The organism is Agrobacterium sp. ST15.16.024 (assembly GCF_027956545.1).
Lineage (GTDB): Bacteria > Pseudomonadota > Alphaproteobacteria > Rhizobiales > Rhizobiaceae > Agrobacterium > Agrobacterium cucumeris.
Genome location: NZ_JAQKGO010000005.1, coordinates 1 through 57671, shown reverse-complemented (window position 1 = coordinate 57671; position 57671 = coordinate 1). Strand labels below are relative to the sequence as shown.

The window sequence follows — 57671 nt, the reverse complement described above, 5'->3', positions numbered from 1 at the left end:
GATTTCCGCCGGCCGCAGATTCAGCGCCAATAATGGCGAGGTTCTGGCAGATTTGGCGGCGGATGGTGCCGGGGTGGCCATGTTGCCGGGGTTTCATATCGCCGAACATATCCGCAGCGGCCGGCTGACACATGTTCTGCGCGGCTGGTCGCCGCCGGAACTCTGGCTGACGCTCTACTATCCGCCCTACCAGAAGCTGCCGCCCCGCATCGCGACCTTCTCGAGGTTTTTCGAGGAGCAACTGCCCGCGCATATGGTGATGCTGGATTGAAGCCGACGCCGGTGGACAAATTCGTCACCGGCGGCGCATCACCGACGCTTATGACAGATGCTCAATCCCGGCACCCGTCGTACGCAGCAGCTTTTCCACCATGGCAAGCAGGGAATTTAGCGGCCGGTCATCGCGGTAAAAGGGAACGTCTGCGCGAACACGCCGGTAGAGGGCGTGGGTACCGGGCGCCATGCCGGCGTCTCCCGGCTGCATGTCATAAGCCTGCGCCACACACATGATCTCGATTGAAAGAATCGTTTCCAGATTGGCGATGATGGAAAGCGCCTTGTCGGCCGCCGGCGTGGCGTGAGTGAGAATATCCTCCTGCAAGGCAGAGGTAATGCCTCCATCCAGACTGGCGGGCGCAGCCAGCCGCCGGTTTTCCGCCACCAGCGCCGCTGCCGTATATTGAATGATCATGAAACCGGAGCAGACACCGCTGCCTTCCGCCAGAAAAGCCGGCAGGCCGCTGACCAGCGGATTGACGAGACGGTCGATCCGGCGCTCCGCAATGCTTGCCAGTTCTGCAGCGGCTACGGCCAGACCATCCATGGCAAGCCCCAATGCCGCGCCAACCGCATGGGCCTGCGAATGCACCTGCGGCATATCAGGCGAACCGGTAACGACGGGATTGTCCGTAACACTTGCCAGTTCGCGATTCACCACTTCGCCGATCTGAGCGACGCTGTCACGGATCGCACCATGGATTTGCGGCACGGCGCGAAGACTGAGCGGATCCTGCGTGCGCGATCCCGCCGAGCGCGCCAAGAGGGGACTATCCGCCAGCAGACGGCGGAGATTGTTCCCAACGGCCTGAAGCCCAGGAGATGTGCGCAGAGCAAGCGGCGCTGCCGAAAAAGGATCGGATTGCGCGCCCAGATTTTCATAGCTCATTGCCGCCGCCGCATCTGCCCAGTCCAGCAGATTTTCCATTTGCGACAGCGCCAGGCAGGCAAGTCCGGTGGCACAGGGCGTTCCGTTGACGAGGCTCAGCCCTTCCTTGGCCAGAGGCACAAGCGGAGAGAGACCGACAGCCCCCAGCGCCTGCCGGCCGGAAAGCCTTTCACTATCACGCACCGCTTCGCCTTCGCCGATCAATACCAGCCCGATTGCCGCAGCATGGGTGAGATATCCGACCGAACCGCGTGAGGGAATGACGGGCAAAACATCCGCATTCAAAAGGGCCAGCAGCGCCTCGACGGTTTCCACACGGATGCCGGAAAAACCATGGGCGAAATTGACGATCTGCGCGGCCATGATCGCACGTGTCTGCTCCCGCCCCAACGGTTCTCCGACCCCGCAGGAATGGCTGAGCAGGATGTTTCGCGACAGTGCCTGTTGCCGATCCCTGTCCACGATCACATCGCACAGGGCACCGACACCGGTATTGATGCCATAGCCGCGCACGCCTTTCGACACCAGCGCCTCGACAATGTCACGCGCGGCGGCGATACGCTTCCACGCGGCATCTGCAAGCTGCAGTCGTGCACCTTTTGACACCATGGCAACATCCCGCCACGAGATGCCCTGATCGATGATAACGCTCTCAATCATGATGGGCGACCGCCGCACCCGTGCGGCGCTGCACGAAGCGGGCGACATAATCATTGGCGGGGCGATTGAGAATATCGTCCGGCGTTCCGACCTGCACCAGTTTCCCGTCCTTCAGAATCGCGATCTGCGCACCGATACGCAGCGCCTCATCAAGATCATGCGTGATGAAGACGATGGTTTTCGAGAGGTTCTTCTCCAGCTGCAGAAGCTGATCCTGCATATCGGCGCGGATCAGCGGATCGAGAGCGGAAAATGCCTCATCCATCAAGATAACGTCGGTATCGGCCGCGAGAGCCCGCGCAAGGCCGACACGCTGCTTCATGCCGCCGGAAAGCTGATGGGGCATCTTGTTTTCATAACCGGCAAGCCCGACGGTCTCGATCCATTGCATGCCGATCGGGTTTGCTTCCGCCTTCGAAAGCCCGCGCACACGCTGGCCATAAACGACATTCTGCATAACCGTGCGGTGTGGCATGAGGCCGAAATTCTGGAACACCATGCTGACACGGCGATTACGGAAATCCCGCAGGTCCTTGGCGTTGAGATCAAGCACATTGCTGCCGCCAACCAGGATTTCACCGCTCGTCGGTTCGATCAGGCGGTTGATATGGCGCACAAGCGTCGATTTTCCGGAACCCGAGAGCCCCATGATAACGAAGATGCGGCTGCCGGCAATATCGAGGCTGACATCGTCGAGGCCGACGCTGCAACCGGTCTTGGCCAATATTTCAGCCTTGTCGGCACCGTCCTTCGTCATGGCGAGCGCGGCTTTCCAGTTGCCACCGAAAATCTTGGAAACGTTACGGATTGCGATATCAGTCATCGCCGCGCTCCTTCCGGCTGGATTGGCCGAAGCCCTGCGTAATACGGTCGAGGACGATGGCGAGAATGACGATGCCCAGACCTGCCTCGAGACCCTTTCCGACATCCAGTGTCTGAATCCCGTTCAGGACCTGTTCGCCCAGACCACGCGCGCCGATCATCGAAGCGACCACCACCATGGAAAGAGCCATCATGATCGTCTGGTTCAAGCCGGCCATGATCGTGGGTGTGGCCAGCGGCAGTTCGACGCCGAACAGGATCTGCGACGGGCTGCTGCCGAAAGCGGTTGCCGCCTCCACCACTTCGCGATCCACCTGGCGGATGCCGAGATCGGTCAGGCGGATCAGCGGTGGTACGGCGTAGATGATGGTCGCGAGCACCGCCGGCACCTTGCCGAGGCCGAAAAGCATGATTGCCGGGATCAGATAAACGAAACTCGGCATCGTCTGCATGACGTCGAGGACAGGCAGCGTGATACGCCGCATGATTTGGCTCTTGGCGAGCCAGATGCCGACCGGAACACCGATGATGATGGAAATCAGGCTGGCGATGAGCATCAGCGCCAGCGTCTGCATCGTCAGGTCCCAAAGCCCGAGGGCGCCGACGATGAGCAACATGACCCCGACCATGACGACAAGCGAGATCTTGCGCGCGGCAAACCATGCGAGCACCAGGAAGGCAAGCAGGACCAGCCACCATGGCAGGCCGCGCAATATCCATTCCATGAACAGGATAACCTGCAGAATGGTCTGCGAAATAGCCTTGAAGACGAAGCCGTAATTGACCACCAGCGACTGGACGAAGTCATTGATCGGGCCACGAATGGAAATATGAAGAGATTCAGGAAACATCGGGTGGCGTCCTCGCACTTTGCCGTCTTCCGTCCCCGACGGTCACGGCTCTGACGGGAAAAGAGAAAAGCCGCATGCCAATCCGGCATGCGGCCCCGTGATTGCTACTTGATCGCGGCTTCGATACGGGTCTTGGCCTCTGGCGACACCCATGCGCCCCAGATGTCGCCCTTGGTCTTCAGGAAGCGCGTCGCTGCGGCCACGGCATCGGCCTTTTCGTCAACCATATAAGCGAGGCTGGAATTGACCTCTTCGAGCGGGAAGGTCGCCTTGCCGAGAATTTCGATGATATCCGGCGCGGCCTTGGCGAAGTCGCTGTTGACGCCATAGGCGACCTCAACCGCCGGGAAAGCACATCCCGCCTCCCGCTTGCCATCGGCGCTTGTCAGGTCCTTCCAGCAGGCTTCGGTGTAGGCCGGCTCGGAAAGCTGCACGAGCTTGTATTTGCCCATGATTGCGGTCGGGCTCCAGTAATAGAACAGCAGCGGCTCACCCTGAAGATAGGCGGCGCTGATCCCCGCATCCAGCGCTGTACCAGTGCCCGGGCGGAAGTTCACGTAGGTCGTGTCGAGCTTGTAGGCCTGAAGCTTGGCGGTATTGACACCCTCACAGGTCCAGCCCGAAGGGCAATTGAGAAAACGTCCCTTGGACGGCTCTTCAGGATCCTGAAAAAGGGCGGCGATCTTCGGATCGGAAAGCTGCTCGACACTTTTCAGGTCGGGGGCCTTTGCCTCTATGCCCTTTGTCGCGTCACCCTTGATCAGATATTCAGGAACGAACCAGCCTTCGGAAGCGCCGACGAAGGTCTTGCCGACCGAGGTAACCTGTCCTGCGGCAGCGGCCTTGTTCCAGACGTCAGACCGGCCGATCCATTCCTCGGCAAAAATCTGGACGTCGTTATTGGCCGTGGCCTGTTCCAGGGTCACCGAATTGCCGGGAATGGAATCGACCTTGCAATCATATCCCTTCGACAGGATGGCCTTCATGACTTCGGTGATGAAGGCGCCGCTTTCCCAGTCGATGCCAGCGAAAGTGACAGTCTTTCCCTCGCCGCAATAGCTGGCTGCATGGGCCGAGCCCAAGGGCAGCGCCGCAAACAGGGCCGTGGCGGCGAGCGCGAATTTAAATTTTGTATTCAACATCTTATTCCCCTTTTTGATTGATGGTTGGCATGTTGTCGGCACAAATTCATGCGGTGCCGGCGCAGGATCTCCCTGAAAATATAATGAAGGAATGTCGACCTTTCGCCCCGGTCAGCGGGACTGTTTGGCGTAGGTCCGATCCAGACACCTACCCCTGCCGGCAACAAAAATAGCTCTCCTTAAGTTCACTATACAACTTTACGAAATCGGCGTTGGTGGCGGAGAATGGCGGCAAGCAGGAAGGGCGATGAAAGAGCGCCTGGAGAACCGGCACCGCTCCAACCCTGAACGCGGCCAATCCAGCTGTCTCGCGCCGAAACATATGCGGCCGCCTGCAAACCAATAAAGCCGTAAACGGTTCATAACCACGCATTTACAGCCCTTTCTCCCGATATCGGCGAGCCAGACTGCATTCCCCTTTCGGAGCGGGTCGGCACGCAAACATCCTCACTTCAGCCACTTACGAGAAAAATGCGCCTGCAAAAGATCGACTTTCCAACTCCCGTCGATGTTTCACAAGTTGTATATGTAACTTTGCATGGTTTTAGAAGACAAGCAAGCGCAAAGATGATATTTTGCATGCGTCCGAAATGCTGGTTATATTTTAGGCAGCATGCCGATTTTCAGGGAGTTTAAATGCCGTCCGTGATCGAAAGCGACCTCGCAACATCCAGCGAGTATCCTTCTCTGCCGCTCTATGAGCGTGTGAAAACGCAAATCAAGGCAAAGATCGCAAGCGGCGAATGGCCCCTTCACCACCGGGTTCCTTCCGAGAATGAGATGGTGGAGATGCTGGGCGTCAGCCGGATGACGGCAAACCGTGCCCTGCGGGAGCTTGCGACCGAAGGTGTCATCGTGCGTGTTCAGGGACGCGGCTCATTCGTCGCATCGAAAAAGAGAAGCGCCGCGATGATGGGTGTGCGCAACATCGCCGACGAGATCAAGGAACGGGGCTCCTCCCACCAGGCCAGCCTGATCCTGGCGCAGACCGAAGTATGCGGTCCCGATCTTGCTTCCGCGCTGGAGATCGACGTTGGCGCTACGATTTTCCATTCGATCATCGTTCATCACGAAGACGACGTGCCGATCCAGCTGGAAGATCGTTTCGTGAATGCCGCAGTCGCCCCGGACTATCTGCGACAGGATTTCAGCTTGACGACGCCAAATGCCTATCTGACGGCATTGGCGCCAATTTCCCGGACCGAACAGTTCATCGAGGCAGCAGCGCCCCAGCCATGGGAATGCAAGTTGCTGGCGATCGGCCGTCACGAACCCTGCCTGCAGGTTCGGCGACGGACATGGTCTTCAAGCCGTGCGGTAACATCGGTACGGTTATTGTATCCCGGAAGCCGCTATCGACTCGAAAGTCAGGAATAAGGGCTCCCTATATGGCCATCGGCCAAAGGTCACAATCTGGCGTCTTCATCCAGGTGTGCACCATCACATCCAACCTCGCTGCGAGGAAATGGACAAGCCACTGATTATCTGAATTTTTTCGAGGATTTATCTATTCTCTCATCCGCGAATACCACAGAATTTACGGTTGTACTTTATACTGTATTTCATCCTGTAGTTTTCTAGGCCCCGTCGTTAAGGATTTATTAACCAAATCGAAGCGAGTATTAGATTATTCTAATTACCCGCTATTGGGGTGATCCTGCGTTGTGACCGAGGAAATCTGCAGCGCAGCCGCTTGGGGAGAGAGCATGAAGTTCGCAACATCAGGCTACCTATTATCACTTGTGGCGTTCGCCCTTGCGCCGTCATCAGGCATTGCGCAGGTCGCCACTTCAAACTTCACGGTACAGATCACCATTCAGGCGGCATGCCAGATCAACTCGGCCGGCAATCTGAATTTCGGCACCAATGGTGTCATCAGCAACAATATCGATGCGACCAGTCAGGTCGTCGTTCAATGCACCTCCAGCACACCCTTCAGCCTTGGCCTGAGCGCCGGCGCCGGTTCGGGCGCCACTGTCGCCAGTCGCCTGATGACGTCCCCGGCGGGTGCCACCATTGCATATTCACTTTATACGACTGCGGCACATACCACTGTGTGGGGCAACACCGTGGGGACGGATCGCCAGACAGGAACGGGAACCGGAGCGCCGCAAACATTCACGGTCTATGGGCGCGTACCTGCCCAGACGACACCTGCGGTCGGCGTCTATACCGATACGGTGACGGCCACGCTCAATTACTGATCGCCATAGGGAGGATCGCGCATGCGTCTTTTTACCTTAGCGGCTGCGTTTATTGCCGGTTTGAGTGTCTCACCTTCCCACGCCGCATCTTTGCGGGTTTCACCAGTCATTCTGGATTTAAGGGCGCCGGCGGCGGCGTCCAGCCTGCGCATATGGAATGATGCGAAAACGCCGATCAACGTTCAGGTCAGGATATTCCGCTGGACCCAGCAGAACGGCTCGGACGTCTACACCGCGGCGGAGGACGTCGTCGCCAGCCCGCCAATGACGCAGCTGAAACCGGGCGCCGAGAACCTTATCCGGATCGTCCGGCTTTCCAAAACACCCATCAGGGCGGAAGAGAGCTATCGCGTCATCGTGGATGAATTGCCCGCTGCGGGAAGACCCCAGTCCGGCACGGTCAGTCTGGTCGTTCGCCACTCCATCCCGGTTTTCTTTTCGCCCGCTTCCACAGGCGATGCCGAGCCGGTCTGGTCGATAACGCCACAGGGCAAAGGTTACAGGGTATCCGTTTCCAACAATGGTCAGAAACGGATACGGATCGCCAACCTGAAAGTTCTGGGTGGCAACGGGCAAGCAATTGCCCAGCAGCAGGGCCTGGTGGGCTATGTGCTTGGCAAATCCGGTGCAAGCTTTCTTGTCCCGGCAACCGGCAGCAAAAAAGCTGGTGGCACACTGAAGATTTCGGCTGAGAGCGAAGGCGGCCCCGTCAATGCGACGGCGCGCGTCAACGGCGGCTGACCTTGCCGTTTTGACGATTGCAGGTTTGACGATCTTTTCATCGAGCAGTTTATCCGTGGCGCAGGATTTGCCCCCTGCGACGCCGCCCACTTCTTTTGCTGCAAAAGAAGCCGGGCAATTGCAGCTCGAAGTCTACATCAATGATGTTTCAACGGAACTGATCGCCACATTTCGTCAAAACGACGCCGGGTCGCTTCTTATCGAACCGGAACAGCTGAAAAACATCGGGATTTCTCCGGTTGAAAGCGCGGCAGGCGATGATGGCTGGATCGATGTCTCCAGGCTGCCGGATGTGGTGACCCGTTATGATGAAAGCACGCAGTCGGTCCATTTCACCCTGCCCACGGCGGCTCGGGCGAGCAAGGTCATCGACGCATCCGGCAGGAGCGCTGAAGAGGAAGACGAGGATGTGCAGGACAAGGCCACTGGCGATTTTGGAGGTCTGGTGAACTACACGATCTACGGCTCGTCCGGCGGCAACAAATGGTCGGATCTGACCGATTTCAACGGTGTCTCCGCTCTTTTGGAAAGCCGGGTGTTTGGCCCGCTGGGCGTGCTGTCTTCGTCTCAGGTCCTGAGCACATCACGCCTGTCGCAATTCGACACCCAGCGCCTCGACACCACCTGGAGCTACTCCGATGAGGACAGCCTGACGACATACCGGGCCGGAGACCTGATCACCGGGGGGCTGAGCTGGACACGTCCAACGCGGTTGGGCGGCGTGCAGATCCGCCGAAACTTCGATCTGCGGCCGGATATCGTCACCATGCCGATGCCGGAATTCGCAGGCTCCGCTGCGGTGCCCTCCACCGTCGATGTCTATGTCAACAATATCCGCCGCCTGTCGCAGGATGTTCCAGAGGGACCATTCTCCATCGCCAATCTTCCGGTCATCAGCGGCGCGGGCAATGCAAGACTGGTAGTGCGGGATGCGCTGGGGCGTGAAACCGTGTCCGAAACGCCTTTTTACACCTCGCCGGATCTGCTCGCGAAGGGTCTCATCGATTTTTCGGCTGAGCTTGGCTTTGCCCGGCGCAATTACGGCACCTCGTCTTTCGATTATGATGACAGGCCACTCGGCTCGGCGACGGTGCGTTATGGATTGTCGGACGGGTTGACGCTGGAGGGCCACGCCGAAGGCGGCGAGGATTTCTACAATATCGGCTTCGGCGGCGTCTTCACGCTTGGAGCCCATGGACTGGCGGCGATTTCGGGCGCATCGAGCCGATTTGGCGCGGAAAGCGGTTATCAGCTTTCCGCAAATGTCGAAGCCGAATTGCTTGGAGTACGGTTAAACGCCCGCTCGCAACGGACGTTCGGCGACTATAACGATATGGCATCCGTTTCCGCCGATACATCAAAAGTCCGCACGATAGCCGGCCTGCTCAGTGCGCGGCCACCGCGCGCGCTCGACCAGATTTCCGTGTCCACGCAACTCGGCTTCGATGAGACGAGCCTTAACTTCTCCTACACACAGCTGGAAACCTTCGATGAAAGAAAATCCCGGCTGCTTGGCCTTTCCGCCACGCGGCCCTTCGGCGAAAACGGCAATATCTTCATCACCGCTTATAAGGACCTCGAGGACAGCAATTCCTATGGCATCTATGCCGGCCTCTCCTGGTCGTTCGGCGGCGGCGTCTCCGGTTCGGCCGGCATGTCCTCCGATGCGGACGGATATTCCATGACGGCGGAAGTCGGGAAATCCGAGGAACAGGCGGAAGGAAGTTATGGCTGGCGCCTGCGCGGTTCGATGGGCGGCAACGATATCGCCTCCGCCTCCGGCAGTTATCGCGGCAGCGTCGCGCGCGTGTCGGCCGGCGTCGATCAATTCAACCGCACGACACAGGCCTATGCCCAGATCGACGGATCAATAGCGCTGGCGGGCGGCGATGTCTTTATTGGAAACCGGATCGATGACGCCTTCGCCGTCGTGGATGCGGGCGCACCCGGTGTCGATATTCTGCTGGAAAACCGACCCATCGGCCAGACGAACCGACGCGGAAAGATACTGCTTCCGAACCTGCGGTCCTATGACGTCAACAACATCACGCTGGACCCCAGCAATCTTCCCGTCGATGCCCGCATCGACACGACAAAACAAACCGTCAAACCGACAGAGCGCGCCGGAGCAATCGTCAACTTCAAAGTGGAAACCGAGGGGCAGGTGGCGCTGGTGACGCTGAAGGATGAAAGCGGCCAGTTTATCGAAACCGGATCGACCGGCAAGATCGACGGTGAGCGTGACTTCATCGTCGGTTATGACGGACAGGCCTATCTCGATAATATCGGCGAAACACATCGGCTTTCCATCACACAACCCACAAAGGGAGAGTGCGAAGCGCAGATTACCGTCTCCTCTGCCGCCAAGACACGCGCCACCCTTGAAGCCACATGCAGGAGCGTTCAATGAAGGTTCTGACCCGCGCTGCCCTTGCCATCGCCGCTTTCCTGTCCGGGACACCGGTTCTGGCGCAAAGCTGCAGCTTCAGCATGTCGGACATGAGTTTCGGCTTCGTCAACCTTACAAGCGGCAGCGCCGTGGATACCACCGCCACATTGTCGGTGACTTGCTCCAACCCTTTGTCGCTGGCGCTTTCAATCCGCATCTGCCCCAACATCAACGCCGGTAGCGGCGGGCAATCGGGCGGCATCCGACGGATGCTGCAAGGTAGCAACGTCCTCAATTATCAGCTGTACCAGAACTCCGGGCGCACAACGCCATGGGGATCGGTCACCCAGCCCGCGCTTGGATCACCTCCGCCCATCGATATGGCGCTGCCCCTCCTTCTCAACAGCACAACCCGTACCGTTTACGGCAGGATTACCGCCGGTCAGGCCGCTGCCGCCCGTGGCCCCTATCTCTCCAGCTTTGCCGGTGCCGAGACCAGCTTCACCTACACCTCGTTTCTTTTATTGGCACCAAACTGCTCCGACATAACCCAGAACCCGACACAGGTGCCCTTCAATGTTACAGCTGCGGTCTCGCCGACCTGCATTGTCTCGGCCCAGAACATCAATTTCGGTAGTCATGGCGTTCTCAACACCGCAGTCGACGCAACGGGGGCCATCGGGCTCACCTGCACCAGCAACCTGAATTACAGCGTCGCGCTCAACGGCGGCCTGAGCAACAGCCCGCCGGCGTCGCGCCGGATGGTACTGGCTGGCGGATCGATAACCTATGGGCTCTATCGCGATGTCAACCGCACGAATGTCTGGGGAAGTGCGGCCGGCCAAATCACCACCGGCACTGGAACCGGCAGCCTACAGACACTGACCGTCTATGGTCGCGTTCCGGCGCAGAATACACCGGCACCGGGAGTTTACAGCGATACTGTCGTTGTGACGGTCAGTTACTGAGCGATGTATCCCGCCGTTTACCCATGCAGCGCCGCAGTAAGCCAGGCCGCCGCGCGGTCGATCGCCATTGTCCTTCGCGATTTGATCGGCAGGACAATGTTGTAGCGGGCGCCGGAAGGCATGCGGGTGTCATCAAAGGGCACCAGCGTCCCGTCGTCCAGGAAGGTCTTGACCAGAAGCCCCCAGCCAAGCGCCAGCCCCTGCCCTTCGCGCGCAGCAAAGATGGTTTCGGTATAGTGATTGAAGCGCAGCGTCGGCTTTATTTCGAACCTGACATCGAGGTTGGAAAGCCAGTGGCTCCATGAAAGCCATGACCTGTCCTCGACATCCGTTTCTATCAGATCATCCGACACGACCAAGGGTCCCGTCCCGCGTTTTTCCAGATAGGCGGGTGAACATACGAGCATGAGCATGTCGTCACGCGATGCGATGACAGTGCCGTCGTTAAACGGAGGAACACCGTATCGGATGGCTATGTCGATATCGCCGTCATCAAGATTGATACGCGCATCCTGCGAGACGACCCGGATCTGAATTCCGGGATTCTGCGCGCGGAAATCGGCAAGGCGCGGAAGCAGCCAGAAAGACGAGAACGCAACCGTCGCGCCGATAGTGACGACGTCTTTCGCCGATCCCTTGATGGCATCTATCGTCTCTGCGATGTTGACGAAGCTTTGCGCCAATGACGCTCCGAGAGCCTCGCAGGCAGCCGTGGGCTCGATCGCCCGGTGCTTGCGGATAAACATCGGTACGCCCAGCTCATCCTCCAGCAGGGCGATCTGTCTGCTGACCGCCGCTTGGGTAACGCCAAGTTCCCCGGCAGCCGCAGTGAAGCTTCTCCGGCGCAAAACCGCCTCAAGCATGATCAGCGCCGTCAGCGACGGCAGGCGTCTGCGAAACTGCATCATAGCCTCTTTGCATTACATTTCATTATGCCAGCGTAAGAATTAATGCCGTTGAGAACCAAGGGATGCAAGCGCAATCTCCATGGAAATAAACATCAGGGGATATAATGCTAAACAAGCTCGCATCATCCATCTCGTCATTGCTCGATGCCCGTACTAACGGGCACTCCCTGCCCGCCGGTCTCTACACGCGTGACGACGTGTTCGACGCCGATATCGAGGTGTTCTTTCACAAGCACTGGATCTGTGTGGGTCTCGACTGCGACGTTCCGGAAGCCGGCGACGCCACGGTCGTCGACATCGGCAGGACGAGCCTCATCCTCCTGCGAGACGATGAAGGCGAAATCCGCGTACTGCACAATGTCTGTCGCCATCGCGGCGCGCGTCTGCTGGACGCCGGCAGCACGATTATCTCGAAGCTCGTCTGCCCCTACCACACCTGGACCTATGAACTGACCGGCGAGCTCAGCTATGCGCCGCATATGGGCAAGGACTTCGACAGGAATTGTCACAGCCTGCGGCAGGTGAATTTCAAATCGATCGGCGGCCTGATTTACGTCTGTCTTTCCGACAATCCGCCAGAAGATATCGACCTCCTCGAACGGACGATGGCAGAACGTCTCGCTCCCTATGACATCCGCAATGCGAAGATCGCACATCAGACCGACGTCATCGAAGATGGCAACTGGAAGCTGACGATGGAAAACAACCGCGAATGCTATCATTGCTCGGCAAACCATCCTGAACTCTGCGTTTCCTTCGTCGATCTCGACTTCGGTTTCGACCCGGAGACATTGAGCCCCGAAGACCGGGAGCAGGCCGAGGAACATTTCCGGCTTTATGAAGAGCGGACAAGGGCATGGGAAACGGATGGTTTTCCCTCCTCGGCCGTCGAACAACTTACCGATTGCGCAACCAACTTCAGAACGCAGCGTCTGATCATTTCCGGCGCAGGCGAATCCCAGACCCATGATGCGACGGCCGCTTCCGCCAGACTTCTGGGCCATATGACCCGAAAGGATCTGGGCGACACACATCTCTGGGGACACAATTCCTGGAACCACTTCATGGGAGACCATGCGGTTGTTGCAATCGTCATTCCGCTCTCGGCTGGAAAAACCCTCGTGCGAACGAAGTGGCTGGTTCACAAGGATGCCGTTGAAGGCGTCGACTATGATTTCGACAAGCTGACCGATGTGTGGATCGCGACCACCGATCAGGATGCGGATCTGGTCGCTCGCTCCCATGCTGGCGCCCTCGATCCCGCCTACCGGCCCGGCCCCTATTCCCGTTTTTCCGAAACCAATCTCGACAAGTTCGCGACGTGGTACATCGACCGGATGCGCGCCAATGGATATTGATCTCGCAACAAGGAAAAGCGGTGCGGTTGCAGATCGCGGCGTGTGGGATCCGGAGCATGACGACACGCTTGTCTGCATCGACGTTCATCAGGAAACCCATGATGTGAAGAGTTTCACCTTCGCATCCCCGCATGGAAAGCGTTTCGATTTCGAAGGCGGCCAGTATTTTCTCTTCGATTTTCCGATGGGGAGCGACGCCGAAGCGCGCTGCTACAGCATCTCGTCATCACCCCACCGGTCGAATGCTTTCAGCGTCACGGTCAAGCGCGTGGCGAACGGTCGGGTATCGAACTGGCTTCACGACAATATGGCGAGGGGCATGACGGTCAGCGCGCAAGGCCCGCTTGGGCACTTCATCCGCCCGCATGCCGTCTCTTCCAAACTGCTTCTTCTCTCCGGCGGTTCGGGAATAACTCCGGTGATGTCGATCCTTCGCGACCTCGCGGATCGCTGTGAACCCGCAGATGTCGTCTTCATGCACGCGGCGCGGACGCCGCTCGACGTGATATTCCGCGATGAACTGAATTGTCTTGCCGCTCGAATGAAGGGGCTGCGTCTGCATTTTCTTCCTGAAACAGTGCTTGGAGAGCCGTCATGGCCGGGCCTGACCGGCCGCATCACAGCCGAATTCATGAAGCTTGCTGTACCCGATATTGCTGATCGAACCGTCATGTGCTGTGGCCCTGCGCCTTTCATGGCGGCAGCCCGTTCGATTTCATCGGCGCTCGGTGTTTCAGCTCAAAACTATATCGAAGAGAGTTTCGACGCGGCGGTGATCGATGAACCGGGGCTTCCAGCTGGGGAGGCTGCGCCGAGCAGGGTATGGCAGGTTGAATTTCAGAAGCAGGGCCGGAACATTGAAGTGGGAAGCGACCAGACCGTTTTGTCGTCGGCAAAAAAGTCCGGGGTTCGCCTGCCTTCGTCCTGCTCCAACGGCGTTTGCGGCACCTGCAAGTCGAAGCTTGTCTCCGGCACCGTCGACATGAACCACAATGGCGGAATACGGCAACGGGAGATCGATGCCGGAATGTTCCTGCCTTGCTGTTCGCGACCGCTTAGCGATCTTGTCATCGATCGCTAAACACCAGCATGGGTAAATGGTATTGCATATAAGGATGCCGTTTCCAATTCCTGCAAGACCTGAAAAGTCGACAGTCAGTGCTTGCGGTGCAGCGTCAATTCCCTGCCAAAAGAGCCGAACGCAGGTGTGACGGGGTCTGCCCGAACTCTTTCTTGAATGAGCGTGTGAATTGCGAGGCCGTGTGAAAGCCGAGATCGAGTGCGATATCGGTCAGTGGCAATTTCGTCTGCGTGAGAAGCACCTTGGCACGTTCAAGGCGCACCCGCACATAGGCGCGTGCCGGCGAAATGCCCGCTTCCTTCTCGAAGATCCGCTCCAGCTGTCTGCGCGTCACACCCACGAATGCTGCGAGTTGAGCAATCGGCATATCGCCGTCCAGATGCTGTTCCATCATGATCATGACCGCCCTGAGACGCGTGTCACTGTACTCCTCGTAAAGCGGTCTTCTTGGCTGGATTTCCAGATGGGAGCGTGCCTTCTCGATCTGCAGCACTTCAAGGGCGTTTCGCTCCGCATCGGGGCTGATGTGGCGCCGGACGAGAGCTGCCGCCATGTCGGCGGCACTGCTGCCTCCGGCGCAGGAACCCCGGCGCCTGTCGAGATTGAAAATCCTGTCCGGCCGGACTGACAGTCCGGGAAACCGCTCCCTGAACGCCTTGGCATGAAGCCAGCTCACGCAGACGTCGTGGCTCTTCATCAAACCCGCTTCAGCCAGAATAAAGGTGCCGGTGCAAATGCCGAGCAGGGGAACCTTTCTCGCATCGGCAAGCTTTAAAAACGCGATCGTCTCGTGATCGACGGGATCTTCCCTGTTCAGCAATCCACCGATGACGGCGATATAATCGAACCGGGTGGGATCGACAAAATCCGATGTCGGGGCGACCTGAACACCACAGCTTGAAATGATGAGATGACGGGTGCTGCCCAGCACCTGCCAGTCGGCTTTTACCCGTCCCGAGCGATCCTGTTCGTCGCTCGCAAGGCGCAGGGTATCAACGAACATCGCAAAGGCAGACAGCGTAAATGAGCGCGCCAGCACGAAGCCGACCTTGAGCCGGTTTGTCTGGTCCGTTGCCTCACCCTCTTTGTGCTGTTCCGGACGCATCGCCTCGTTCTCCTCACCGTTGCCTCACCCACTCACGAAATCTGAAACCCGTGAGCAAGCGGATCGCGATCATCGACATAGATCGTGTTGTGTCCGATGACGCGCGCCCAGGCGCCAATGCTTGGGATTATCCCTTCAAAGGGACCGATATTTGCGGCGCTTTCGACACGCCCTTCGAAGATCGTGCCGATGAGGCTCTCGTTTCTATAGGTTGAACCGACCGGCAGGCGTCCTTTTCCATGGAGCTGCGCCATGCGTGCGGATGTGCCGGTGCCGCCCGGAGATCTGTCAATCGCCTTGTCGCCATAAAACACCGCCGACCGGCCATCGGCACCGCTATCGACAGGCACATCACACCAGATGGCGTGATGCACGCCCCTGATGCGCTCGTCATCGGGGTGGACGGGATCGCAAATACTCTTGAGAGCAAGACGAAGCTTCTGACTGTATTCGATAATTTGCGATGCGGTCATTCCTTCGAAGCCTTCCCAGTGTTTCTGGGGCTCGATGACGGCGTAAAAATTGCCGCCATAAGCGATATCAACGACAAGCCGGCCGATACCGGGGACATCGACCTCGATGTCGCTTTGGTGAAGGTAGCTCGCTACATTATGGAGCCGGACCGCATCAACGAAACCATCCTTCATCGTGTAGGTGACATCCACCCTGCCGGCGGGCGTCTCGATTGCAACGACACCCGGCGTGCGAGGTTTCACCAGGCCTTCTTCAATGGCAGCGGTGACAACCCCGATCGTTCCTGCACCACACATCGGCAGGCAGCCGCTGACCTCGATGAAAAGAACGGCGAAATCACAATCGGCGCGATGCGCGGGATATATGATGGCGCCCGACATGATGTCGTGCCCCCTCGGCTCGAACATCAGCGCCCGACGGACCCAGTCATGCTCGCGAATGAAGATTTCCCGCCGCTCGCCCATTGGAAGATGCGGCAGCATCGGTCCACCGGCTGCGACGAGGCGGACCGGATTTCCGCAGGTATGGGCATCGATGCAAAAGAACGAATGTCTCACGGGCTTTCCTCAATCCAGTGCGGGTCTCGCGACCGTGTTACGATCAAGCAGACCGCGGCTCAGCCGATCGAGAAGAAGTGCGACAGCGACAATCGCAAGGCCGGCACGCAGGCCAAGACCCATTTCCATTCGCGTCAGACCACGTGTGACTTCCGCGCCGAGCCCTCCCGCTCCGACAAGACCGGCAAGCACCACCATGGCCAGAGACAGAAGGATGCATTGGTTGAGGCCAACCAGAAGCGTCTGTCTGGCGAGCGGAATTTCGATCTTCCACAGCACCGAGCGGGGATGTGCGCCGATGGCGCTTCCGAGCTCCAGGAACTCCCGTGGTACCTGGTTGAAAGCCAATGTCGTCAGCCGCAGCATGGGTGGGATACCGTAAACAATCGTCGCGATGATCGCCGGCACGCGCCCGAGGCTGAAGATCATCACCGCCGGGATCAGATAGACCCAGGGCGGCACCGTCTGCATGACGTCGAGAACCGGGCGGACGATTGCTTCCAGCGTCTTGTGCCGGGAGCACAGGACGCCGATCGGAAATGCGATCGTGACCGAGATCAGGACGGCGACAGTCACCAACGCCACCGTCTGCATCGACGCGGTCCACAGACCTACGAGCAGGCAGAAACCGAGACACAGGCCGGCAAGGATCGCCGCCCTGATGCTGACAGCAAAAAACGCGGCGATAAAAACAATCACGATCAACGCATAAGGCGGCACCGAAAGCAGCGTCGCCTCAAGAGCCGAAAGGACGGCCTCCACCACGTAGCCGATCGCCGCAAAAAGCGGATGCAGGTTGGTGTTGAGCCAGTCGACGGCCGGAGCCAGGAAGGCACCGGGTGAAAACTGCAGGATTGTATCAGCCATCACTTCCTCCCTGCCCCGATACGGGCGGCACTCTGGGTAATGCGATCAAGCACCATCGTCAGGACGACGATTGCAATCGCACCGTTGATCGATGTGGCGATATCCAGCGTGCGGATCGATCCATAGATCGTCTCGCCAAGCCCGCCGGAACCGACGATGCCCGCGATCACCACCATGCCGAAGGCCATCATCAGGCTCTGGTTGACACCGGCCATGATGCTCGGAAGCGCAAACGGCAGGCGGATCTTGAAGAACATCTTGCGCGGCGTCATGCCGATTGCCTCGCCCAGCTCGAGAAACTCGTTGGGTGTCATTCTGATACCGAGCGAGGTCAGGCGGATCGCAGGGGGAATGGCGACAACAACGGTGGCGATCAGCGCCGTGGCGGGGCCGTATCCGAGAAGCGCAATGGCCGGCAGCAGATAGATATAGGGCGGCAATGTCTGGATCAGGTCCAGCCCCGGCTCCATGAACCGATCAAGCGCGGTGAAGAAACCCGCCGCAATGCCGATCGGAATACCGATTGCCAGCGCCATTACGGTCGCAGTCAGCACCAGCGCCAGCGTGCTCATGGTTTCCGGCCAGAGACCCATCGCGTAGCAGAGAACGAGAGCGAGACCGCTCAGAACCGCGAACCAGCGATTGACAAGCCGCCAGCCTACCAGCGCCACGAGGACCGCCACCAGATAAAAAGGCGGCAGCTCCAGCAGCCAGAGAATACCATTATAGAGACCTTCGAGAACCAGTCGGACATTATCGAAAAGGGATTCGCCATTCTCGCTCACCCATTCCAGCGTTGCATCCGTCCATTCATCGAAGGCGTCTGTGAAGCCTGAAGTGTCCATTTCACGAAGCTCCAGCTAGAAATCAGGCCGCCACGCGGTCGTTGTTGGAGGAACCCTTGACGCCCATGAGGAGACTGCGGGGGGTGACGATGCCGACGACCTGCTCGTTATCGACTACGGCAATCGCATCGCGTTCCGACTGCATCGTCAGCGAGATCAGCTCATCGATGTCGGCGTCCGGCGTCGTGCGCACCAGCGTCGAAAGGTCCGAATTCGGTTGGTCCTTCCTGTAGTCGCTGACACTGTGCATGACCGAATGCGCCTTGATCAGATGCAGACGGGAAATACCGGCCACGAATTCCGCAACATAATCATCCGCAGGATTGAGAATGATGTCTTCGGCAGTCCCGGTCTGAATGATCGCGCCGTCTTTCATGATCGCGATGCGGTCGCCGATACGGATCGCCTCATCGAGATCATGGGTGATGAATACTGCGGACTTGCCGAGCTGCTTTGTCAGCTGGCGGAATTCATCCTGCAGCTGCCGCCTGATCAGCGGATCAAGCGCGCTGAACGGCTCGTCCATGAGAATGATTTCGGGATCGGAAGCCAAAGCGCGCGCGAGACCGACACGCTGTTGCATTCCGCCCGACAGTTCAGCCGGGTATCGCTCAAGCCAGTCGGCCAGACCAACCTTTTCGAGAGCCTGCTTTGCCGTGCTGTTGCGCTCGGTCTTTGATATGCCTTGAACTTCAAGGCCGAAGGCAGCGTTTTCAAGAACCGTTCGATGCGGCAGGAGTGCTACGTTCTGAAACACCATACCGATGTTCTTCGCCCGCATTTCACGCAGATCGGGCGGCGACAGGGCGGCGACGTCCCGTCCCTTGACCAGCACCTTGCCGGCGCTGGGCGTAATGAGCTTGTTCAGCATGCGGATCAGCGTCGACTTCCCACTGCCTGAAAGGCCCATGATGCAGAAGATTTCGCCACGCCGAACCTGCAGGCTGGCATTGTTCACACCGACAACGCAGTTGAATTGCTGCAACACTTCCTTCTTGCCAAGCCCGCGTTCGGCAATCGATCGCATCGCGGCGCCCGTCTTGTCGCCGAAGACCTTCCAGAGAGACTGGCAGTCGATCAGGATTTCGCTCGATTGAGCAGCGTCGATTTTCATGGCGGTTCCCTTGAGCCAATTACGCTGGCTTCTCTGGTTGCTTTGACAAACGCCGCCCGACCGGTGCCGGGCGGCCATTGCGCGATCAGTTCTTCTTGATATTTTCCCAACGCTTGATCAGGTCGGCATGGGCGCCGATCCAGTCCTGCACGGCCTGGTCCATGGTCTTGCCGTCCTTGACCGCACCATTGATCGCGGTGATATCGGCGATCGGCACGTAGACGCTGGCCATGACTTCGCGGGCATGCGGATTGTCGGCGGAGAAACCCTTCTGGCCGATCCAGTAATAACCCTGTGGCGGCGGGAAGACGCCCTTCGGATCCTTGAGATATTTCACTTCATATTTCTGGACCATCCATGACGGTTCCCAGATCGTCACCGCGATCCATTCCTTGCGGTCATAGGCCGACTTCAGGGCCGCCGTCATGGCCGCGGTGCTACCTTCCACCAATTGCAGCTTGATGCCGTAATCCTTGACGGCGTTCGACGCGTCTTTCATCAGGCCGGAGCCCGGCTCGATACCGATGATCTTGCCGCTGAACTTGTCGCTGTTCTCATTGAGCTGTTCGAGGCTGTCGATCGGCACGTATTTCGGGACCGCTATGCCCTGATAAAGGCCGTGCGAAACCGGCGAGATCTTCTCGAGGCGGTTTTTGTTCTTGTTCCAGTAATCCTGCGCTACATAGTCGGTCTGCGAGGCCAGAACCTGAATGTCGCCCTTTGCGAGAGCGGCGTAAGCGATGCCCCATTCGGAGAATTCGGTGACCTTGACGGTATAACCGGAATCTTCAAGGACCTTTTTGGTGATACCGGTAATAGGTGTCAGATCCTCCCAGGACAACGTGCCCATGTTGATGGTCTTCTCTTCCGCACGGGCGGGAAGCATGCTCATTCCAATCATGGCGGCGGCGCAAAGCGCCTTCCACATCGTCTTCATCGCTCTTACTCCTGGTTTCTTGTTCCCATCTTTATTGAAGCCGCGCCCGGCGCGTGCCTCTTATTGCGCGGCGAAGATTCACCCCTCGCGGCCTGCACGCAATTCCTGCAATCGGATCACGCCATTGATGCCCAGCCATGCAAACGGCTCGGGCGGTATTCGCGAAGGCTGCGGGTGATCCATGTATCGGCTGAGTTCCGGGGATGTCGTCCCGGTCGCAAGATCGGCGGCCATGATGCCGGCCAGAGTGCTTTTTACCGTTCCAAGACCGTTCTCGCAGCAGGCGGAAAACAGCCCCTCCTCCACCTCGCCGAAGGCGGGCGCATGGTTGCGGCTGAGGCAGAGACGCCCGGCCCAGCTATGCTCGAAACCGATCTGCGCCAGTTCCGGGAAACGGGCATCGAGCGAACGGCGATGCTCCTCTTTCATCCTGGCCATCCGGTGCTCGCCAACGGCAACCTTCGTCTCGTAGGTGTACTTGGTGCGGATGACGATCCGCGAAACGCTATTGGTGGTAATCTTGCGGATGGTCGCTCCCATCGCGTCTGCGGGAAGCAGCGCCCAGCGATCCCTGCCGGAAACCGAAGAGCCGGACGCACCAGCCGGGAAGCCGGCCGTCATCGAGGCATAGGCGAAGATATGCATCAGCCGGCCGCCGAAATGGCCGAAATCGTCGATATGTCCGTTAACGCCGAGAATAACCTTTGTGGCACTGACCGATCCGGCAGGAGACGAAGCAGTCCAACGTCCATCCTTCCGTGTGAGCGATGTGACCGGCGAGCGTTCGAAAATCTCGATCTTGTCCGCAAGGCCGGCGGCGAACTGGCGCACATAATCGGCGGGCTGGATCAGCACTGTTCCGGGCGTATAAAGCCCACCGAGATAATAGCTTGATCCAGTAAGTTCCCGCATTTCCTGTGCGTCGAGAAACAGGTGCTTCTCACCGGCCGCCTTCAGCGACTGGCCAAAATTCTCGTTCAGCTTCATGCCACGTCCGGTGGCCGCCGCATTGGTCTTGCCCGCCGGGTCGAAGGTCTCGCGCGACATTCCATAGTCCTGCGCCGCGTCTTTCGCGAAAGCGATGGCAAAGCGGTTCTGCGCCATCTCCACCCGCGTCGCTTCGGCTCCGCCGCTGGAATATTCGCTTGCGGAAAGATTATGCGGAACATCGATCATGAAACCGGAATTGCGGCCTGACGTGCCCTTGCCGATTTCACCCGCATCCACCAGCACGATTTTTTCGCCAGGGCGGAGAGCCTGCAGACGCCGGGCCGCCGAAAGGCCGGCAAAACCCGCGCCGATCACCAGCCAATCGGCCGATACGGCGCTTTCAAGCTTTTTAAGCAGGAAAGGGCGCTGGCTGATCGCCTCCCAACCGGAGACGCCGTTTTCGACTGGAAGACGTCTCACGGTTCCCGTTGTCATCTGACCGTCTCGTCCACGGAGCGCTCGGAAACATCGATCCAGATCGTTTTCAGCTCGCAATAATTGTCATGGGCGAAGACAGACTTGTCGCGACCACCGAAACCGGATTCCTTGTAGCCACCAAAGGGCGTGCTGGCGTCACCCTCGCCGAAGCAGTTGACGGTGACGACGCCGGCACGGATTTCACGCGACAGCCTGATGGCGTGTCGCAGGCTGCCGGTATAGACCGAGGCCGTCAGTCCGTAATTGGTGTCATTGGCGAGCGCGACAGCCTCGGCCAGCGTGTTGAACGTCGTTACAGACAGGATCGGCCCGAAGATTTCCTCCTGGAACAGCCGGCTTTTCGGCGTAACGCCATCAACAACGGTCGGCTCCACAAAGGCGCCATTCTGTGTGTCGCCGCCATGGACGACCGAAAGTTTCTCCGCCCTGGCGTCCTCAAGGAACGAGGTCACCTTGTCGAAATGCGCCTTGTTGACCAGCGCGCCGATGCGGTTTTCCGGATCAAGCGGGTCGCCTGTTTTCCACTCCCGCAGATAAGCGCCGATCCTGTTCAGAAGCTCGTCCTTGACCTTCGAATGGACGATCAGGCGCGAGGTGGCCGAGCAATTTTCGCCCATGTTCCAGAAGGCGCCGTTGACGACCTGTTCGGCAACCAGATCAAGGTCCTCGGCATCATCGAGAACGACTGCCGGGTTCTTGCCTCCGCATTCCAGCACGACCTTCTTGAGGTTGGAATCGGCGGCATAACGCAGAAAGCGGCGGCCGGTCGGTGTCGAACCCGTGAAAGCGACCATGTCGACATCCATATGCAGGCCGAGTGGTTCGCCCACATCCTTGCCGCTGCCGGTGACGACATTGAAAACACCGGCAGGAATTCCGGCCTCATGCGCGAGTTCCGCAACCCGAAGCGTGGTGAGTGTCGTGTCTTCCGCCGGCTTGACGACGACGGAACAACCGGCGGCAAGCGCCGGGCCGATCTTCCAGGCCAGCATGAGCAGCGGGAAGTTCCATGGCAATACACATCCAACAACGCCGATCGGCTCGCGCAGGATCATGGTCAGCGCATTGGAGCCGACAGGGGCGGTGTTGTCGTAGAGCTTGTCGATCAGTTCGGCGTGCCAGCGCAACGTATGAATGGTGTCGGGAATATCAACCGTCTGGCACTCGCGCACCGGCTTGCCGCTATCGAGGCTTTCCATGACCGCCAGCTCGTGGCGGTTCTCTTCGATAAGCTTTGCGAGCTTGAGGAGCACGGTCTTGCGCTCACCCGGATGTTGCAGACGCCAGCGACCGTCATCGAATGCATCGCGAGCCTTGTGAACCGCGAGATCGACATCCGTGCTGTCGCATGCGGCAATCTTTGCAAGCGTTTCGCCGTTTGCCGGGTTCTTGGTCTTGAATGTCTTGCCGGAACTGGCCGGACGGAATGCGCCATCGATAAAAGCGCCCGTCGGAAACTGGAGATCGGCGGCAATCGCCTTGTATTCGGCGGCGGTCAACGGTTCATGCATGACGATTGGCTCCCGACGTGATCTGGCCGACCGTCCGCTTCAAGGTGGCGACAACGGTCTCAAGTGTTCTCTTTTCTTCGGAATTCATCGGCCGCAGCGGTGCGCGGACCGGGCCGGCCGTCAGCCCGATGATCTCGCATCCATGCTTGATCGACTGAACGAATTTGCCACATTCGAGGAAATCCATAAGCGGCAGCATTGCGGTCATGATCGCGCGCCCCTTGTCGAAATTCTTTTCGATGACGCAGGCTTCATAGAGCGCGACGTGTTCTTTCGGCAGGAAATTCGAGCCGGCACAGACCCAGCTTCTGGCGCCCCATGCGAAGAATTCCAGCGCCTGATCGTCCCAGCCGCAGGACAGGGCGATATGCGGAAACTTGCGGGCGAGCAGATGAAGGTTCGCCATTTCGCCGGAACTTTCCTTGATGGCGACGACATTCTTCGATTTGCCGACGCGCGAGAAATATTCCTCACCCATCATCACACCCATGCGTGCCGGATAATTGTAAAGCATGATCGGCATATTGGCCGCGCGGTCGACGGCAAGCGCGTGGACCGCATTCTCCCGCTCGGTCGGCAGCGCATAGGGCGGTGTCGAAACCAGGATTGCGTTTGCGCCGATCTCCCTGGCGGCCTTCGCGTATTCGATCGAATCCTCGGTGCGGGTCGCACCGGTTCCGATGATCAGCGGCAGCCGGGTGCCGATGACCTCCTTGGCATAAGCTCCAAGATCAAACCGCTCCTGGCTGGTCTGGGCGTAGTATTCACCGGTCGAACCGCCGACGATGATGCCGTGAACACCCGCCTCGATCAGCGATTCCAGCACTGCGGCGAACGCCTTCCGGTCGATCTGGCCGCGCTCGTCGAGCGGCGTTATCGCCGGGGTGTAGATCCCCTCAAATTTCACGATGACTTCTCCAGTGATTGCGTGGCCGGAGCGCCGAGCATCGCATCCGCCTTGATGCCCTGCGGGGCGATGAACATCTCCATGTTCTCGCGCGACAGCTCCCAATGTTCGAAGACGAGATCGACAACGGCGTCCTCATCATGGGCGCCCAGCGCCTCGATGAAACTGTCATGGTGTTCGACGGCCAATTGCAGGCGCCGTTTCATGTCGGCGCTGCGCGGCCGAAAGAATGTGTGGCCGATGCGCGCGTGATCGATGAGAAGGCGACCGAGGCTCGGCTGCAGATAGGCATTGGCCGACATTTCGCCGAAAATCTCGTGGAAACGATTGTTCTGCAAAACCATGCTCAACGCGTCTTCATCGCCGCTGGCCTTACGGAACCGCTCCTGCGTCTCCTTCAGATCGAGGAGTTGTGCCGGCTTGAAATTCTGCACCGCCAACCGCCCGATCGCGGCATAAATCATCGGCGCGACCTGGAAGAAGTTGCGAAGCGTCGTGTGGTTCATCGGGATGACACGCGCACCCCGGTTCTCACGAATATCGATATATCCCTCGCCTGCCAGCCGACGAAAAATGTCACGCACGGGCGTCCGGGACAGGCCGTAATGTTCGCTCAGGGACACTTCATCGAGATCCGCGTCCGGATCGAGCTCCATCGTCAGAATCTGCCGCTTCAGATCCTCATAGAGACTGCTCTTAACGGTCTTCGCCATCGCGTAACTCCGAGCTTCCTGATGTTGATAACTGGAAGATTACACGGGCAAGGCATGGCGTCAAGCGATTGTGTACTTAAAGTACACATTAGGTGCAATGAAAAAATACAATTCTGTAAATTCTGGGCTCTCGTAACGTGTGAGCTCCCGTACGACGATTTCCAACGGGCAACGATATCGCGTGCCAAAATCGTAAAAACGAAAACGAACATGTAAGAGACTGGCCGGATGAGCAGGCTGGCGAGGAATCGCCGCGCCTCAGATGCTTTGTCGATCCAAGAAAGCGCAACTGCACATCCTGACAGCATTGCCTGCTTTGGACTGAGCGCCTTGCCAGTTTCTGTCAATTATTTGCTCGAGGCCGTCGACGATCCAGTTAAGCGGTGCGAGCGCGCGAATCGGGACGGTGGGCCTTCGCCTCGGAAATTTCACGGCGGTGCTCACAAACCTGTTTCCCGATCATCCAACTCGTCGGCTAGACTTTGCAGCTGATTTTCTTCGGAACAATCTCTGGATGGTGAAGTTACCTTTCTTCAGGAGGAGGACCATCCATGAGCACCAAAGCCATTTTTGCGGGCGCATTCACCGCCCTGTCGATGTTTTTTTCCACTGCGGCACTGGCGCAGACCGACCTGACGATGTGGTATCACGGCGCGGGCAATGTTGAAGAACGCAAGATTTTGGCCGGCATCATCGAGGACTTCAATTCATCCCAGTCAGACTGGCGGGTCTCGCTTCAGGAGTTTCCGCAGAGTGCCTATAACGAATCCGTCACCGCCGCAGCACTTTCCAACAAGCTGCCCGATATTCTGGATGTCGATGGGCCGAACATGCCGAACTGGGCGTGGTCGGGTTATTTGCAGCCACTGCAGATCGATGAAGCAAAGCTTGAAAATTTCCTGCCCGGCGCCGTGGGCAAGTGGGGAGACAAGCTCTATTCCGTCGGCCTGTGGGATGCGGCCGTTGCGGTCTTCGCCCGCAAATCGGTTCTCGATGAAAACGGCATTCGCATTCCCACACTGGAACAGCCGTGGACCGGCGAGGAGTTCAATGCGGCGCTCGAGAAAATCGCGGCCGGCGGCAAGTTCGAATATGCGATCGACCTTGGCATGGCCGACAAAACCGAATGGTACAGCTATGCCTTCAGCCCGTTTCTGGAGAGCTTCGGCGGCAGCCTGATTGACAAGAAAGATTATCAAACCGCCGAGAACTTCCTCAACGGCGACAGTGCCGTCAAGTTCGGAGAATGGTGGCAGTCTCTGTTTGAGAAGAAGCTGGCACCCGGAACGTCACAATCGCCTGCCGATCATGAAACCGGTTTTCTGGAAGGTCGCCACGCCTTGCAATGGATGGGCAACTGGGTTGCGGTGAAGGCGCTGGAGAAATATGGCGACGACCTGCTGTTCCTGCCAGCGCCTGATTTCGGGCAGGGACCGAAGATCGGTGCCGGATCCTGGCAGTTTGGTGTGTCGGCCACAAGCAAGCATCCGCAAGGCGCGTCGGCCTTCATCGAATTCGCCATCCAGGACAAATATCTCGCGCAGTTTTCCGATGCGGTCGGCCTCATCCCGGCCACCTCCTCGGCTGCCCAGATGACGAAGAATTACAAGCAGGGCGGCCCGCTCGAAGTTTTCTTCGAACTGTCCAAGCGCCAGGGAACGTTGCGTCCGGTCACGCCGGCTTACGCCTTCATCTCGCCGGTCTTTTCCAAGGCTCTTTCCGATATTGCCAACGGTGCGGATGTTGCCGATACGCTGGACAATGCAACGGATGAGATAAACAACAACATTGAGCGCAATTCCGGTTACCAACCCAAATAGGGGTCGTGATCGATGGCGTTCTTTTCTTCAAAGGGAAAACTCACCCGGGACGGCGTCACGGGCTGGCTCATGGCTGCACCGGCGATGGTGCTGATCGGGTTGTTCCTGATCACGCCGTTTCTGCTGGGGCTCGGTTTTTCCTTCACCAACCAGCGGCTGACGTCTCCCAATCCGACCGAGTTTGTCGGCCTTGAAAATTACACCCGGCTGCTGGGTATCGGCGTGCTAACGCTCGAACCGGAAAAAGAGGCGGACGGCAGCATAAGCCGGGATGCGGATGGTTCCGTCTCCTATCCGAGAATTCGCAGTTTCACCCGCAACAATCCCGACTATCCCCATCTGGAAGGGATGCGGGAATATAAGAGTTTCAGCTGGGGCGAGGACAAGATCGTCATTCTGGCCAGCGACGTCGTATTCCTGACAGCCCTTGTCAACACGCTTTCCTTCGTGGTCGTCGTCGCGCCGGTTCAGGCAGCACTGGCGCTGTTTCTTGCCCTGTTGGTGAACCAGAAGATCCCCGGTGTCACGATTTTCCGGGCGATTTACTTCATGCCTGTCGTGCTGTCGGTGGTGGTGGTGGCGCTGCTCTGGCGGTTTATCTATGCAGCCGATAACGGGCTCCTGAACAGCCTCCTGAGTTACATGAGCTTCGGGCTCTTCCAGCCCATCGACTGGCTGGGCAGAACTGATACCGCCTTATGGGCCATTCTCGTGATGTCGGTCTGGCAGGGCGTTGGGTTCCACATGGTCATATGGCTCTCCGGCCTGCAAACCATCTCTCCGGATCTTTATGAGGCCGCCGACATTGAAGGCGCGAACCGCTGGCAGAGGTTCAGCATGATAACGTGGCCGCTGCTGCGCAACACAGCCGTGCTGATTGTCATCGTCATCACCATGCAGGCTTTTGCGCTTTTTGCGCAGATCGATGTGATGACCAAGGGCGGACCGCGCGATTCCACGCAGAGCATCGTCTACCAGGCCGTTGAGCGAGGATATCGACAGCAGGACATCGCAGCAGGCTCCGCAATCTCGGTCGTCCTGTTCCTGCTCGTTCTGTGCATTTCCTTGACCCAGCGATACCTGACAAGGGAGAAGCAATGATGCAGGCCGGACAACGTAAAAGCCTCGCTTTTCTCATCGGCAACTATGTGCTCATGCTCGCCTTCGCGGCGATCTTCATTTTGCCGCTGTTGTTCATGGGGTTCTCGTCACTGAAACCAAATGACCAGTTGCTGAGTGACGCGACGTCGATACGAGCCTTCCTGCCGGTGGGACCTCTCTCGCTTGAAAACTACACGGCAGCTTTCGCCCGGGCGCCGATTGCGACCTTCATATTCAATTCGGTTCTGGTCACGGTCGTTACCGTGTTTCTCGCCCTGCTTTTTGGCTCGCTTGCCGCCTTCGCCTTCACCTTTTTGAACTGGCGCGGAAAGGATGTTTTATTCTCGATCATCCTCGCCACGCTCATCATTCCCTTTGAAACAATTGCCGTGCCACTCCTGCTGGAAGTCAACAATCTGCCATGGATAGGCAGCGGTGGATTTACCTGGGGGTGGCTCAACTCCTGGCATGTGCAGATCATTCCGTGGATCGCAGACGGGCTGACGATTTTCCTCTTCGTGCAATATTTCAAGGATCTGCCGAAGGAATTGCTGGAGGCGGCGCGCATCGATGGCGCCAGCTGGCTGCGGATTTATGCGCAGGTGGTGATGCCGCTCAGCGGCCCGGTCATCGCAACGGCGGCGATCCTGAAGTTTCTCGTCATGTACAGCCAGCAATACCTATGGCCGCTTCTCGTTACCCAATCCGAGACATACAGACCCGTAATGGTGGGGCTGCAATATTTCTTCCAGCTCAACACGCCCTGGGGTGAAGTCATGGCCTATCTCACCATCATCACCCTGCCAGTGCTGATCTTTTATCTCTGCCTGCAGAGACTGTTCATCTCCAGTATCGCGGCGAGCGGGATAAAGGGATAGTGCGTCGACGAGACTTCGGCATGAACCGCTCGGTCGTCGGAGGGCAGTTCCCTATGGGACAACCTGGCGCAGGATGACTTCAGCCAAAGTGTTCTATCAGAAACCGCTGGGTCTACCGCGAACATGTCAAGTTAAGTGAAACTTGTGGCTTTCGCATCAACTCACAATTTATTGTGGTTGCACTTCGGAGAAATTTGGCCTTGTTTGTGCACTCAAAATACTCACGGGGAAAGAAAACAATGTCGATAAAAACAACAGCTCTCACCACTCTGCTGGTAGGATCGCTTCTGATTGGCGCCAGTTCTGCGCTTGCGGAAACAGTTCTGCATCGCGGCAACTCCGGCGAACCGCAGACGCTCGATCAGGCACAGACCTCCATCAACATCGAAGCCTTTATTCTGAAAGACCTTTATGAAGGTCTCACCATTTACGATGCCGCCGGCAAGATCATTCCCGGTACGGCGGAAAGCTGGACACTGTCTGAGGATGGCACCGTCTACACGTTCAAACTGCGTGCGGATGCAAAATGGTCGGATGGCACGCCGGTAACGGCCGGAGATTTTGTTTTCTCCTACCAGCGCGTCGAAGATCCGAAGACCGCCGCAAAATATGCAAATATTCTTTACCCGATCAAGAACGCCGAAAAGATCAACAAGGGCGATGTTCCGGTTGACCAGCTTGGCGTCAAGGCGGTGGACGACAAGACCCTTGAGATCACACTCGAGCGCTCAACACCTTTCTTCCTTGAGCTTCTTGCTCACCAGACGGCGCTGCCGATTTCCAAGGCGAGCTACGAAAAGAACGGCACGAACTTCGTAAAGCCGGGCGTCATGGTTTCGAACGGTGCTTACAAGCTCGAAGCGCATGTTCCCAATGACAGCTTGACGGTCGTCAAGAATACCAGTTTCTGGGATGCATCCAACACCAAGATCGACAAGGTCATCTTCTACCCGATCGATGACCAGGCCGCATCCGTTCGTCGTTTCGAAGCAAAGGAAATGGACCTCGCATACAACTTTTCCGCGGATCAGATCGACCGTCTGCGCAAGGCCTATGGCGAACAGGTTCACGTTTCGCCGACGCTTGCGACCTATTATTATACCTTCGATACCCGCGAAGCGCCGTATAATGACGTGCGTGTCCGCCAGGCGCTTTCCATGGCAGTGGACCGCGATTTCCTCGCCAAGGAGATCTATAGCGGCTCTCAGGTTCCGGCCTACTCCATGGTTCCGCCGGGCATGGATTCCTACGGCGAGCCGGCAAAGGCCGATTTTGCCACGCTGTCGCAGCTCGACCGGGAAGACGAAGCCCTCAAGCTCATGAAGGAGGCTGGTTACGGTGAGGGCGGCAAGCCGCTTTCCATCGAAATCCGTTACAACACCAACCCGAACCATGAACGCGTCGCGACGGCTATCGCTGATATGTGGAAGAACACCTTCGGCGCGAAGGTGTCGCTGGTGAACCTCGACGTCGCCTCGCACTATGGCTACCTTCAGGAAGGCGGCAAATTCAACGTGGCGCGCGCCGGTTGGGTTGCCGACTATGCCGATGCCGAAAACTTCCTGGCGCTTTCGGTATCTTCCAACAAGACCTTCAACTATTCCAAGTTCAACAACGCCGAATATGACGCGCTGATGCAGAAGTCCTACGACGAGAAGGATCCTGCTGCCCGTTCCAAGCTGCTGCATGAGGCAGAAACCATCCTCATGAAGGAGCAGCCGGTCGCTCCGCTGCTGACACAGGCCGATCTCTGGCTGGTTTCCAACCGTGTCAAGGGTTGGGCCGACAACGCTGCCAACGAACACCTCAGCCGCTTCCTGAGCGTTTCCGAATAAGCAGCATCGGCACGGTGGCTCACACCACCGTGCCATGCCGGAGCCCGAAAAAGCATGATCTCGTTTATCCTGCGCCGTTTGGCGAGTGCGGTGCCGACGTTGTTTATCGTCGTCACGATTTCGTTTTTCCTGATGCGTTTCGCACCGGGTGGTCCGTTCAATCTTGAACGTCCCCTGCCGCCGCAGACGATGGAAAACCTGATGAGAACCTATCATCTGGATGAACCATTGTGGCGCCAGTATCTCATCTATCTCGGCAATGCCGTCACCGGCGATTTTGGTCCGAGCTACGTCTACAAGGACAATACCGTCGCGCAGTTGATCGGCAAGGGTCTGCCTTATTCGCTGGAACTCGGCAGCTATGCTCTTCTGCTGGCGCTGGTGGGCGGCGTTCTTGCCGGCACTCTGGCCGCACTCAGACAGAATAGTGCCTTCGATTTTTCGATCATGTCGATTTCGACGGTTGGCGTTACCGTGCCGAACTTCGTCGTGGCACCCGTTCTCACGCTTGTCTTTGCCGTCATACTCGGGCTTCTGCCCGCCGGCAGCTGGGGCGACGGATCGCTGCGATATCTCATCCTTCCGATGATCGCGCTCGCTTTGCCGCAGCTCGCGGTCATCGCGCGCCTGACACGCGGCGCAATGATCGAGGCTTTGCGGATGGACCACATTCGTACAGCCAAGGCTTATGGCCTTCCGGCGCGCAACGTGGTGGTCTTCCACGCCATGCGCGCGGCGATGCTTCCGGTCGTTTCCTATCTGGCTCCCTGCGCCGCGGCGCTGTTGACGGGTTCGGCGGTCATCGAGACGATCTTCACCATTCCGGGTGTCGGCCGCTACTTCGTTCTCGGCGCGATCAATCGTGACTATACCTTGGTGATGGGAACCGTCGTTCTCGTCGCCATTTTTGTCATCCTGTTCAATCTCGTGGTCGATATTCTCTACGGCCTGCTCGATCCGAGGGTCAGACATGACTGATATCCCCGGCAATATTGCCCCTCAACCATTGGTAAAAAGCCGAAGCCTGTTCCAGCTGGCAGCCCTGCGTTTCAAACGAAACAAGGCCGCCATGGCAGGCTCCATCATGCTGCTGCTGATCACGCTTTTCTCGTTCATCGGTCCGCATTTCCTCACGCACACCTATGATCAGGTGTTTTCGTCCTATGTCTCCGTCCCGCCGAGCCTTGAGCCACGCCCGGATGTGAACAACCTGCAAGACGTGATGGAGGGCGTTGCCAACCGGGCGCGCGTCGAGCTGAAGGAATTTTCAGTCGAAGGGCAGACCTTCACGGCAACAGTCACCTCCAGCAGCCCGATTGACCCGCGCACGACACGCTATTTCGACCGCGCCAACGAATTCGAAAACACAAAGGTCGTCGCCACCGAAGATGAGGGCCGAACGCTGAAGCTGGAAGGCGACGTCAACCGCGAGTACTTCTTCTTCGGCACCGATTCCAACGGTCGCGACATGCTGGCGCGCGTGATGCTGGGTGGGCAAATCTCGATCGCCGTCGGCGTTCTGGCCAGCCTCGTTTCACTCGGGATCGGCGTGCTTTACGGCGCAACCGCGGGGTATATCGGTGGGCGTGTCGACAATGTGATGATGCGTTTCGTCGAAATCCTCTATTCGCTGCCCTTCGTCTTTCTGGTGGTCGTCCTGGTGGTGTTTTTCGGCCGCAGCTTCATCCTGATCTTCCTGGTCATCGGCGCCGTGGAATGGCTGGATATGGCGCGTATCGTTCGTGGCCAGACGCTTGCCCTGAAGCGGCGGGAATTTGTGGGCGCCGCACAGGCCTTGGGTTTGAGCGACTGGCAGATTATCCGCCGCCATATCATTCCCAATACGATCGGGCCCGTCGTCGTGTTCGTAACGGTGGTCGTACCCAAGGTTATTCTTCTGGAAAGCTTCCTCTCTTTCCTCGGCCTTGGCGTGCAGGCGCCTCTTACGAGCTGGGGCGCGCTGATTTCCGAAGGCGCCAACAATATCCAGTCAGCCCCGTGGCTCCTGATATTCCCGGCGATCTTCTTCGTGCTGACCCTGTTTTCGCTGAATTTCGTGGGTGACGGGTTGCGTGATGCACTCGATCCCAAGGATCGTTGACATGAATACGACATCTGAAACCATCCTCACCGTCCGCAATCTCAAAGTTGACTTCACGACGCCTGACGGCACGGTGAGTGCCGTCAAGGGCATCAATCTCGACGTTAAACAGGGGGAAACGCTTGCCGTCGTCGGAGAATCCGGTTCCGGCAAAAGCCAGACCATGATGGGCATCATGGGACTGCTTGCATCCAACGGCATTATCGAGGGTTCGGCAAAATATCGTGGACGCGAGCTGATAGGCCTGCCGGTCAACGAGCTCAACAATATCCGGGGTGCGAAAATCACCATGATTTTCCAGGAGCCGATGACCTCGCTCGATCCTCTCTACAGGATCGGCGCGCAAATCGCCGAACCGATCGTTCACCACAGGGGTGGCAGCAAAAAGGAGGCGCGTGCCCGCGTTCTCGAACTCCTGAAGCTCGTGGGAATTCCTGAGCCGGAGCGGCGCATAGACAGCTACCCGCATGAACTTTCCGGCGGTCAGCGCCAGCGCGCCATGATTGCCATGGCTCTCGCAAACGAGCCGGACATCTTGATTGCGGATGAACCGACCACGGCGCTCGACGTGACGATCCAGGCACAGATCCTCGACCTTCTGAAGTCATTGCAGAAACGCTTCGGCATGGCCGTCGTCCTGATCACGCATGATCTCGGCGTTGTCCGCCATTTTGCCGATCGCGTCGCGGTTATGCGCCGCGGGGAAATCGTCGAATCCGGCACGACGGAAGATATCTTCGATCGCCCGCAGGCTGACTACACCAGGATGCTTCTCGATGCAGAACCCAGCGGGCACAAGTCGCCAGTCGGCAAAGAAGCGCCTGTCGTTCTCTCCGGGCGGAACGTGACGGTCGATTATAAAATTCCGGGTGGCTTCCTGTCGAAGTCGAGCAAGTTTCGGGCTGTCGACGACGTCAATCTCAGCCTTCGCCAGGGACAAACCATCGGCATCGTCGGTGAGTCCGGATCAGGCAAGTCCACCCTCGGTCGCGCGCTTCTGCGCCTTGCCCATTCCAAGGGCCGAATTTTCTTTGGCGAGACGGAAATCAGTGACCTTGACCGAAAGGCCATGCGGCCATTGCGGCGGCATTTGCAGCTTGTGTTTCAGGATCCCTATGGTTCGCTTTCGCCAAGACAGACGGTCGGAGAGATAATCACTGAAGGTCTGTTCGTGCATGAGCAACGCTTGAGTCGTGCGGAGCGGGACAAAAGGGCTATCGAAGCACTGAAAGAAGTCGGTCTCGATCCAGCCACCCGCAACCGCTATCCGCATGAGTTTTCAGGCGGGCAACGCCAGCGTATCGCAATTGCCCGTGCGATCATCCTCAAGCCGGATGTCGTCATTCTCGATGAACCTACCTCTGCGCTGGACCGGTCCGTTCAAGGACAGGTTATCGACCTGCTACGTGATTTGCAGAAGACACACAGCCTTTCCTACATCTTCATCAGCCACGATCTCTCTGTCATCAAGGCCATTTCGGACTACGTCATCGTCATGAAAAACGGGACGATCGTGGAAGAGGGAGAAACCGACGACATATTCAACAGGCCAGCCGCTGAATATACCGAAACACTCATCAAATCGGCGTTTTCGGCGGAACTGGCACCCTAGATTATCGCCCGGCCGGCCGGGCGGTCTTTGGCTCTTTCAGGAAAAGCTGCCTGCCGTATGTGTGACCGCTCATCAACACGCTTGGTGATTGGTTCACTGGAAAAGCGTGCCTGCTATTTTGTGCCGGATGCGCATCCGATCACCTGGGACTGGGTTGGAACGGTGGCTCCCCCCTTGGGGAAGGGGTGGAGCCTTGCAGTGCAAAGGAGGATACATCCCGAACTGAGATTGAGGTTATGTGCGCGAACCATGCGTGACTGGCATAATCTCGGAACTCGCGGCTGCATCGTCCGCCTCCGGCCGCTTCGTTCTGAACAGTTTCAGCACGAAGACGAAGAACGCCGGGACGAAGAACACACCAAGGATTGTCGCCGAAATCATGCCGCCAAGAACGGCGGTGCCGATGGCGTTCTGGCTGGCGGCACTGGCACCGGAGGCGATTGCCAATGGTACGACGCCGAGCGTGAATGCAAGCGAGGTCATGATGATCGGGCGGAAGCGAAGTTTTGCGGCCTCGATCGCTGATTCCAGCAACGGCTTGCCCTCAGCGTAATTATCCTTGGCAAATTCGATGATCAGGATCGCGTTCTTTGCCGACAGGCCGATGATCGCGATCAGGCCCACCTTGAAATAGATGTCATTCGGCATTCCGGCGAGCATGACCGCAAGTACACAACCGATGACACCGAGCGGCACCACGAGCATGACCGAGAACGGGATCGACCAGCTTTCGTAAAGACCTGCGAGAAGCAGGAAGACGAAGAGAAGGCTGATGCCGAACAGGAAGGGCGCCTGCGAACCGGACTTGATTTCTTCCAACGACTGACCTGTCCACTCAAAACCGATGCCTTCAGGCATTTCGCCCGCCAGACGTTCCATCTCGGCGATGGCCGCGCCGGATGAGTTGCCGGGAGCAGGTTCACCCGAGATGCGTATCGTCGGATAGCCATTGTAACCAACGATCTGCGGTGAACCTTTCTGCCACTGTGCAATTGCAAAGGACGACAGCGGAACCATGCCGCCGCTGGCATTGCGGACGTTCAGCTTGAGCAAATCCTCGACCTGAAGACGGCTCTGGTCCTTGGCCTGCACGATGACACGCTGCATGCGGCCGGCATTCGGAAAGTCGTTGATATAGGACGATCCGAGGTTGGCGGTGATCGTGTTGTTGATGTCGGAGAAGGTCACACCAAATGTGTTCGCCTTTTCGCGGTCGATCACCAGCAGAACCTGCGCCGCATCCGGAAGACCTTCCACACGCATGCCGGTCAGCACCGGACTTTGCCCGGCCTTCTGCATCAATTCGGCTCCCGCAGCAGACAGGGCGGCCTGGCCAACACCATTGCGGTCCTGAAGGCGGAATGCGAAACCGCCCGTGGCACCGAAACCTTCGATAGCCGGAGGGGAAAGCGCAAAGCTGGTCGCATCCTTAAGGCCGAACAGCGACATGTTTACGCGGTCTGCAATGGCTTGCGCCGAGTTGTCCGCATCGCGTTCACTCCAGTCCTTGAGAGTGACGAACATCAGCGCGGCGTTGGCGCCGCTACCGGAAAAGCTGAAGCCCTGGATCGCAATGACATCCTTGACGCCGGACTCTGCTTTCAGGATTTCTTCGATCTGCCTGACCGACGCCTGCGTGCGATTGGCGCTGGCTTCCGGCGGTCCCTGAATGTCGACCAGCAATGTTCCCTGGTCTTCCGCAGGCACGAATGCCGAGGGGAGATTGATGAACAGGTAGCCAAGACCAACGACGAGGGCGAGGTAGATCACCATCATCCGGCCGGCGCGCTTTGCCATGCCGTTGGTCACCTTGACGTAGCGGTTTGTCAGGCCATCGAAATTGCGGTTGAACCAGCCAGCCAACCCCTTTTTTTCGTGATGCCCCTTGGCAATCGGCTTCAGGAAAGTGGCGCAGAGCGCCGGGGTAAGCGACAGCGCCAGGAAAGCGGAGAAGCCGATCGACACGACCATCGTCAGCGAAAACTGGCGATAGATGATGCCGGTCGAACCTGGGAAGAAAGCCATCGGGATGAATACACATGCGAGTACAAGGGTGATCCCGAGGATCGCGCCGGTAATCTGCCCCATCGCCTTGCGGGTTGCGGCCTTGGGTGAGAGGCCTTCCTCAGCCATGATACGTTCAACATTTTCAACCACGACGATGGCGTCGTCGACGAGAATGCCGATGGCGAGAACCATCGCGAACATTGTCAGCACATTGATGGAGAAGCCGGTCGCGAACATGATGGCGCATGTGCCCAACAGCGCAACGGGCACGACCAGGGTCGGGATGACGGTGTAACGGAAATTCTGCAGGAAAACTAACATCACGACGAAGACGAGCACGACAGCTTCGATCAGCGTGCTCAGCACCTTCTCGATGGAGGCCGACACGAATGGGCTGGTGTCGTATGGCGTGGCGTATTCAACCCCTTTGGGGAAGAACTGCGACAGCTCGTCCATCTTCGCCTTGACCGCGTTCGAAGTCGCCACCGCGTTGCCCGTCGAGGAAAGCTGAATACCGACCGCAGCACTCGGTTGCCCGTTCAGGCGGCTGGTAAAGTTGTAGTTCTCCGCGCCAAGTTCGATCCTCGCGACATCCTTCAGAAGGACCGCGCTACCATCGGGGTTTGCGCGGAGAATGATCTCGCCGAACGCTCTGGGATCAGACAACTGGCCCTGTACAAGAACCGTGGCAGTCAGATCCTGCGAGACAGGGTTTGGGGCAGCGCCGATCTGGCCGGCGGCCACCTGGGCGTTCTGGGCGGTGATGGCGGCATTGATGTCTGCCGCCGTCAGGTTCAGGCCGACCATCTTGTCCGGGTCGATCCAGACGCGCATGGCGCGCTGGGCCGCGAACATCTGGGCGCGACCGACGCCGTCAATACGGCGAATTTCACCAAGAACGTTTCGGTTTAGATAATCGCCAAGTGCGACTTCGTCCATGCGACCATCGGTGGAGGTCAGCGTGATCATCATCAGGAAGCCCGATGCGGCTTCTTCGACGTTGACACCCTGCGAAGTGACCGCAGACGGAAGACGGGACTCCACGCGCCGGATAGCGTTCTGTACGTTGACCGATGCCTGATCGATGTTGGTGCCAGCCTCGAAGGTGGCGTTGATGCTGACGGCGCCTGATGTGTCCGACGTCGATTCGAAATACATCATGTTGGCGACGCCGTTCAGCTCCTCCTCGATCAGGCGCGTCACACCCTGATAGATTTCCTGCGGGGAAGCGCCGGGATAGGAGGTGGAAATGGTGAGCTGCGGCGGCGCAACCTTGGGGTATTGCGCAATCGGCAGAAAGGGCAAGGCGATGATGCCCGCTATGGAAATGAACAGGGCGAAGACCCAGGCAAGGATCGGCCTGCTGATAAAGAACTGTGCCATTATATTACCTTGAATTTCCCGAGTTGGCGGGAATTACGCCGCCAGATTGCTTGTGTTCTTCCGCCGACCAGGATTCGGCGGCGACCCTGGTGTCCGGCTGAACCTTCTGCACACCGTCGGCCACGACTTTCTCGCCCTCCTTCAGGCCGCTCTCGACCACCCATTCCTGGCCAAGCGCCTGGCCAAGCTGGACATCCCGCAGCTTTGCAATGTCGTCAGCCTCGACAACGTAGACCTGTGCCTTGCCGTCCTGGGTTCTCAGCACGGAACGCTGAGGAATGGTGATTGCGTCCTGACGGACGGCCTGCTCGATGCGCACGCGCACATACATGCCGGGCAAGAGATCGCCATTCGGGTTGGGAAACTCGGCACGCAATGTCACCTGACCGGTCGTTGAATCCACGTTGGCGCTGGAAAACAGCAGCTTGCCTTTCCCGCCGTAGACATCACCGCCATCAAAAACCAGCTCTACACTTGCCTGCCCGGGAGCGGGGCTTGCCAGCTTGCCGTCGGTAACGGCGCGGCGTAGCGCCAGAAGATCCTGCGCGGACTGGGTGAAGTCGGCATAGACAGGGTTGATCTGCTGAATGAGCGCAAGGCTCGATGTACCATCCGCGGTAACAAGCGCGCCTTCGGTGACGAGCGCGCCGCCGATGATGCCGGTGATCGGAGCACGAACCTCGGTATATTCGAGATTGATCTTTGCTTCCTCGAGAGAAGCCTGCTGGAGCGCTACATCGGCCTCTGCCTGAGCAAGATTAACGGCCGCGGTGTCATAGTCGATGCCGCTGGCAACGTTGCGTTCACGCAGCATCCTCTGCCGTTCCAGCTGAACCTTGGCATTGTCGCGCGTGGCTTCTGCCCGGCGAAGGGTTGCCTGTGCGCTGGCAACCCGGACTTTGAAGAGACGGGGATCGATCCGATAAAGGACGTCACCTTCCTTCACGAGCGCGCCCTGTTCGAAAACGCGCTCCTGCAAGATACCGGAAACGCGGGCGCGCACTTCGGAGACCCGAGTGGCGGCCACGCGGCCCGGAAGCTCACTGATAACCGGGATCGCATGGCCCTTGAGATCGATGACACCGACGGCGGCGGGCGGCATCTCCCCGCCCTCCTGCGCAAGGGCAGTCGTCGCCGTCAGAGCGAGAATAGAGGTTGCAATAAGGCACGCCCTTAGGCGCGGCAGTTGGCTGCAGCGGTACATGTTTCTTCCTTGAATCGGCTGTTATTGGCCCCTACGGGCGATGATTACTTCTCGGGATAGGATGTGTAGATCGTTCGTACACCTTCGAGAATTCTGGCTTGATCATCCTGGCTCCACTGGTGGAAGCCGAAAAGTTCGGTAAAATAGAAGCCCGAGAGGGTAAGATAAGCCATCAGCGCCGCTTCGGGACGGGCACCCTCGCCCATGGCCTTGAGGTCTGCCAACGTCCAGTCACGCATCTGCTGCTGGAGCTTCTCCTCGGACGAAAGGGAGGCGCTGATCGCCATGGCAACCGCGCGTTCGGTATCATCCACGACACGTTCGGCGAGCTTGATCCGCCCGAAAAGCTCGGGATGAGGGGTATCGGCAGCATCTTCGACCGATTTTGCCTGCCGCTCCAGTTCCTGCGATATACGGCGGTCGATCAGAGCCTCAAGCAATGCGCTCTTCGACTTGTGATCGTAAACGACTGTGGACTTGCTGACACCCGCCTCCTGGGCGACGGCATCGATTGAAAGCCCGGCGGCGCCGAGCTTCAATACCACGCGCTCGGCGGCATCCAAGATGTCATCTTTCTGAATCCTGCGAATACGACCCACATCATTCTCCAATTTGTCACTTGATTGCTTTACGAACGATCGTGTATTAATGCAATAGTGAAACGATCGTTCTGATAAAAAATTCGCATTGCAGGTGTCTCGCATGTCCTCCGCCAATCGTTGGCTTATTCTCTCTGCCGTCATGATGGCCTTTCTGCCCGTCGTGCTCGACCTCACCATTCTCCATATTGCGGTGCCTTCACTGACAATCGCACTTGGTGCTTCCGGTACCGAGGTGCTCTGGATCATCGATATCTATGCGCTTGTCATGGCCGGCCTGCTGGTACCGATGGGAACGCTTGCAGACCGCATGGGCTACCGGCGGATGCTTCTGACCGGGCTTATCGTGTTCGGCATAGCATCGGCCGCAGCCGCCTTCTCGACCTCGCCCGCGATGCTGATCGGTTCCCGTGCCATCCTTGGCGTTGGCGCTTCAATGATCATGCCCTGTGTCCTTGCCATCATTCGCACGACATTCGAGGATGATGGCGAGCGGGCACGGGCACTCGGTTTGTGGAGTGTGGTCGGCATGGCGGGCGCCGCCATCGGTCCGCTTGTCGGGGGCATCCTGCTCGAGCACTTCTGGTGGGGATCGGTCTTCCTCGTCAATCTTCCGGTGTTGGCTGTCGTCATCGCCCTTGTCTGGTTCCTTGTTCCGAAGAAGGTTGGTACCGGTCTGGGGGCCTGGAACATCGGGCAGGCGGCATTGCTGGTCGCGGGTCTGGTTCTGACCGTTTACGGCATCAAGACCGGGATGAAAGGCGGCATCAACGGTACGGTCGCGGCATCACTGTCTTCGGGTATAATTCTGCTCGGCTGGTTCGGCAGGCTGCAGGTCTCGTCGCGCAATCCGATGCTCGACCTGTCGCTCTTCCTCAAACCAGCGATTGCGGCCGGCATGCTGATGGCGTTCGTCGCCTCCGGCGCATTGGCAGGATTTGAGCTGGTGCTTGCGCAGGAACTCCAGTACGTGCTCGGCATGTCCCCGCTTGATGCCGGCCTGTTCATGCTGCCACTCGTCATCGCGGCGGCCGTGGGTGGCCCACTCGGTGGCAATCTGGCGAACCGCTTCGGCCTTCGGCCGATCGCAACCTTGTCGATGACGGGAGCCGCCGCAGCGCTGTTCGGTCTTGCATCCATCGATCTGATCGCTTCGCCGCCGATAACCGCAGCGCTTCTGGCGATGCTTGGCCTTTGCCTCGGCATCGGTCTTTTGGCATCGTCCATCGCCATCATGGGAAGCGCGCCAGCCGATAAGGCAGGTGCTGCAGGTGCATTGGAAGGTACTGGCTACGAACTCGGCGGCGGCATCGGGATCACCTTCTTCGGAGTACTTGTGAACTCAATCTATTTCTCCGCAGTTTCACGCTCGTTTTCCCCAGCAGCCGACGCAGGCGGATCCATCGGTGAAGCGATGACGGCGGCGGCGCGGTTGGGTGGAGATGAAGCTGAGGCAATACGGACAGCGGCGCGCAGCGCCTTCACTCAGGCGCATGGATCGGTTCTGATTATTACGGGCACGATGATTGCCGTGCTGGCAGCGGCCGTATTCGTCGCGCTTCGCGACGTGAAGCGCGGAGGCTATGTCTCTCATTGAAGCTGTGGAGTGAAGGTTACCGCGCTGGAGACCTCTCTATCTGGTGCAATCTACTCTGCGAAAGCGAGACGTTTTCTGCCCCGATACAAAGAACAGCAGGTTCTGATTCGAAGAGGACATGGTAAACGCCATCTGGAGAAGTGACTCAAAGGCAGTGTCATTTTTTCAGGCGGTTTTGACACGGGAAAACGAGTTCGATGACTGCGCCACTCACAATCTACACGGACGGCTCTTACGACCCCGTTGAAGTAACGGGAAGCTGGGCATTCGTCGTCCTGGAGACGGGGCAGCAGCTCCATGCTGCGCGTGGGACGGAAATCGGACTTACAAATAATTCGTTTGAAATAATGGCAGTCATGAACGCACTTTTATGGCTGGATGCTCACGCTCCAGGCCGGACAACCGTCCTTTGGACGGACTCCGCTCATGTCGTCGAGGGTTGCCATCGCCATCGCAAAATCTGGCGGACCAACGGTTGGAAACGCATCAACCCCAATTCGCGAGCTCGGAAACGACAGATACCGGATGAAGCTCTTTGGCGGAGTGTGGATAGCTTGCTCCTTCGCAATCCGAACGTGGACATAGAGTGGTGCAAGGGACATTCCGGTATAGCGGGAAATGATCTCGCGGACGCTTTGGCGCGTAACCCCATAGCTTAAGCCAGCGCGACCAGTGGTGGATGTCGAGCCATTCGATCCTGATCTGTCCGATACGGGAAAATGAAAAAGCCGCTCGCCAGGTGACAGAAGCCACATCCAGGCTGATCTAAAAAATGGTGACGCCCCATCCTATCCAAGGCTCCTCACGGATCTGAATGGCCGAGGTCTTCGAGCCGTGCCGCGCGTCGCGTATTTGCTTTGCGAAACGGCCCAAAGACGTCGGTCCTCTCATCTGGTTCAACGCCAATACAACAACCGCTCAACGGGCCTTCAGAAAACGATAACCCGTATTGAAATCATTGCTGTATATTCGGTCAGTCGCCACAAAGGGCACATCCCGGCGATAGTCTTCAAACAGTGCTTTTGTTTCCGCTCCCAATTGCCCGGGCTTGCGCAGATCAACAGCTTGCGCCGCATGTAACAGCTGGATCGACGACATCCAGTAAAGGTTATCCAGAATCCGGCCGAGATTGGCGACCGAAAGCGGGGCGTGACTGTCCAGATCCTCGATATTTCCTGCCATTGCGATCGAACCGACGGGGGCTTGCGCGCCGATCTGCTGATTTTCGACCAGAAGCGCCACAAGTGGCTTCTGGATTGCGCCAAACGCGTGCCCTTGATTGGTTTCAGCAGCGAGGAACCGCGAAAGATGCGTCAAATCCGGGTTCTCGAAGCGGATCGTCTGCATCGTTATGGCTTGTGACAGGCGCACCAGTGCCGTGTTCAGTGCTTCAACCCTTGAAGCCACCGGCAGCATCTCAAAACCTGCACTCGGATAGATCGCTCCAGATACCTCTCCTTCGATAAAATACTGGGAGACCTGCATGGAAGCCTTGTCGTCCGAGGCACCCGCAACCACGACAGGATTATCATCACTGTGATTGATCTGGATTTCCAGCGCCGTGGTCAGATCCCGCATCGCAATTTCGGCTCCGCCAAGCACATAGGCCATGGTGCGATAAGACAGAGGGTCCTGCAGCGCCCGATCTTTCGAGGGTGACCAGAGATAGCTGCCGCCAAGGGCAGAACGAACCATCTGTGCCCCGGATGTGTTTTCAGCGAAGGGGCGCAGATCGTTCGTCGCTTCGAGGAAAGGGGCGACATTGCCGTTAAAGCCTTCCAGTGCCAAACCGAAGACGACAGCTTCTTTTTCGAGATATCCCGCCGTATCACGCGCAAGCAGCGCAGCCTGCCCGGCGGTCAGTGCATTCGTGCTGAGGATCGAAAGAAAATCCTTGCCGACCGGCTCAAGCGGAGTGATGCCAGCGTCAGTCAGCGCACGCGCTGCGGGAATGCGGTTGCCGTTCATGAAGACCTCACCCTCACCGACCATCGCCAGACCGATATGGGAGGCAAGGGTGATATCCGCCTCTCCAACAGAACCACGCGAAGGAACCACCGGGGTGATCCCCTGCTCCAGGAACTGTCGGTACATTTCCGCGACGGCGCTCTGAACGCCGGTTCGACCGGTGGCAATCTGATTTAGACGGATCGCCATGCCCGCCCTCACCGTTTCGATCGCCATCGGTTCACCCACGCCTGCGCCATGAGCGCGAAGAGACGTCGAATTGAAAGCGCGTGACAGTTTCAGTAGATCGTCGTCCAGAACGCGCTTGCCGTCCTTCATCGCAAAAACAGGGCGATCCTTGTTCCAGCCAACGCCGACCGTGAGACCGTAGACCGCCTTGCCTTGCAGGGCAGCCTCCATCACCAGATCAAAGCCTTCGGCGATCCGTTTGTCCGCACTCTCGGTGAGAGTGATTTTGGCGTTATTGTCCCGCGCCAGGCCGACAACCTGTTCCACGGTCAGGTTTTGACCGTCGATGGACCAGTGTTCCGCCCGCGCATTTGAAGCAGTAAGCCCGACAATCGCCAAAGCTGCGGCAATGGAGAGGCAAGATATAGTCCCGGTTTGAGCAGACATGATGTTCCCTTGAGTTGGTTGTTATTATGCAGTTGTCTTTGCAGCAGTGTCCGGCCATCGAAGCGGCTTCGCTTCGACTGTAATTTTCCAGACATGGTGGGTTGAGCTATGTGGGAGCTGGGCCTTTGGCGGCCCATCTCTTAGTTCGTGGAATATGGTTTTGGCAGGATCAGAACCGCTATCAGCGATATGAATGCGGCGGCCATGACGTAAAATCCCGGTGCGTGATAACCGATTTCCGTGCTGCCGAGCCAGGTCAGCGTCGCCGGGGCAAATCCTCCGAAGATCGTGACGGCGGCATTGTAGGCCAATGACATGCCGGTGGTGCGGATATTCGTCGGGAAAAGCTCGGACAGGGTAGCGGGCGCAACCCCGACATATCCCGAGACCATGATGCAGAAGAGGCTTTGCACGATGATGAGCGTCGTCAGCGTCGGCGAAGATTGCAGCCACCAGATCAGGGGGTAGACGGCAACCAGCATTGCGCCGGCCGCAATAGCAAGCATCAAGCGCCGACCGATCCTGTCCGAAATACTTCCAGCGCTGACGCAACCGACCGCAAGGAAGACGTTTCCAATCAGCGATGCCGTAAACGCCTCCGAAGCGCTGAAACCGAAAGCACGCTGAACGAAGATCGGCATGTAGATGATCAGCACGTAAACGCAAACCGCCCACAGGATCGAGAAAGCAAAACCTTTGATCAGATGGCCGAAATAGTCAGAGAAGACGAGCTTCAGGGGTGTTTTGGCGGACTGGTTCTCGAGACTTGCCTGTTCCGCCTGAAAAGCCGGCGTTTCGTCCAGCGTCTTGCGCAGCCAAAGGCCCACCGGCGCGATCAAGACGCCAATGAAGAACGGAATCCGCCAGCCCCAGTCTCCAATCTCCTGCTCCGTCAGGAGCGAGGTAACAGCAAAGGCGACGAGTGCACCCATGATGTTGGAAATCGCCATGCTTGCCTGAAGCCAGGAGGCATATTTGCCTTTTTTGTCGGCTGGCGCATGTTCAACAAGAAAGGCGGCTGCTCCGCCGATTTCTCCACCCGCGGAGAAGCCCTGAAGGACTCGTCCGGCAAGGATCATGAGCGGCGCTCCCACACCGATCGCGGCATAGGTCGGGGCCACCGCAATCAGCAGGGTGCCCGCCGCCATGATCATGATGGTCAGGAACAGTGCGGCCTTTCGACCGGCCTTGTCGCCATAGACCCCGATCACGATGGCTCCCAGGGGGCGGATCACGAAGCCTAGCCCGAAGGCAAGAAAGGCTTTCACGAGTTCGACAGTGTGATCGCCGCCGGGAAAGAAATTATGGGCGATATAGATGGCAAACAGCGCATAGACGGTGAAGTCATACCATTCCAGGGCGTTGCCTATCGATGCTGCAGCAACGGCGCGCTCCGGTGATGACCGTCTGACCGGTGTCATTGACAAATTTTGATGTGTTTTTTCCATTATTGTCCCCTCTTGGCCTGCCGACAACGGCAGGCAGTGTTGATTGGTGATCGTAATTTTCCGCCGCTCGTGGCGATTGATGGCCTCTCCTCGCTGCTTTGATCTCGTCAGATCTTCACGTGATGTATGCCCTTGCTGGCAATTTCATCCTGTGCCTCGGCATAGCCCGCATCCGCGTAACGGATGACGCCGAGCCCCGTATCATTGTCGAGTGATTGCGAAAGCCGATCGTCGGCCGCGTTGGTTCCATCAGCGACGATCGTGACCCCTGCCGAGGTCATGAAGCCCGCATAACCCCCGCCGCCGGAATGAAGTGCAACAAGGTCGGCGCGCGAAGCGCAGAGCAACATCGCGTCGAGAAGCGGCCAGTCGGCGATGGCGTCCGAACCGTCGAGCATGTTCTCCGTCATGATGTTTGGATGCGCCATGCCCGCTGAATCGAGATGATCGCGAGAGAAGGCAACCGGCCCCTTCAATTCGCCCGAAGCGACCAGGCCGTTGACCCGCCGTGCGAGTGCGCTTCTTTCGCCATGGCCGAGCCATGCGATACGTGCCGGCAGCCCCTCGAACGGAACATGCTTGCGGGCCAGCGAAATCCAGTTGGTGACAATCTTGTTGTCCGGAAACATCTCCAGCACCAGCTCGTCTATCCGCGCAATATCAGAGGCGTCGCCCGACAGGGCCATCCAGCGGAAGGGACCAATCGCCCGGCAGAAAAGCGGGCGCAGGTAGGCTTCGGTGAAGACCGGAATATCGAAGGCGTCGGCAACCCCACCGGCCTGCGCCTGCGTTCGGATCAAATTGCCATTGTCGAAAACCTCCGAGCCGGCCCGCTGGAATTCCAGCATGGCTGTTACCTGTTTGGCAATCGACGCCCTGCCGGCCTCGATTAGCTCATCCGGGTTCTGGCTGCGCAGGCGGCGTACCCGTTCCAGATCGTAACCGATTGGAATATAGCCATAAACAAGATCATGGGCGGAGGTCTGATCGGTCACGATATCCGGGATGATCCCGCGCGCGGCTATTTCAGGATAGATTTCCGCTGCATTGCCGACAAGCCCGACGGACAGCGCCTCACCCTTGGCACGGGCCTCTTCAATTCGCGCCAGTGCGCTATCGAGGTCATCGGCAATCTCATCGAGATAGCCGATATCCTTGCGGGTGCGGGCCCGTTCCGGATTGATCTCTATGCACAGGATGGCCGCGCCTGCCATGCGACCGGCAAGCGGCTGCGCGCCTCCCATACCACCAAGGCCCGCGGTCAGTACGAAACGCCCGTTGAGCGTGCCACCGAACCGGCGTTCGGCAATGCGCATGAAGATTTCGTAGGTACCCTGAATGACGCCCTGCGAGCCGATATATTGCCATGCCCCCGCAGTCAGGCCGCCCCAGCATATGAGGCCCTTACGTTCGAGAGCATAAAAGTTCTCGGCCTTGGCCCATTGGCCGACCATGTTGCAATTGGCCATGATGACCATCGGGGCCTCGGTCGAAGTCTTCATCAAGCCGACCGGCTTTCCCGACTGGATGACGAGTGTCTGATCCTCATCCATGGTGGTCAATGCACGCACGATGGCATCATATGCGGCCTTGCTGCGCGCCGCCTTCCCGAGTGCTGCGTAGACGACGAGGTTTTCCGGGTCTTCACCGACAGCCAGCACGTTTTCCATGAGGCGCAGCAGGGCTTCCTGCCGCCAGCCCTTGGCTCGAAGGTCCGGGCCTGAAGGGATCGGGAAGCCCGGATTACGGGGATTTTCTCTCGGCATCTTCAGGCCTCCAATGCGTAGTCGGTCAGGTTGATGCCCATGACCTTTTCGGGGTGGACATAAATCGCCGGGTCCATCAGGCCCGCGCCGATCGGAATAAGGGTCTTTGGGACATGCAGCAGGTGGATCTTCATGCCGACCTTCAGCTCGCCGACAGACAGCGGCTCGATCTCCTGCGACAATGTGGTGATGACATCCGGAAAGGTCGCAAGGCGACGACCATCGACCGCATCGACGGCCATGTATTCGTTCATCACATGCAGGGTCAGCGCCCCTTCGCCCCTGCCGATGGTGACGGTACCGACGTCGAAAGCCTCATTCGTATAATGGACATCCTTCGCGGTGATCTCTCCCTCGATCATGATCCTGCCGCCCGTGGTCGCAAGGATCGCATCGAGGACTGCCGCATGCCCTCGAGGCTCGGCAGCGAGGATTGCATGGCCAAGTTCCAGCGCCTTGGAAATTCCGCCGAGTGCCGCATTCTTCGCGACGTAACCGGCGCGAACCGGGTTGCGAGCCGAGGCAATGAAACCGCCAGACATGTCGGAGGCCGTCCGCAGGATAGGAGAGATCCGGCCGGTTGCGCCGCGCGTTACAAGTTCGATATAGCGGTTCTGATCGCGGTTTCCGCCAACGGCCGTCTGGATCGACTGGTCCGGTTTTCCCGCCATGCCGATCGCGCCCATATCGCCGGTCGGATGGGCGCGCATGTCACCCACCGCGTCCAGTACCTTGCAGCCCAGGATAGCCGAAGGCAGCCATGCGTTAAGGGTCGAGGACTTGCCGTTCTGCCCGATCATCAGGGCCGCGACCTTCGCACCAAGCTCATCCTGCAAAAGCTGCACGGCCTTGACATAATCAACGCCTCGCATTTCCCAGGGCGTGGTGGAGGCCGGCGCGCCGATGGCGGCAGCCGTCGCCACCCATTCGTCTTCGTTCAATTCGTCAATCGAGACGAGTTCCGGCGCACCGGCGTTCACCGCGGCGTAGCCCAGCATCCGTCCATGGTGGACCCAGCCGCCACCGCCCGCCGCATAGACCGCGCCTCCCCGCACTGCGGGCTCTACATCTTTTTCCGTCAGAATTCTGGCCACCTTCAGCCCTCCCTTTTTCTGTCCAATTCCATAATCGTGTTTGCCAGAACTTCAGCCGCCAGAGCGAGGTCGGCCGCATCGGCCCACTCTTCCGGGCAATGGGAACGGCCGTCGCGGCATGGAACGAAGAGCATCGCCGAAGGGCACAGCCGTGCCATGAACGCCGCATCATGGCCAGCACCCGACACCATCTTGCGATAGGGCGTGTCCAGCCGGTCTGCGGCCTTTGCCAGCATCTCCTGCAATCCATCATCCATCTGCACGCCGGGATTGCCGGAAATCAGTCGCGCTTCGATCGTATTTTCACCGTCCGCGTCAAGTCCGGTCAGCCAGGACACGAACGCCTCCTTGTCCTCGGCCCGTTCAGCGCGGATATCGACCAGCATGCGGACCCGCCCCGGCACCACATTGGCGGCGTTGGGGGAGATTTCGAACTCGCCCACGGTTGCGGTAAAATGCCCGGGACCACCGGAAAGCTCCGTCGCGTACCGCTCGATCTCACTCACGATCCGCGCCGCAGCGACGAGGGCATCGGCGCGCAACCCCATCGGAGTCGTACCGGCATGATCGGGACGACCCTTAACCTCGATCTCGACGCGATTGATGCCGACAATGGTCGTCACCACCCCAAGCGCAATCTTTTCCCGTTCGAGAACCGGCCCCTGCTCGATGTGCAGTTCCAGAAAGGCCTTCAGGTCATCAGCCAAGGGAGCTCCAAGACTTTCCGGCTTGCCGCCCACATCACGCATGGCCGTCGCCAGATCGCGCCCGTCGCTGATGCGCCTCAGCCAGTCCTGCGGCAGAACACCTGCCATCGCCCGCGAACCGATGCAGGAAACGCCGAAAATGGAGACTTCTTCAGCAAGAAAATCGACGACGGCCAGGTTGTGCCGCAAGGCAACACCGCGCCGTGAGAGAATGCGTGCGACCTCCAATGCAACGACGACACCGGCAACACCATCAAAACGTCCGCCGTCCGGCACGGTGTCGGAATGCGAACCCAGCATGATCGATCCGGCCTGCGGCTCGGTGCCTTCGCGTCGACCAATCAGGTTCCCGCCCGCATCGATCGAGACGTTTAATCCTTCACCCAGGAAACGCCGACGAAGATAGTTGCGCCCTTCATCAAAACGGGGCGAGAAGGCGCGTCGGGTCCAGGGACGTTCCGGATCGGTAATCTGCGCCAACGCGTCGAGATCCGCTTCTATGTCCTTTATTGACGCGTCGAGATTGCGGCGCATCACAACAGCACCTCGCGCAGACCAAGTGTTTCGGGCGGCCGCACAAAAATACCGGTTCCCGGCGCAGCAAGCACGTTTTCCCCGTCGAAGACCATCTCGCCTCGCCGCCAGGTGGCTGCAACCGTCCAGGGCAGCTCCATGCCGTGATAAGGTGACCACCCCGCAATCGAGTGAGGGCTGGTGGCTGCGTCGTACACCTCCGGCCGATCGACAAGCACCATGACGTCGGCATCACGCCCAACCTGCAACCCGCCTTTCTGGTGGTCCAGACGAAAATGCCGGGCCGGATTTTCGGCCATCAGCCGGGCCGCCCACACCAGCGGCACACCGCGCGCGATCGCGCCCTTGACGAAAAGCGGCACCATCACCTCCAGCCCGGGCACGCCGGAGGCATTCTTCAGCATATCGGGGTTGGTCTTGCGGTCCTCGCTCCAGCTCACATGATCGGTGGACACCATCGACACCCGCCCTTCGGCCAGATGTCGCCAGATCGCCTCCACTTCTTTGCGGACGCGTATCGGCGGGTTGATCTTGGCCTTGCCGCCAAGCCGCGCAACATCATTCTCCTCATCCAGAACAAGGTAGTGAATGCAGCATTCGATGGAAGAATACCGGCCATTCCTGCGATACATCTCGGCGATCTCGTAGCCGCGGCTGACGGAGCAATGGACGACATGCGCCGGACAATCTGTCTCGGCGCCAGTTTCATAAATCTGCAGCGTCGCCAGCGTCTCGGCCAGTTCAGGACGTGACAGGCCGTGCGCACGCCAGTCGGTGATGCCGGATGCCTCCACCTCGGCAATCGCGGCGCGGACATAGGCATCGTCCTCATTGTGCACGCCTGCCGCAAGCCCGGTCTTTGCAACCTCGGCGAAGCAGGCCCGCAGCAGCGCTGGCGGGATGCGCGGAAAGCGGTGGGGATCCGTGCCGAAGGTCGAGAATTTATAGGCGCAAACTCCCGCCGCGGCCTGTTCAGCAATGCGGGCAGGACCCTCTTGCGGATCGACGGTACCGTAAAGTGCCACGTCGATGCGCGCCTCATCGTCGATCATCGCGACCTTACGCGCCACGGCCTCGGCGGAACATACAAGATTGCCCTCGTCGTAGGGCATGTCCACGATTGTCGTAACGCCGCCTGCCGCCGCCGCACGGGTCGAGGCGGCAAATCCTTCAGCCCCCTTTTGCGACAGCGAATGTACCTGAGCGTCGATGGCACCAGGCAATAAAAGGCCGATGCCAAAATCATGATTTTCTCTTCCAGCCGGTGCCGGGCCTTCTCCGATGAGTGCCGTTTTCCCATCGCGAATGGCCACGAAACCTCGCGAAATCTCGCGGTCCGTCAGAATGACACGCCCCGCCAAAACCGTATCGAAATCCGCCATATCGTCCTCCTGTCATATTTCGACTATGAGGCACAATGGAATTAGTGGTATATCCCAAAATCCGGACGGCTGATGCCGGAATGGGAAGGTCAAAAACGAGACGCGATAAGTGAAGGTTTCGACAATTCTTTTATGTGATCAGGTGGTTCGCCTCGGCGGCATCCATCTTGCGTCCAGCGCGACGGGCATTCCGGTTTCGACCGTATCGGATGCCGTCAGTCGTCTGGAGAACGCCCTCTCGGTCAAGTTTTTCGTTCACGGCGCAAAAGGTCTGATCCTGACGGCGGAAGGGGGCAGGCTCAGCCCATATCTCGCACAGGCCGCCGATGAAATCTTCGCGATCCACGGCAAGTGCGGTGATGACCATGCGAAGGGTATTTATCAGAAAAGTGTGTCGCTAATTGCGCTTTTCCGCTTCGTGGACATTCTCGAATCGGGCTCGATCCGCAAATCCGCGTTGAGACTGCAAATCGGACAACCACAGCTTACACGGATGATCGCCATGCTGGAGGAAAATCTCGGCGTCCGACTTTTTGAACGGACCCGCGACGGTTCGCGCGCATCGCCCGAAGGGCTTCGCATATCACCTCACGTCAGCAAATTACGCGATATCTGGGCTACGCTGGATTCCACATCGGCGCTGCGTTTCAAGCGGCATCTACGGCATTGGTCATTCGGCGGCATTCCTCCAGCAACAACGGACAGTCCGTCGGCAATCATTCTTGCGCGAATTGCCGCCAACTGGGCACGCCGTTTCGACACACCGCTGCTGATGCAGCCGGGGCTTGCAGACAGCCTGCTGGAAGGGCTTGAACAGCAGCGGTACGATGCAGTGCTTGTCGACATGCCGCTAAACAATTCCAGGCTCCGCAGCCGCGAGGTTCTGCGCAGCCACCTTTCCTGTTTCCTGCAGCATGACGCGGCTGATCCGGCGGACCAGGATTCGCCGGCACAGATGCGCGAGGCGATCCTCAAGCACCGCCTGGTACTGCCTTCCCGCGCCTCAGGACTGCGCCAGACCGCCGAAAGCTTCCTCGAGCATCTGCTTGGACCAACCTGGCTGTCAAAGGTGCAGTTAATCGAGATCGACAGCATACCGGTGGCAGTACAGCTGATTGTTGGCCACGGCTACTGTTCGATATTACCTTCAGCCGTGGGGATAACCTCCCCCAAGGTAAAAAAAATTCCATTGCCGCTGACATTTTCGGTCCCATTGCTGTTGGCATGGCGCAACGACGACAGAGGCGCAGATATGGCTCGGCGCGTTCTTCAGCTGCTTGATATGACGAACTAATGGCGGCGGGACGAGCATCGTTCCTGCAACTCGGGTTCAAGTATATCTATCGCCAGACAAGAGGGTGGCCGTCTATACGAGCGATGCACAACCGGAATGTTTCGGGGGCGATCTTCTTGAAATCTCGCTCGTCTATGTGAACACCTGCATGCTGCAAACGGTGCTCTCTGAACCAGCCTGACACGGCCGTATGTCACCGGAAGATTATCGCGGCCTCACATCACGCAAATCACTACGCCCGGTTCGACCACGATCTGGACAGCCGTATGGATTTCGGCAAAATCGCCGCATGAACAGCGCTGCCAAAATGCGCCTTGCAAAACTTGGGCGCAAAATTCTAACCTTTGTCGGGACTAAAGCGACATTGCAGAAACTGGCAGCATTTCCTGAGCGCCGTAAAAGTATGCGCTGATCTTACTGTTAAAAACAACATGCCGGTGAGAAAGGGCTTTCATTTCCATGAATTTTCGGCAGCAGATCATCGCCCTTTCCATCTTACCGCTGGTCTTGGCGGTGCTCGCCATCTCGGCCTTCATCACATGGCAGTCCAGGACGTTGGCCGAGAGCAGCATATCCACGTTCGAGCGGAATATGCTGAAAGCCAAAGAGAGCGAAATCGTTCATCTCACCTACGTGGCCATGTCAGCCGTCCGCGGGATCATGGCGCAGAGCGGCCTCTCGGACGATGAGAAGCAAAAAAGGGCGATCGAACTTATCAAGAGCCTGGACTATGGAGAGGACGGATACTTCTTCGTTTACGATTATGCCGGCAACAGCATCGTCCATCCCCGACAAAACGAGTTCCCCGGCCGCAACTGGCTGGATCTCATCGACGCAGATGGCAAGAAGGTCATCGCAGGCCTAATCGACACCGCGAAGGCGGGCGGCGGTTTCGTCCAATACAAATGGGAGCGGCCGGCGACGGACCAGGTCGGCGACAAACTTTCCTACGTGGCCAAACTTGACGACTGGCGCTGGATTCTGGGAACGGGCATCTACCTTGATGAAATCCATGTACAGACCAAGACAGCACAATTGGACTTTCGCAACACCATCGGCTGGACATTCAAAGTCGTCGCATTGGTGACGGTACCGGCGGTCCTGCTGGTATTTGCGACGGGCATGGTCCTCACGGTCAGCGAGCGACGACTTGCCGATCGCAAGCTGCGACAGTTGGCGCAGCGAGTAATCGATACACAGGAGCAGGAACGGACAAGGCTTGCCCGCGACCTACACGACGGCATCTCGCAAAGCCTGGTCGGTGTTCGTTATGCGATGAATTTGGCCGAACGCATGGTCAAGGCGGGCGACAATGACGTCTTGGGAGCGATCGAAGGTGGCATCAAGACCCTCAACGATGCGATCCGTGACGTACGCCAACTGTCACATGCACTGAGGCCGCCTCTGCTCGATGATCTTGGGCTTATCGCGGCGCTGCGGGCCTTGTGTGAGGGTTTTCGCGTCAGGACAGGCCTGCAGGCAACGCTGGACGCCAGCTTTTTTGCGGACGGCCTGAAAGCGGAGGCCAGTACGGCCCTCTACCGCATCGCGCAGGAAGCACTCACCAATGTCGAGCGGCATGCCGGTGCGACCACGGTTTTCATCCGCCTGCGCAGCGAGCGTGGCCGCAGCCGAATGACGATCGGCGACAATGGCACGGGATTTAATAGCGAGAGCAACACGTCGCCGGGCCTCGGTTTGCGCAACATGCAGGAACGGGTGGCACATTTCCACGGTATTCTGCTGATCAAAAGCGACGATAAGGGAACCGTACTGACCATCTTGATGCCGCGCTCGGCGCATCGTGTTCTGACGGAGTCAGTGGCATGAATAAACCCCATACCATCCGGGTCTTGCTTGTCGATAATCATCCAGTGGTTCTGGATGGGCTCCGGGCCATCCTTCAGACCTATGCGCATTTGAACGTCGTGGGGATCGCCGCCGATGCGCAGGCGGGGTTGGACCTGGCAGCCGGGCTTCATCCGGACGTCATCCTGCTGGATATCAACATGCCAAGGATCAGCGGCATAGACGCGATAGGCCTGTTCAAGAACGCTTTGCCCGCATGCGGCATCATCATGCTCTCGATGCACCATGACAAAGAATACATCTCGTCGTCCGTGCTGCGTGGCGCTTCCGGCTACATCCTTAAGGATGTCTCGACCGACGAGATCGCAGCCGCCATCGAAGCGGCCGCGAAAGGCGGCACCTATTTCTCGTCCGGTGTAGCAGACGCCATATTGGAGGCGGCACGTATAGATGAATCCGAGCTTTTGACCACCCGGGAGCGTGACGTGCTGCGCGAGCTGGTTGCGGGGAAGAATAATCGCGAAATTGCCGATGCTCTCGGAATCACCATCGCGACAGCCGAAACCCATCGAAAGCACCTGAAAAAGAAGCTGGCGCTGAAATCAACAGCGGAATTGGTACGCTACGCACTCGATCGGGGCATTGGCGTTTTGGCTCCGTGACCGATACCCACTTCTGGGTATGCGCGTTCAAGTTTGCCGGCGGCGCGATTGTAACCATAAATCAATGACCCTACGACCTTCAGGCGTACACGCCAAGTTGGGAGGAAATACCATGGCGCAAAAGTCTCTGCGCAAGAAGGCGGCTTTGTCGCTTCTTGCTCTTCCGTATATCGGTCTTCTCTGGGTTCCCTTCTACAATATCGAGGAACCGGCCCTTTTCGGTTTCCCGTTCTTTTATTGGTATCAGCTGGCCTGGGTACCGTTGACGGCCTTCCTCACCTATGTCGCCTATCGGAGTGTGCGCAATGACGACTGAGATCGACGTCACGGCACTGTCCGTTTTCACCTTCTTCTTCGTTCTGGTCACCGTGCTCGGCTTTGTCGCCTCCCGCTGGCGCAAGCCCAAAGACCTCGACAATATCGACGAATGGGGCCTGGGAGGGCGCTCTTTCGGCACCTGGATCACCTGGTTCCTGGTTGGCGGCGACTTCTACACCGCCTATACGATCATCGCAGTACCGGCGCTTGTCTATGTCGTCGGCGCATACGGTTTTTTCGCCCTGCCTTACACGATTATCGTCTACCCCTTTGTTTTCGCGGTCATGCCATTGCTCTGGAAGCGCGCCCGTGATGCAGGTTACGTGACCGCTGGCGACATCGTCCACGGCCAGTTCGGCTCACGCGCCCTCGAATTGGCCGTCGCGGCAACCGGCGTTATTGCCACCATGCCCTACATCGCCTTGCAACTGATCGGCATGACGGCCGCGCTCAAGGCGCTCGGACTTCACGGCGAAATCCCGCTGTCGATCGCCTTCATCATTCTGGCGCTTTACACCTATTCGGCAGGGCTGCGCGCACCGGCTCTGATCGCCTTCGTCAAGGACATCATGATCTATATCGTGGTGATCGTCGCCGTCCTGCTTATTCCTTCAAAGCTTGGTGGATATGAAAACGTCTTCGCATCCGCCAAGGCTGCATTCGATGCCAAGGGCACCGGGAGTTTGTTGCTCGGCGGAAACCAGTATGTCGCCTATGCTACCCTTGCCTTGGGTTCGGCTCTGGCGGCCTTCATGTATCCCCACACCCTAACAGGTATATTCGCGTCCAACAGCGCCAACACGATCCGCAAAAACGCTGTGCTTCTACCTGCCTATACGTTGCTGCTCGGCCTCCTGGCACTGCTCGGCTATATGGGGCACGCTGCCGGCCTGAAGCTGGATAGCCCGAACGACGTCGTGCCAGCCCTATTCCAGATGCTGTTTCCGAGCTGGTTCGCCGGCTTCGCTTTCGCTGCCATCGCGATCGGCGCACTGGTCCCGGCAGCCGTCATGAGCATTGGTGCCGCCAATCTGTTTACCCGGAACTTCTGGAAGGCTTATGTCAATCCGAACGTGACCACGGAAGGGGAAGCCAAGGTAGCCAAGCTGTCGTCGCTCGTCGTCAAGGTCGGCGCGCTGCTGGTCATCCTTCTCCTGCCCACGCAGTTTGCCCTTGATCTGCAATTGCTGGGTGGCATCTGGATCTTGCAGACTCTACCGGCGCTGATCTTTGGTCTTTATTCCAACTGGTTTCGCGCGCCGGCACTGCTTGCCGGATGGGTCGTTGGCTTTGTCGGCGGAACATACCTTGTCTGGGATGCCGGCTGGAAACCCCTGCACGCGGTCAGCCTGGGCGGCGAACCCTTCACCGTCTACACGGGACTGCTGGCCTTGGCAGCGAACATCGCGATCACCTGCCTGATCAACCTAGCTCTTCGCGCTTCCAAGCCCCTGGCCGCTTGAGGGTCACCGACTAACGCAAGCCGCCTCATCGGGGCGGCTTGCAATCGCGAAAATTCTGACTTTTCACCGGAGATGCCGTGAGGCTTGGCCGCTCTACCCGCGGCGGGCTCAATCTCGTTGATGAGCCTGATGAAAAAGACGCATCGTTCTTCGTCCTCGAACCGGAGGTAACGACACGACGAAAGCTGAGGGCGTCTATAACGTGAGAACTCGATATAGCCATGCCCAACGCGGACGACCTCGAACAATTATCTCGGAGAACGGAACCGTACCGACTTCGATGGCAATTCTCAGATGGTGCCAGCAGACATGTGCGTACTCTCATAAGACAACTCCGGCTGCAATAATTGTCGTTCAGAGACAGTTCACGAACCTGCGGTCCGAATTGGCACGCTGATAAATCAAATATTTATCTCGCATTCACTGCCGGAACTGGCACGGCGAGGCCAGCTTCGCGTAGCCCCTCGGCGAGCTGCTCGATCCTTGAATCGGCAACATTGTTGTGTCGGAAATCTGCGTATAGGTTATTTTCGTAGCCGGGGCGTTTCTCGTGGAGTTTATCGATAGCCGCTCGAGCGGCTTCGGTTCGCCCTAATTTTGCAAGTGTCGCGGCTCGAAGAAGATAGAAGCGGTAAAACTCCGGATTGATGATCCCGTCAAGTATGTTCAAAGCCTCACCGAAATCCTCGTTCTCGTAGCGGTCAAATGCCAATATCAGGTCTGCTAGAGTTCCCCGGCGATCCATCTCCTCCCTTCCTTCCTTGACGAGCGTCGTGCCCTCGGCGGTACGACCGATATTCCAAAAAGCGTTGCCAATGATTATTTTAAAATGAGGATCTCTAAATTTCTTGAGCATGTCCCGCGCTATTTCCTGAAATAATTCCACCTTTCCGTGATTATATACGTCAAAGGCGACAGCCAATTGAGCACCAAAGGATTGAGGGAGCAGCTCGTACGTTTTCTCCGCCGCAACGTGCAAAAGCTCACCGTAGTCGCTAGGGTCCTCGCCAACGGAAGCAGCATGTCTCGCTAATCTGAAATATACACGAGCCAAGCTTGCCCAGGCTTCCGCATGACGCGGGTGGCTCGCAACCAGATTTTCAAGACATTCGCGAGCATTTGGAATCAATCCGGCATCATAGATAATCGCGACGCGTTGCTGTGGACTTAGGCAGCTAAGTTCTTCCTGATACATGGACTCAAGGCTGGGGATAGCGCCGTCCAATCCGAATACGCCACTTACCAATGCATCTGCTGCCGAGTCTGCAGTACTCCCATTCAGATTCACGCTCCCCAGCGATATCTGGTCGGCCCATGACACCTCCCGCGTATGTGCATCGTTGAGTTTCCAGACTAACGCAAACTCCTCGCCATGTCCGACGATAGCCGTGTCGAGCGTATAGATGACACGCGAGGGATTTCTCTCGGCGAGCTCCCGCGCGAGACTTTGGGCGTCATTCGCCACGTCAACGATCCGGGCCATGCCATGAGCAGCAAGTTTGTTCGCCGCTAGCGCTGAAAGATCATGTGCCAACTTCTTTGCCACGGCGCTACCAGGTGAGAACCGGGTATCTTGTACCAATAACATAGGGGCACCGGTCGCCTCTGCCACCGTTGATCGCCCAACCTGTGTTTCGGCGTGGAATATTGACCCCTCTGACGGGGTGATCGGCGTCCAATTTTGACCCCCCACCTGTTTCGTCTGACCATCCGTCTTTTGCTGGCGG

At 58.2% G+C, this 57671-nt stretch carries 47 protein-coding genes and 1 pseudogene (1 of these 48 running past the window's edge); 23 read left to right on the top strand and 25 right to left on the bottom strand.

All coding sequences use genetic code 11. From position 1 onward, the window contains the following. On the top strand, nt 1-271 hold the 3' portion of the coding sequence (locus tag PL640_RS16710; protein ID WP_142842555.1) for a LysR family transcriptional regulator. Its footprint begins 629 nt before the window's first position; 271 of the gene's 900 nt are visible here — the last part of the coding sequence; its start codon lies beyond the left edge, outside the window; its stop codon occupies nt 269-271. Between the two features lie 48 nt (nt 272-319). On the opposite strand, the gene PL640_RS16705 is transcribed toward PL640_RS16710, so the two are convergent. The 4 genes from PL640_RS16705 to PL640_RS16690 form a co-directional block, all read right to left on the bottom strand. Next, nucleotides 320-1825, bottom strand: a complete 1506-nt coding sequence (locus PL640_RS16705; protein ID WP_271362702.1) for an HAL/PAL/TAL family ammonia-lyase — start codon at nt 1823-1825, stop codon at nt 320-322. Next, nucleotides 1818-2648, bottom strand: a complete 831-nt coding sequence (locus tag PL640_RS16700; RefSeq protein WP_149901305.1) for a quaternary amine ABC transporter ATP-binding protein — start codon at nt 2646-2648, stop codon at nt 1818-1820. Before PL640_RS16700 ends, PL640_RS16705 begins: the two co-directional genes overlap by 8 nt. Continuing rightward, nucleotides 2641-3498: an ABC transporter permease gene (locus PL640_RS16695; RefSeq protein WP_271362700.1), complete on the bottom strand. Its 858-nt coding sequence runs from the start codon at nt 3496-3498 to the stop codon at nt 2641-2643. The genes PL640_RS16700 and PL640_RS16695 overlap by 8 nt, the downstream gene beginning before the upstream one ends. 104 nt (nt 3499-3602) lie before the next feature. Continuing rightward, a complete protein-coding gene (locus PL640_RS16690) occupies nt 3603-4640 on the bottom strand; it encodes an ABC transporter substrate-binding protein (protein ID WP_142842559.1) in 1038 nt (345 codons plus the stop codon). Between the two features lie 636 nt (nt 4641-5276). Between PL640_RS16690 and hutC the strand changes: the two genes are divergently transcribed. From hutC to PL640_RS16665, 5 genes are all read left to right on the top strand, one after another. Next, nucleotides 5277-6017, top strand: coding sequence for a histidine utilization repressor (hutC, locus tag PL640_RS16685; protein ID WP_142842560.1), 741 nt, complete (start codon nt 5277-5279; stop codon nt 6015-6017). 329 nt (nt 6018-6346) lie between these two features. Further along, nucleotides 6347-6844, top strand: a complete 498-nt coding sequence (locus PL640_RS16680) for a Csu type fimbrial protein (protein WP_271362699.1) — start codon at nt 6347-6349, stop codon at nt 6842-6844. A 21-nt stretch (nt 6845-6865) separates the two neighbouring features. Then, entirely contained in the window at nt 6866-7585 is a 720-nt protein-coding gene (locus PL640_RS16675) for a fimbrial biogenesis chaperone (RefSeq protein WP_142842562.1), read from the top strand. Continuing rightward, nucleotides 7557-9995 (top strand): fimbria/pilus outer membrane usher protein, encoded by a 2439-nt coding sequence (locus PL640_RS16670; RefSeq protein ID WP_405049209.1) that lies wholly within the window; start codon nt 7557-7559, stop codon nt 9993-9995. The genes PL640_RS16675 and PL640_RS16670 overlap by 29 nt, the downstream gene beginning before the upstream one ends. After that, a complete protein-coding gene (locus tag PL640_RS16665; protein ID WP_271362697.1) occupies nt 9992-10942 on the top strand; it encodes a Csu type fimbrial protein in 951 nt (316 codons plus the stop codon). Before PL640_RS16670 ends, PL640_RS16665 begins: the two co-directional genes overlap by 4 nt. A gap of 17 nt (nt 10943-10959) precedes the next feature. Here PL640_RS16665 and PL640_RS16660 read toward each other — a convergent pair whose 3' ends face one another. Further along, complete coding sequence (locus PL640_RS16660) at nt 10960-11847, bottom strand: LysR substrate-binding domain-containing protein (protein WP_271362696.1); 888 nt, start codon at nt 11845-11847, stop codon at nt 10960-10962. A 107-nt stretch (nt 11848-11954) separates the two neighbouring features. Between PL640_RS16660 and PL640_RS16655 the strand changes: the two genes are divergently transcribed. Together PL640_RS16655 and PL640_RS16650 are read left to right on the top strand one after the other, a co-directional pair. Further along, the gene (locus PL640_RS16655) at nt 11955-13208 is read left to right on the top strand and encodes an aromatic ring-hydroxylating oxygenase subunit alpha (protein WP_271362695.1); all 1254 of its coding nucleotides are present in this window, start codon (nt 11955-11957) and stop codon (nt 13206-13208) included. After that, a complete protein-coding gene (locus PL640_RS16650) occupies nt 13198-14289 on the top strand; it encodes a hybrid-cluster NAD(P)-dependent oxidoreductase (protein WP_271362694.1) in 1092 nt (363 codons plus the stop codon). Before PL640_RS16655 ends, PL640_RS16650 begins: the two co-directional genes overlap by 11 nt. Before the next feature lie 94 nt (nt 14290-14383). On the opposite strand, the gene PL640_RS16645 is transcribed toward PL640_RS16650, so the two are convergent. From PL640_RS16645 to PL640_RS16600, 10 genes are all read right to left on the bottom strand, one after another. After that, nucleotides 14384-15394 carry a GlxA family transcriptional regulator gene (locus PL640_RS16645; RefSeq protein WP_271362693.1) on the bottom strand — a complete coding sequence of 337 codons (1011 nt, stop codon included), beginning with the start codon at nt 15392-15394 and terminating at the stop codon, nt 14384-14386. 32 nt (nt 15395-15426) lie between these two features. Next, nucleotides 15427-16425, bottom strand: a complete 999-nt coding sequence (locus tag PL640_RS16640) for a 4-hydroxyproline epimerase (RefSeq protein ID WP_271362691.1) — start codon at nt 16423-16425, stop codon at nt 15427-15429. A gap of 9 nt (nt 16426-16434) precedes the next feature. Then, nucleotides 16435-17292, bottom strand: a complete 858-nt coding sequence (locus tag PL640_RS16635; protein WP_271362690.1) for an ABC transporter permease — start codon at nt 17290-17292, stop codon at nt 16435-16437. Further along, the gene (locus PL640_RS16630; RefSeq protein WP_271362689.1) at nt 17292-18137 is read right to left on the bottom strand and encodes an ABC transporter permease; all 846 of its coding nucleotides are present in this window, start codon (nt 18135-18137) and stop codon (nt 17292-17294) included. Before PL640_RS16630 ends, PL640_RS16635 begins: the two co-directional genes overlap by 1 nt. Before the next feature lie 22 nt (nt 18138-18159). After that, nucleotides 18160-19251, bottom strand: a complete 1092-nt coding sequence (locus tag PL640_RS16625) for a quaternary amine ABC transporter ATP-binding protein (RefSeq protein WP_271362688.1) — start codon at nt 19249-19251, stop codon at nt 18160-18162. A gap of 85 nt (nt 19252-19336) precedes the next feature. Further along, nucleotides 19337-20188, bottom strand: a complete 852-nt coding sequence (locus tag PL640_RS16620; RefSeq protein ID WP_271362687.1) for a glycine betaine ABC transporter substrate-binding protein — start codon at nt 20186-20188, stop codon at nt 19337-19339. 78 nt (nt 20189-20266) lie between these two features. After that, complete coding sequence (locus PL640_RS16615) at nt 20267-21613, bottom strand: NAD(P)/FAD-dependent oxidoreductase (RefSeq protein ID WP_271362686.1); 1347 nt, start codon at nt 21611-21613, stop codon at nt 20267-20269. Beyond that, nucleotides 21610-23127, bottom strand: a complete 1518-nt coding sequence (locus PL640_RS16610; RefSeq protein ID WP_271362684.1) for an aldehyde dehydrogenase — start codon at nt 23125-23127, stop codon at nt 21610-21612. Before PL640_RS16610 ends, PL640_RS16615 begins: the two co-directional genes overlap by 4 nt. Then, a complete protein-coding gene (locus tag PL640_RS16605) occupies nt 23120-24034 on the bottom strand; it encodes a dihydrodipicolinate synthase family protein (RefSeq protein ID WP_271362683.1) in 915 nt (304 codons plus the stop codon). The genes PL640_RS16610 and PL640_RS16605 overlap by 8 nt, the downstream gene beginning before the upstream one ends. Further along, complete coding sequence (locus PL640_RS16600) at nt 24031-24747, bottom strand: GntR family transcriptional regulator (RefSeq protein ID WP_046801950.1); 717 nt, start codon at nt 24745-24747, stop codon at nt 24031-24033. Before PL640_RS16600 ends, PL640_RS16605 begins: the two co-directional genes overlap by 4 nt. Nucleotides 24748-25298: 551 nt before the next feature. Here PL640_RS16600 and PL640_RS16595 point away from each other — a divergent pair. From PL640_RS16595 to PL640_RS16565, 7 genes are all read left to right on the top strand, one after another. Beyond that, nucleotides 25299-26567, top strand: a complete 1269-nt coding sequence (locus tag PL640_RS16595; protein ID WP_271362682.1) for a sugar ABC transporter substrate-binding protein — start codon at nt 25299-25301, stop codon at nt 26565-26567. A gap of 12 nt (nt 26568-26579) precedes the next feature. After that, the gene (locus PL640_RS16590; RefSeq protein ID WP_271362681.1) at nt 26580-27668 is read left to right on the top strand and encodes a carbohydrate ABC transporter permease; all 1089 of its coding nucleotides are present in this window, start codon (nt 26580-26582) and stop codon (nt 27666-27668) included. Continuing rightward, nucleotides 27665-28546 (top strand): carbohydrate ABC transporter permease, encoded by an 882-nt coding sequence (locus PL640_RS16585; RefSeq protein WP_271362680.1) that lies wholly within the window; start codon nt 27665-27667, stop codon nt 28544-28546. The genes PL640_RS16590 and PL640_RS16585 overlap by 4 nt, the downstream gene beginning before the upstream one ends. 239 nt (nt 28547-28785) lie before the next feature. Next, on the top strand, nt 28786-30381 hold the full coding sequence (locus PL640_RS16580; protein ID WP_142842569.1) for a peptide ABC transporter substrate-binding protein: 1596 nt from the start codon (nt 28786-28788) through the stop codon (nt 30379-30381). A gap of 54 nt (nt 30382-30435) precedes the next feature. After that, nucleotides 30436-31359, top strand: coding sequence for an oligopeptide ABC transporter permease OppB (oppB, locus tag PL640_RS16575; protein WP_035265000.1), 924 nt, complete (start codon nt 30436-30438; stop codon nt 31357-31359). Continuing rightward, nucleotides 31352-32482: an ABC transporter permease gene (locus tag PL640_RS16570; protein WP_271362679.1), complete on the top strand. Its 1131-nt coding sequence runs from the start codon at nt 31352-31354 to the stop codon at nt 32480-32482. The genes oppB and PL640_RS16570 overlap by 8 nt, the downstream gene beginning before the upstream one ends. Before the next feature lies 1 nt (nt 32483). After that, complete coding sequence (locus PL640_RS16565) at nt 32484-34094, top strand: ABC transporter ATP-binding protein (RefSeq protein WP_271362678.1); 1611 nt, start codon at nt 32484-32486, stop codon at nt 34092-34094. Nucleotides 34095-34328: 234 nt separating this feature from the next. On the opposite strand, the gene PL640_RS16560 is transcribed toward PL640_RS16565, so the two are convergent. The 3 genes from PL640_RS16560 to PL640_RS16550 are packed head-to-tail and all read right to left on the bottom strand — an operon-like array spanning nt 34329 to nt 39287. Then, the gene (locus PL640_RS16560; protein ID WP_271362676.1) at nt 34329-37484 is read right to left on the bottom strand and encodes an efflux RND transporter permease subunit; all 3156 of its coding nucleotides are present in this window, start codon (nt 37482-37484) and stop codon (nt 34329-34331) included. A 4-nt stretch (nt 37485-37488) separates the two neighbouring features. Continuing rightward, nucleotides 37489-38688: an efflux RND transporter periplasmic adaptor subunit gene (locus tag PL640_RS16555; protein WP_271362675.1), complete on the bottom strand. Its 1200-nt coding sequence runs from the start codon at nt 38686-38688 to the stop codon at nt 37489-37491. A 44-nt stretch (nt 38689-38732) separates the two neighbouring features. Continuing rightward, nucleotides 38733-39287 carry a TetR/AcrR family transcriptional regulator gene (locus tag PL640_RS16550; RefSeq protein WP_142842574.1) on the bottom strand — a complete coding sequence of 185 codons (555 nt, stop codon included), beginning with the start codon at nt 39285-39287 and terminating at the stop codon, nt 38733-38735. A gap of 103 nt (nt 39288-39390) precedes the next feature. Between PL640_RS16550 and PL640_RS16545 the strand changes: the two genes are divergently transcribed. Both PL640_RS16545 and PL640_RS16540 read left to right on the top strand, forming a co-directional pair. Continuing rightward, a complete protein-coding gene (locus PL640_RS16545) occupies nt 39391-40884 on the top strand; it encodes an MFS transporter (RefSeq protein ID WP_271362674.1) in 1494 nt (497 codons plus the stop codon). Between the two features lie 197 nt (nt 40885-41081). Further along, nucleotides 41082-41543: a ribonuclease H family protein gene (locus PL640_RS16540; protein ID WP_271362673.1), complete on the top strand. Its 462-nt coding sequence runs from the start codon at nt 41082-41084 to the stop codon at nt 41541-41543. Between the two features lie 259 nt (nt 41544-41802). Here PL640_RS16540 and PL640_RS16535 read toward each other — a convergent pair whose 3' ends face one another. From PL640_RS16535 to PL640_RS16510, 6 genes are all read right to left on the bottom strand, one after another. Then, complete coding sequence (locus tag PL640_RS16535) at nt 41803-43467, bottom strand: HAL/PAL/TAL family ammonia-lyase (protein WP_271362672.1); 1665 nt, start codon at nt 43465-43467, stop codon at nt 41803-41805. Nucleotides 43468-43607: 140 nt separating this feature from the next. After that, the gene (locus PL640_RS16530; protein ID WP_271362671.1) at nt 43608-44888 is read right to left on the bottom strand and encodes an MFS transporter; all 1281 of its coding nucleotides are present in this window, start codon (nt 44886-44888) and stop codon (nt 43608-43610) included. 134 nt (nt 44889-45022) lie between these two features. After that, nucleotides 45023-46681, bottom strand: a complete 1659-nt coding sequence (locus tag PL640_RS16525) for a urocanate hydratase (protein WP_142842579.1) — start codon at nt 46679-46681, stop codon at nt 45023-45025. A 2-nt stretch (nt 46682-46683) separates the two neighbouring features. Beyond that, nucleotides 46684-47775 (bottom strand): DUF917 domain-containing protein, encoded by a 1092-nt coding sequence (locus PL640_RS16520; RefSeq protein WP_271362670.1) that lies wholly within the window; start codon nt 47773-47775, stop codon nt 46684-46686. Nucleotides 47776-47777: 2 nt separating this feature from the next. After that, nucleotides 47778-49016: a Zn-dependent hydrolase gene (locus tag PL640_RS16515; RefSeq protein ID WP_271362669.1), complete on the bottom strand. Its 1239-nt coding sequence runs from the start codon at nt 49014-49016 to the stop codon at nt 47778-47780. Then, complete coding sequence (locus tag PL640_RS16510) at nt 49016-50398, bottom strand: dihydroorotase (RefSeq protein WP_271362667.1); 1383 nt, start codon at nt 50396-50398, stop codon at nt 49016-49018. The genes PL640_RS16515 and PL640_RS16510 overlap by 1 nt, the downstream gene beginning before the upstream one ends. Nucleotides 50399-50507: 109 nt before the next feature. On the opposite strand from PL640_RS16510, the gene PL640_RS16505 reads away from it, so the two are divergent. The 6 genes and pseudogenes from PL640_RS16505 (at nt 50508) to mctP (ending at nt 55944) form a co-directional block, all read left to right on the top strand. Then, nucleotides 50508-51692 (top strand): LysR family transcriptional regulator, encoded by a 1185-nt coding sequence (locus PL640_RS16505; protein ID WP_271362666.1) that lies wholly within the window; start codon nt 50508-50510, stop codon nt 51690-51692. Nucleotides 51693-51804: 112 nt separating this feature from the next. Beyond that, nucleotides 51805-51985: pseudogene (locus PL640_RS25820) on the top strand (hypothetical protein); the annotation flags it as partial. A gap of 166 nt (nt 51986-52151) precedes the next feature. Next, complete coding sequence (locus PL640_RS16500) at nt 52152-53522, top strand: cache domain-containing protein (protein ID WP_271362665.1); 1371 nt, start codon at nt 52152-52154, stop codon at nt 53520-53522. Further along, nucleotides 53519-54163 carry a response regulator transcription factor gene (locus PL640_RS16495; protein ID WP_271362664.1) on the top strand — a complete coding sequence of 215 codons (645 nt, stop codon included), beginning with the start codon at nt 53519-53521 and terminating at the stop codon, nt 54161-54163. The genes PL640_RS16500 and PL640_RS16495 overlap by 4 nt, the downstream gene beginning before the upstream one ends. A gap of 112 nt (nt 54164-54275) precedes the next feature. Continuing rightward, nucleotides 54276-54479: a DUF3311 domain-containing protein gene (locus tag PL640_RS16490; protein WP_161991413.1), complete on the top strand. Its 204-nt coding sequence runs from the start codon at nt 54276-54278 to the stop codon at nt 54477-54479. Continuing rightward, nucleotides 54469-55944, top strand: coding sequence for a monocarboxylate uptake permease MctP (gene mctP, locus PL640_RS16485; protein WP_271362663.1), 1476 nt, complete (start codon nt 54469-54471; stop codon nt 55942-55944). Before PL640_RS16490 ends, mctP begins: the two co-directional genes overlap by 11 nt. Nucleotides 55945-56353: 409 nt before the next feature. Here the strand turns inward: mctP and PL640_RS16480 are convergent. Continuing rightward, nucleotides 56354-57671 (bottom strand): tetratricopeptide repeat protein (locus PL640_RS16480; protein WP_271362662.1); only part of this gene is annotated, 1318 nt, incomplete at its 5' end.

Excerpts from the sequence above, each read along its gene's own strand:
- PL640_RS16630 (WP_271362689.1), bottom strand. The coding sequence starts at position 18,137 with ATGGACACTTCAGGCTTCACAGACGCCTTCGATGAATGGACGGATGCA.
- PL640_RS16515 (WP_271362669.1), bottom strand. The coding sequence starts at position 49,016 with ATGCGCCGCAATCTCGACGCGTCAATAAAGGACATAGAAGCGGATCTC.
- PL640_RS16495 (WP_271362664.1), top strand. The coding sequence starts at position 53,519 with ATGAATAAACCCCATACCATCCGGGTCTTGCTTGTCGATAATCATCCA.
- PL640_RS16560 (WP_271362676.1), bottom strand. The coding sequence starts at position 37,484 with ATGGCACAGTTCTTTATCAGCAGGCCGATCCTTGCCTGGGTCTTCGCC.
- PL640_RS16700 (WP_149901305.1), bottom strand. The coding sequence starts at position 2,648 with ATGACTGATATCGCAATCCGTAACGTTTCCAAGATTTTCGGTGGCAAC.
- PL640_RS16620 (WP_271362687.1), bottom strand. The coding sequence starts at position 20,188 with ATGAAGACGATGTGGAAGGCGCTTTGCGCCGCCGCCATGATTGGAATG.
- PL640_RS16565 (WP_271362678.1), top strand. The coding sequence starts at position 32,484 with ATGAATACGACATCTGAAACCATCCTCACCGTCCGCAATCTCAAAGTT.
- PL640_RS16645 (WP_271362693.1), bottom strand. The coding sequence starts at position 15,394 with ATGCGTCCGGAACAGCACAAAGAGGGTGAGGCAACGGACCAGACAAAC.
- PL640_RS16580 (WP_142842569.1), top strand. The coding sequence starts at position 28,786 with ATGTCGATAAAAACAACAGCTCTCACCACTCTGCTGGTAGGATCGCTT.
- PL640_RS16690 (WP_142842559.1), bottom strand. The coding sequence starts at position 4,640 with ATGTTGAATACAAAATTTAAATTCGCGCTCGCCGCCACGGCCCTGTTT.
- PL640_RS16540 (WP_271362673.1), top strand. The coding sequence starts at position 41,082 with ATGACTGCGCCACTCACAATCTACACGGACGGCTCTTACGACCCCGTT.
- PL640_RS16615 (WP_271362686.1), bottom strand. The coding sequence starts at position 21,613 with ATGACAACGGGAACCGTGAGACGTCTTCCAGTCGAAAACGGCGTCTCC.
- PL640_RS16585 (WP_271362680.1), top strand. The coding sequence starts at position 27,665 with ATGATGCAGGCCGGACAACGTAAAAGCCTCGCTTTTCTCATCGGCAAC.
- PL640_RS16650 (WP_271362694.1), top strand. The coding sequence starts at position 13,198 with ATGGATATTGATCTCGCAACAAGGAAAAGCGGTGCGGTTGCAGATCGC.
- PL640_RS16595 (WP_271362682.1), top strand. The coding sequence starts at position 25,299 with ATGAGCACCAAAGCCATTTTTGCGGGCGCATTCACCGCCCTGTCGATG.
- mctP (WP_271362663.1), top strand. The coding sequence starts at position 54,469 with ATGACGACTGAGATCGACGTCACGGCACTGTCCGTTTTCACCTTCTTC.
- PL640_RS16695 (WP_271362700.1), bottom strand. The coding sequence starts at position 3,498 with ATGTTTCCTGAATCTCTTCATATTTCCATTCGTGGCCCGATCAATGAC.
- PL640_RS16535 (WP_271362672.1), bottom strand. The coding sequence starts at position 43,467 with ATGTCTGCTCAAACCGGGACTATATCTTGCCTCTCCATTGCCGCAGCT.
- PL640_RS16675 (WP_142842562.1), top strand. The coding sequence starts at position 6,866 with ATGCGTCTTTTTACCTTAGCGGCTGCGTTTATTGCCGGTTTGAGTGTC.
- hutC (WP_142842560.1), top strand. The coding sequence starts at position 5,277 with ATGCCGTCCGTGATCGAAAGCGACCTCGCAACATCCAGCGAGTATCCT.
- PL640_RS16570 (WP_271362679.1), top strand. The coding sequence starts at position 31,352 with ATGACTGATATCCCCGGCAATATTGCCCCTCAACCATTGGTAAAAAGC.
- PL640_RS16525 (WP_142842579.1), bottom strand. The coding sequence starts at position 46,681 with ATGCCGAGAGAAAATCCCCGTAATCCGGGCTTCCCGATCCCTTCAGGC.
- oppB (WP_035265000.1), top strand. The coding sequence starts at position 30,436 with ATGATCTCGTTTATCCTGCGCCGTTTGGCGAGTGCGGTGCCGACGTTG.
- PL640_RS16665 (WP_271362697.1), top strand. The coding sequence starts at position 9,992 with ATGAAGGTTCTGACCCGCGCTGCCCTTGCCATCGCCGCTTTCCTGTCC.
- PL640_RS16625 (WP_271362688.1), bottom strand. The coding sequence starts at position 19,251 with ATGAAAATCGACGCTGCTCAATCGAGCGAAATCCTGATCGACTGCCAG.
- PL640_RS16610 (WP_271362684.1), bottom strand. The coding sequence starts at position 23,127 with ATGCATGAACCGTTGACCGCCGCCGAATACAAGGCGATTGCCGCCGAT.
- PL640_RS16530 (WP_271362671.1), bottom strand. The coding sequence starts at position 44,888 with ATGACACCGGTCAGACGGTCATCACCGGAGCGCGCCGTTGCTGCAGCA.
- PL640_RS16490 (WP_161991413.1), top strand. The coding sequence starts at position 54,276 with ATGGCGCAAAAGTCTCTGCGCAAGAAGGCGGCTTTGTCGCTTCTTGCT.
- PL640_RS16600 (WP_046801950.1), bottom strand. The coding sequence starts at position 24,747 with ATGGCGAAGACCGTTAAGAGCAGTCTCTATGAGGATCTGAAGCGGCAG.
- PL640_RS16670 (WP_405049209.1), top strand. The coding sequence starts at position 7,557 with ATGCGACGGCGCGCGTCAACGGCGGCTGACCTTGCCGTTTTGACGATT.
- PL640_RS16635 (WP_271362690.1), bottom strand. The coding sequence starts at position 17,292 with ATGGCTGATACAATCCTGCAGTTTTCACCCGGTGCCTTCCTGGCTCCG.
- PL640_RS16660 (WP_271362696.1), bottom strand. The coding sequence starts at position 11,847 with ATGCAGTTTCGCAGACGCCTGCCGTCGCTGACGGCGCTGATCATGCTT.
- PL640_RS16680 (WP_271362699.1), top strand. The coding sequence starts at position 6,347 with ATGAAGTTCGCAACATCAGGCTACCTATTATCACTTGTGGCGTTCGCC.
- PL640_RS16545 (WP_271362674.1), top strand. The coding sequence starts at position 39,391 with ATGTCCTCCGCCAATCGTTGGCTTATTCTCTCTGCCGTCATGATGGCC.
- PL640_RS16510 (WP_271362667.1), bottom strand. The coding sequence starts at position 50,398 with ATGGCGGATTTCGATACGGTTTTGGCGGGGCGTGTCATTCTGACGGAC.
- PL640_RS16655 (WP_271362695.1), top strand. The coding sequence starts at position 11,955 with ATGCTAAACAAGCTCGCATCATCCATCTCGTCATTGCTCGATGCCCGT.
- PL640_RS16590 (WP_271362681.1), top strand. The coding sequence starts at position 26,580 with ATGGCGTTCTTTTCTTCAAAGGGAAAACTCACCCGGGACGGCGTCACG.
- PL640_RS16705 (WP_271362702.1), bottom strand. The coding sequence starts at position 1,825 with ATGATTGAGAGCGTTATCATCGATCAGGGCATCTCGTGGCGGGATGTT.
- PL640_RS16555 (WP_271362675.1), bottom strand. The coding sequence starts at position 38,688 with ATGTACCGCTGCAGCCAACTGCCGCGCCTAAGGGCGTGCCTTATTGCA.
- PL640_RS16500 (WP_271362665.1), top strand. The coding sequence starts at position 52,152 with ATGAATTTTCGGCAGCAGATCATCGCCCTTTCCATCTTACCGCTGGTC.